The organism is Streptomyces sp. NPDC058401 (assembly GCF_042722885.1).
GTDB lineage: Bacteria > Actinomycetota > Actinomycetes > Streptomycetales > Streptomycetaceae > Streptomyces.
Window position 1 is genome coordinate 20,748 of record NZ_JBHXKA010000017.1, and the last position, 56,174, is coordinate 76,921.

General features: G+C 71.1%; 53 protein-coding genes, 2 pseudogenes and 1 riboswitch (1 of these 56 only partly in view). Of the genes and pseudogenes, 15 read left to right on the top strand and 40 right to left on the bottom strand.

The features are described from left to right. Positions 1-159: 159 nt before the first annotated feature. The 8 genes from ACFWNV_RS09030 to ACFWNV_RS09065 all read right to left on the bottom strand — a co-directional run bounded on the left by ACFWNV_RS09030 (position 160) and on the right by ACFWNV_RS09065 (position 10,061). Positions 160-1,977 (bottom strand): chitinase, encoded by a 1,818-nt coding sequence (locus tag ACFWNV_RS09030; RefSeq protein ID WP_383942944.1) that lies wholly within the window; start codon positions 1,975-1,977, stop codon positions 160-162. A gap of 151 nt (positions 1,978-2,128) precedes the next feature. Further along, positions 2,129-2,593 carry a hypothetical protein gene (locus ACFWNV_RS09035; protein ID WP_383942783.1) on the bottom strand — a complete coding sequence of 155 codons (465 nt, stop codon included), beginning with the start codon at positions 2,591-2,593 and terminating at the stop codon, positions 2,129-2,131. A 213-nt stretch (positions 2,594-2,806) separates the two neighbouring features. Then, positions 2,807-4,225, bottom strand: coding sequence for an NAD(P)/FAD-dependent oxidoreductase (locus ACFWNV_RS09040; protein WP_383942786.1), 1,419 nt, complete (start codon positions 4,223-4,225; stop codon positions 2,807-2,809). A 22-nt stretch (positions 4,226-4,247) separates the two neighbouring features. After that, positions 4,248-5,054: an ABC transporter permease gene (locus tag ACFWNV_RS09045; protein ID WP_383942788.1), complete on the bottom strand. Its 807-nt coding sequence runs from the start codon at positions 5,052-5,054 to the stop codon at positions 4,248-4,250. Continuing rightward, positions 5,054-5,983 (bottom strand): ABC transporter permease, encoded by a 930-nt coding sequence (locus tag ACFWNV_RS09050; protein ID WP_383942791.1) that lies wholly within the window; start codon positions 5,981-5,983, stop codon positions 5,054-5,056. Before ACFWNV_RS09050 ends, ACFWNV_RS09045 begins: the two co-directional genes overlap by 1 nt. Beyond that, positions 5,980-7,131 (bottom strand): ABC transporter ATP-binding protein, encoded by a 1,152-nt coding sequence (locus ACFWNV_RS09055; RefSeq protein WP_383942794.1) that lies wholly within the window; start codon positions 7,129-7,131, stop codon positions 5,980-5,982. Before ACFWNV_RS09055 ends, ACFWNV_RS09050 begins: the two co-directional genes overlap by 4 nt. An 83-nt stretch (positions 7,132-7,214) precedes the next feature. Continuing rightward, complete coding sequence (locus ACFWNV_RS09060; RefSeq protein WP_383942797.1) at positions 7,215-8,465, bottom strand: spermidine/putrescine ABC transporter substrate-binding protein; 1,251 nt, start codon at positions 8,463-8,465, stop codon at positions 7,215-7,217. Between the two features lie 54 nt (positions 8,466-8,519). Then, positions 8,520-10,061: a gamma-aminobutyraldehyde dehydrogenase gene (locus ACFWNV_RS09065; protein WP_383942947.1), complete on the bottom strand. Its 1,542-nt coding sequence runs from the start codon at positions 10,059-10,061 to the stop codon at positions 8,520-8,522. Between the two features lie 194 nt (positions 10,062-10,255). Between ACFWNV_RS09065 and ACFWNV_RS09070 the strand changes: the two genes are divergently transcribed. Both ACFWNV_RS09070 and ACFWNV_RS09075 read left to right on the top strand, forming a co-directional pair. After that, positions 10,256-10,807: an NADAR family protein gene (locus ACFWNV_RS09070; protein WP_383942800.1), complete on the top strand. Its 552-nt coding sequence runs from the start codon at positions 10,256-10,258 to the stop codon at positions 10,805-10,807. A gap of 450 nt (positions 10,808-11,257) precedes the next feature. Then, positions 11,258-12,877, top strand: coding sequence for a TROVE domain-containing protein (locus tag ACFWNV_RS09075; protein ID WP_383942803.1), 1,620 nt, complete (start codon positions 11,258-11,260; stop codon positions 12,875-12,877). Positions 12,878-13,072: 195 nt separating this feature from the next. On the opposite strand, the pseudogene ACFWNV_RS09080 reads toward ACFWNV_RS09075, so the two are convergent. Beyond that, a pseudogene (locus ACFWNV_RS09080) lies at positions 13,073-13,657 on the bottom strand (DUF4190 domain-containing protein); the annotation flags it as partial. A gap of 121 nt (positions 13,658-13,778) precedes the next feature. Between ACFWNV_RS09080 and ACFWNV_RS09085 the strand changes: the two are divergent. The 5 genes from ACFWNV_RS09085 (at position 13,779) to ACFWNV_RS09105 (ending at position 18,785) form a co-directional block, all read left to right on the top strand. Beyond that, on the top strand, positions 13,779-14,804 hold the full coding sequence (locus ACFWNV_RS09085; RefSeq protein ID WP_383942806.1) for an adenosine deaminase: 1,026 nt from the start codon (positions 13,779-13,781) through the stop codon (positions 14,802-14,804). Between the two features lie 20 nt (positions 14,805-14,824). Beyond that, positions 14,825-15,514 (top strand): glycerophosphodiester phosphodiesterase, encoded by a 690-nt coding sequence (locus tag ACFWNV_RS09090; protein WP_383942809.1) that lies wholly within the window; start codon positions 14,825-14,827, stop codon positions 15,512-15,514. Beyond that, positions 15,511-16,716: a sensor histidine kinase gene (locus tag ACFWNV_RS09095; RefSeq protein ID WP_383942812.1), complete on the top strand. Its 1,206-nt coding sequence runs from the start codon at positions 15,511-15,513 to the stop codon at positions 16,714-16,716. Before ACFWNV_RS09090 ends, ACFWNV_RS09095 begins: the two co-directional genes overlap by 4 nt. After that, complete coding sequence (locus ACFWNV_RS09100; protein ID WP_383942815.1) at positions 16,713-17,429, top strand: response regulator; 717 nt, start codon at positions 16,713-16,715, stop codon at positions 17,427-17,429. Before ACFWNV_RS09095 ends, ACFWNV_RS09100 begins: the two co-directional genes overlap by 4 nt. 147 nt (positions 17,430-17,576) lie before the next feature. Next, entirely contained in the window at positions 17,577-18,785 is a 1,209-nt protein-coding gene (locus ACFWNV_RS09105) for a serine hydrolase domain-containing protein (protein WP_383942818.1), read from the top strand. A gap of 7 nt (positions 18,786-18,792) precedes the next feature. Here the strand turns inward: ACFWNV_RS09105 and ACFWNV_RS09110 are convergent, their stop codons facing one another. From ACFWNV_RS09110 to ACFWNV_RS09120, 3 genes are all read right to left on the bottom strand, one after another. Further along, on the bottom strand, positions 18,793-19,332 hold the full coding sequence (locus ACFWNV_RS09110; RefSeq protein WP_383942821.1) for a hypothetical protein: 540 nt from the start codon (positions 19,330-19,332) through the stop codon (positions 18,793-18,795). Between the two features lie 79 nt (positions 19,333-19,411). Further along, positions 19,412-20,590, bottom strand: coding sequence for a spermidine/putrescine ABC transporter substrate-binding protein (locus tag ACFWNV_RS09115; RefSeq protein WP_383942823.1), 1,179 nt, complete (start codon positions 20,588-20,590; stop codon positions 19,412-19,414). 118 nt (positions 20,591-20,708) lie between these two features. Further along, positions 20,709-22,148, bottom strand: coding sequence for a gamma-aminobutyraldehyde dehydrogenase (locus ACFWNV_RS09120; RefSeq protein WP_383942826.1), 1,440 nt, complete (start codon positions 22,146-22,148; stop codon positions 20,709-20,711). A gap of 171 nt (positions 22,149-22,319) precedes the next feature. Between ACFWNV_RS09120 and ACFWNV_RS09125 the strand changes: the two genes are divergently transcribed. From ACFWNV_RS09125 to ACFWNV_RS09150, 6 genes are all read left to right on the top strand, one after another. Then, the gene (locus ACFWNV_RS09125) at positions 22,320-22,823 is read left to right on the top strand and encodes an Lrp/AsnC family transcriptional regulator (RefSeq protein WP_383942829.1); all 504 of its coding nucleotides are present in this window, start codon (positions 22,320-22,322) and stop codon (positions 22,821-22,823) included. Further along, positions 22,808-24,187 (top strand): aspartate aminotransferase family protein, encoded by a 1,380-nt coding sequence (locus tag ACFWNV_RS09130; RefSeq protein ID WP_274549774.1) that lies wholly within the window; start codon positions 22,808-22,810, stop codon positions 24,185-24,187. The genes ACFWNV_RS09125 and ACFWNV_RS09130 overlap by 16 nt, the downstream gene beginning before the upstream one ends. 194 nt (positions 24,188-24,381) lie before the next feature. Beyond that, positions 24,382-25,191 (top strand): ABC transporter ATP-binding protein, encoded by an 810-nt coding sequence (locus tag ACFWNV_RS09135; protein ID WP_383942832.1) that lies wholly within the window; start codon positions 24,382-24,384, stop codon positions 25,189-25,191. Further along, entirely contained in the window at positions 25,173-26,246 is a 1,074-nt protein-coding gene (locus tag ACFWNV_RS09140) for a hypothetical protein (RefSeq protein ID WP_383942834.1), read from the top strand. The genes ACFWNV_RS09135 and ACFWNV_RS09140 overlap by 19 nt, the downstream gene beginning before the upstream one ends. Positions 26,247-26,272: 26 nt before the next feature. Continuing rightward, positions 26,273-27,382 (top strand): LOG family protein, encoded by a 1,110-nt coding sequence (locus ACFWNV_RS09145; RefSeq protein ID WP_383942837.1) that lies wholly within the window; start codon positions 26,273-26,275, stop codon positions 27,380-27,382. A 102-nt stretch (positions 27,383-27,484) separates the two neighbouring features. Continuing rightward, the gene (locus ACFWNV_RS09150; protein ID WP_383942840.1) at positions 27,485-28,390 is read left to right on the top strand and encodes a hypothetical protein; all 906 of its coding nucleotides are present in this window, start codon (positions 27,485-27,487) and stop codon (positions 28,388-28,390) included. Positions 28,391-28,559: 169 nt separating this feature from the next. Here the strand turns inward: ACFWNV_RS09150 and ACFWNV_RS09155 are convergent, their stop codons facing one another. The 9 genes from ACFWNV_RS09155 to rpsB all read right to left on the bottom strand — a co-directional run bounded on the left by ACFWNV_RS09155 (position 28,560) and on the right by rpsB (position 38,349). Then, on the bottom strand, positions 28,560-29,582 hold the full coding sequence (locus tag ACFWNV_RS09155) for an ABC transporter ATP-binding protein (protein WP_383942843.1): 1,023 nt from the start codon (positions 29,580-29,582) through the stop codon (positions 28,560-28,562). Beyond that, a complete protein-coding gene (locus ACFWNV_RS09160; protein WP_383942950.1) occupies positions 29,582-31,198 on the bottom strand; it encodes an ABC transporter permease in 1,617 nt (538 codons plus the stop codon). Before ACFWNV_RS09160 ends, ACFWNV_RS09155 begins: the two co-directional genes overlap by 1 nt. 59 nt (positions 31,199-31,257) lie before the next feature. Further along, the gene (locus ACFWNV_RS09165) at positions 31,258-32,337 is read right to left on the bottom strand and encodes a thiamine ABC transporter substrate binding subunit (RefSeq protein WP_383942846.1); all 1,080 of its coding nucleotides are present in this window, start codon (positions 32,335-32,337) and stop codon (positions 31,258-31,260) included. A gap of 84 nt (positions 32,338-32,421) precedes the next feature. After that, positions 32,422-32,530: riboswitch (TPP riboswitch) on the bottom strand. A 61-nt stretch (positions 32,531-32,591) separates the two neighbouring features. Then, entirely contained in the window at positions 32,592-33,704 is a 1,113-nt protein-coding gene (gene rlmN / locus ACFWNV_RS09170; RefSeq protein WP_383942849.1) for a 23S rRNA (adenine(2503)-C(2))-methyltransferase RlmN, read from the bottom strand. 93 nt (positions 33,705-33,797) lie between these two features. Then, positions 33,798-34,880, bottom strand: a complete 1,083-nt coding sequence (locus tag ACFWNV_RS09175) for a phosphatidate cytidylyltransferase (protein WP_383942852.1) — start codon at positions 34,878-34,880, stop codon at positions 33,798-33,800. Continuing rightward, entirely contained in the window at positions 34,880-35,437 is a 558-nt protein-coding gene (gene frr, locus ACFWNV_RS09180; protein ID WP_112453867.1) for a ribosome recycling factor, read from the bottom strand. The genes ACFWNV_RS09175 and frr overlap by 1 nt, the downstream gene beginning before the upstream one ends. Before the next feature lie 50 nt (positions 35,438-35,487). Then, positions 35,488-36,267, bottom strand: a complete 780-nt coding sequence (pyrH, locus tag ACFWNV_RS09185; protein WP_383942856.1) for a UMP kinase — start codon at positions 36,265-36,267, stop codon at positions 35,488-35,490. Between the two features lie 162 nt (positions 36,268-36,429). Beyond that, complete coding sequence (tsf, locus tag ACFWNV_RS09190; RefSeq protein ID WP_383942859.1) at positions 36,430-37,266, bottom strand: translation elongation factor Ts; 837 nt, start codon at positions 37,264-37,266, stop codon at positions 36,430-36,432. Between the two features lie 135 nt (positions 37,267-37,401). Next, positions 37,402-38,349, bottom strand: coding sequence for a 30S ribosomal protein S2 (rpsB, locus tag ACFWNV_RS09195; RefSeq protein WP_383942862.1), 948 nt, complete (start codon positions 38,347-38,349; stop codon positions 37,402-37,404). A 251-nt stretch (positions 38,350-38,600) separates the two neighbouring features. Between rpsB and ACFWNV_RS09200 the strand changes: the two are divergent. Further along, positions 38,601-39,020, top strand: a pseudogene (locus tag ACFWNV_RS09200) (peptidoglycan DD-metalloendopeptidase family protein); the annotation flags it as partial. 138 nt (positions 39,021-39,158) lie between these two features. Here the strand turns inward: ACFWNV_RS09200 and ACFWNV_RS09205 are convergent. The 18 genes from ACFWNV_RS09205 to proS all read right to left on the bottom strand — a co-directional run bounded on the left by ACFWNV_RS09205 (position 39,159) and on the right by proS (position 53,937). Beyond that, positions 39,159-39,716, bottom strand: coding sequence for a TetR/AcrR family transcriptional regulator (locus tag ACFWNV_RS09205; protein WP_383942954.1), 558 nt, complete (start codon positions 39,714-39,716; stop codon positions 39,159-39,161). A gap of 98 nt (positions 39,717-39,814) precedes the next feature. Beyond that, a complete protein-coding gene (gene whiG / locus ACFWNV_RS09210; protein ID WP_250743879.1) occupies positions 39,815-40,648 on the bottom strand; it encodes an RNA polymerase sigma factor WhiG in 834 nt (277 codons plus the stop codon). A 209-nt stretch (positions 40,649-40,857) separates the two neighbouring features. After that, the gene (gene dprA / locus ACFWNV_RS09215; protein ID WP_383942958.1) at positions 40,858-42,111 is read right to left on the bottom strand and encodes a DNA-processing protein DprA; all 1,254 of its coding nucleotides are present in this window, start codon (positions 42,109-42,111) and stop codon (positions 40,858-40,860) included. 5 nt (positions 42,112-42,116) lie between these two features. After that, positions 42,117-43,739, bottom strand: coding sequence for a YifB family Mg chelatase-like AAA ATPase (locus ACFWNV_RS09220; RefSeq protein WP_383942865.1), 1,623 nt, complete (start codon positions 43,737-43,739; stop codon positions 42,117-42,119). Next, positions 43,739-44,110 (bottom strand): YraN family protein, encoded by a 372-nt coding sequence (locus tag ACFWNV_RS09225; RefSeq protein ID WP_383942868.1) that lies wholly within the window; start codon positions 44,108-44,110, stop codon positions 43,739-43,741. Before ACFWNV_RS09225 ends, ACFWNV_RS09220 begins: the two co-directional genes overlap by 1 nt. Positions 44,111-44,232: 122 nt before the next feature. Next, positions 44,233-44,541 carry a DUF2469 domain-containing protein gene (locus tag ACFWNV_RS09230; protein WP_005311352.1) on the bottom strand — a complete coding sequence of 103 codons (309 nt, stop codon included), beginning with the start codon at positions 44,539-44,541 and terminating at the stop codon, positions 44,233-44,235. Positions 44,542-44,596: 55 nt separating this feature from the next. Next, entirely contained in the window at positions 44,597-45,151 is a 555-nt protein-coding gene (locus ACFWNV_RS09235) for an NUDIX hydrolase (protein ID WP_383942871.1), read from the bottom strand. Beyond that, complete coding sequence (gene lepB, locus ACFWNV_RS09240; RefSeq protein ID WP_383942874.1) at positions 45,141-45,917, bottom strand: signal peptidase I; 777 nt, start codon at positions 45,915-45,917, stop codon at positions 45,141-45,143. The genes ACFWNV_RS09235 and lepB (ACFWNV_RS09240) overlap by 11 nt, the downstream gene beginning before the upstream one ends. Positions 45,918-45,961: 44 nt before the next feature. Beyond that, entirely contained in the window at positions 45,962-46,876 is a 915-nt protein-coding gene (gene lepB, locus ACFWNV_RS09245; RefSeq protein WP_383942877.1) for a signal peptidase I, read from the bottom strand. Positions 46,877-46,989: 113 nt separating this feature from the next. Continuing rightward, the gene (gene lepB / locus ACFWNV_RS09250; protein WP_383942880.1) at positions 46,990-47,943 is read right to left on the bottom strand and encodes a signal peptidase I; all 954 of its coding nucleotides are present in this window, start codon (positions 47,941-47,943) and stop codon (positions 46,990-46,992) included. Continuing rightward, positions 47,936-48,754, bottom strand: coding sequence for a signal peptidase I (gene lepB, locus ACFWNV_RS09255; protein WP_383942883.1), 819 nt, complete (start codon positions 48,752-48,754; stop codon positions 47,936-47,938). The genes lepB (ACFWNV_RS09250) and lepB (ACFWNV_RS09255) overlap by 8 nt, the downstream gene beginning before the upstream one ends. 44 nt (positions 48,755-48,798) lie before the next feature. Next, positions 48,799-49,149, bottom strand: coding sequence for a 50S ribosomal protein L19 (rplS, locus tag ACFWNV_RS09260; protein WP_382980500.1), 351 nt, complete (start codon positions 49,147-49,149; stop codon positions 48,799-48,801). A gap of 134 nt (positions 49,150-49,283) precedes the next feature. Then, positions 49,284-50,105 carry a tRNA (guanosine(37)-N1)-methyltransferase TrmD gene (gene trmD, locus ACFWNV_RS09265; RefSeq protein WP_383942887.1) on the bottom strand — a complete coding sequence of 274 codons (822 nt, stop codon included), beginning with the start codon at positions 50,103-50,105 and terminating at the stop codon, positions 49,284-49,286. Beyond that, a complete protein-coding gene (rimM, locus tag ACFWNV_RS09270) occupies positions 50,105-50,683 on the bottom strand; it encodes a ribosome maturation factor RimM (RefSeq protein WP_383942889.1) in 579 nt (192 codons plus the stop codon). Before rimM ends, trmD begins: the two co-directional genes overlap by 1 nt. Positions 50,684-50,848: 165 nt before the next feature. Further along, positions 50,849-51,088, bottom strand: coding sequence for an RNA-binding protein (locus tag ACFWNV_RS09275; RefSeq protein WP_030011889.1), 240 nt, complete (start codon positions 51,086-51,088; stop codon positions 50,849-50,851). A 2-nt stretch (positions 51,089-51,090) separates the two neighbouring features. Further along, positions 51,091-51,534: a 30S ribosomal protein S16 gene (gene rpsP / locus ACFWNV_RS09280; RefSeq protein ID WP_243337676.1), complete on the bottom strand. Its 444-nt coding sequence runs from the start codon at positions 51,532-51,534 to the stop codon at positions 51,091-51,093. Between the two features lie 191 nt (positions 51,535-51,725). Continuing rightward, positions 51,726-52,322: a hypothetical protein gene (locus tag ACFWNV_RS09285; protein WP_383942892.1), complete on the bottom strand. Its 597-nt coding sequence runs from the start codon at positions 52,320-52,322 to the stop codon at positions 51,726-51,728. Between the two features lie 202 nt (positions 52,323-52,524). Beyond that, the gene (proS, locus tag ACFWNV_RS09290) at positions 52,525-53,937 is read right to left on the bottom strand and encodes a proline--tRNA ligase (protein WP_383942895.1); all 1,413 of its coding nucleotides are present in this window, start codon (positions 53,935-53,937) and stop codon (positions 52,525-52,527) included. A 131-nt stretch (positions 53,938-54,068) separates the two neighbouring features. Here proS and ACFWNV_RS09295 point away from each other — a divergent pair, with 131 nt between their 5' ends. Then, complete coding sequence (locus tag ACFWNV_RS09295; protein ID WP_383942898.1) at positions 54,069-54,746, top strand: methyltransferase type 11; 678 nt, start codon at positions 54,069-54,071, stop codon at positions 54,744-54,746. Positions 54,747-54,795: 49 nt separating this feature from the next. Here the strand turns inward: ACFWNV_RS09295 and ftsH are convergent, their stop codons facing one another. Further along, positions 54,796-56,174: the 3' portion of an ATP-dependent zinc metalloprotease FtsH gene (gene ftsH, locus ACFWNV_RS09300; protein ID WP_383942961.1), read on the bottom strand. Its footprint extends 469 nt past the window's final position; 1,379 of the gene's 1,848 nt are visible here — the last part of the coding sequence; its start codon lies off the right edge, out of view; it ends in the stop codon at positions 54,796-54,798.

Genomic DNA, 56,174 nt, shown 5'->3' on the forward strand with positions numbered 1-56,174 from the left:
CGGCGGTCCGCACCGGTGGGGTGCCCACCGCGGGGGCCGTTGCGGGTGGGGGCGGGGCTGACATGAGGGTGGGGCGGGGGCGTGCGCCCCGGCCCCTCCCCTGTCAGCTACGACCTGTCAGCTACGACCTGTCAGCTACGGCCTGTCAGCTGCGGCCGGTCAACTGCCGAAGTAGGCGTCGAAGTTCTTCGAGAACTCCCAGCTGCCGAAGCGGTCCCAGTTGATCGACCAGGTCATCAGGCCGCGCAGGGCGGGCCAGGTGCCGTGGGTCTGGTAGGAGCCACAGGTCGTACCCGACTTTTTGGTCAGGCAGTCCAGGGCCTTGTCGACCTCCGCCGGGGAGGTGTGGCCGTTGCCCGCGTTGGTGGTGGCCGGGAGGCCGATGGCGACCTGGTCGGCGCGCAGCGGCGGGAAGACGCGGGCGGTGTTGCCGGCCACGGGGAAGCCCGTGAGCAGCATGTCCGTCATGGCGATGTGGAAGTCGGCTCCGCCCATGGAGTGGTACTGGTTGTCGAGGCCCATGATCGAGCCCGAGTTGTAGTCCTGGACGTGGAGCAGGGTGAGGTCGTCGCGCAGGCCGTGGATGACCGGGAGGTAGGCGCCGGCGCGCGGGTCCTGGCCGCCCCAGGGGCCGGATCCGTAGTACTGGTAGCCGAGCTGGACGAAGAAGGTCTCGGGGGCCATCGTCAGGATGAAGTCCGGGCCGTACTTGGCCTTCAGGGTCTTCACGGCCGAGATCAGGTTGACGATCACCGGGGTGGTGGGGGCGCGGAAGTCGGTGTCGCCCGTGGCCAGGGAGAGGGAGTGGCCCTCGAAGTCGATGTCGAGGCCGTTGAGCCCGTACTCGTCGATGATCTTGCTGACGGAGGAGACGAAGGTGTCGCGGGCCGCCGTGGTACCCAGCTGGACCTGGCCGTTCTGGCCGCCGATCGAGATCAGGACCTTCTTGCCCGCGGCCTGCTTGGCCTTGATGGCCGCCTTGAACTCCGCGGCCGATTCGACGGTCGGGCACTCGCTGACCGGGCAGAGCTGGAAGCGGATGTCGCCCGAGGTCACCGAGGTGGGCTCGCCGAAGGCCAGGTTGATGACGTCCCACGAGGCGGGTACGTCGGCCATCCGGACGTAGCCGGAGCCGTTGGCGAAGCTGGCGTGCAGGTAGCCGACCAGGGCGTGGGCGGGCAGGCCGGGGTTGCCCGGATTGCCCGGGCCGCTCGGCGTGGTCACCGGGACGGCGGCGCTCTTCGGGGATTCGCCGACCGCGTTCACGGCGCTGACCTGGAAGGAGTAGGTGGTCGCGGCGGTGAGGCCGGTGACCGTCGCCGAAGTGCCGCTGACGGTGGTCGGGTTCGCGCCGTCCCGGTAGACCTTGTACGAGGTGGCGCCGGTGACGGCCGCCCAGGAGAGGCCGACGCTGGTGGCGGAGGAGGCGGAGGCGGTGAGCCCGGCCGGGGCGGCCGGGACCTGGGGGCCGGGTCCGGAGCCGCCGGGGTCCGGGCCGACGAGGGTCACGTCGTCGGTGAACTGCGCGGGCTGGCCGTACCAGCCCTGCGTGTACACGGTCACCGAGGTGGTGTTCGCGCCGGTACGGAAGCTCGTGCTCAGCTGCTTCCAGGCGCCCGGGGTCTGGGTCCAGGTCTGGGGGTCCGTGGTTCCGGTGCCGGTCGCGCCGAGGTAGACGTACGCGCCCTGCACCCAGGCGCTCAGCGTGTACGCGGAGTCGGGCTTGACGGTGACGGTCTGGGAGCAGCGGGCGTTGTCCTGCCCGGCCGGGGTGCCCTTGAGGGCGGAAGTGCCGCCGTGCACGGGGGTGCTGACGGCGGCTCCGCTGCCGGCCGAGCAGCTCCAGCCGTCGAGGCCGGCTTCGAAGCCGCCGTTGCGGATGAGGTCGGCGTCGGCGGCCGCGGCCGGCTGGCCGGTGGCGAGGAGGCCGGCCGCCGCGAGGGCGGCGGCGGTAAGGAGAGACAGCGCGGAGCGTATGACGGTGGGTCTGGCGGGGCGGGTGGGGCGAGCAGGACGAGTGGGGCGCACAACTGCCTCCGGTACATGGGGGGATGGAGCCGGGCCGCGCGTCGGGAAGCGGTGGGGGAAGGCGCAGCGGCGCCCAAGATGGTCCAGACCAATCTTCTTGTCAAGACTTCCCGCCTCCCCGCCCCACGGCGCGCGCCGCCGCCTCGTGCATCGCGAGCTCCAGGACCGCCGGATCGGTGAGCGTGCCCCGCCCGTCCGGGACCACGAGCCAGCGGACCCCGCCGGTGGCCCGGCCCGGGTACGGGACCACGATCCAGGTGCCGTGCCCGGCTCCCCGTACGCCGGTCCCGACCCAGCGGGAGGCCGTGCCCGGGGGCACGAAGAAGCCCAGCCGGGAGCCGCCGAAATCGGCGAGCACCGGGCCGGGCCGGTCGAGCAGCGCGTTCAGTACGTCGAGGGTGGCGTGTCCCAGCTCCCCCGGCAGGATCAACACGTCCCACCGGTGGCCGGCGGGCAGCAGGGCGACCCCGAGGGGGTTGCGCTCCCATTCCCACCGGCAGGCGTCCGGATCCGGCGCCACCGAGACCAGCCATTCCACTGCCGTCTTGTCCCCCGGGATCGTCATCGCCCGGCCTCCGCTCTCTGTGGGTGAGGTGAAGCGTTCTCACTGGAGAGAGCGGGGCCGGGCGCAGGTATGACGCGGGTTTCGTTACTCCGTGGTAGTGAAGCAGGTCACACTGGACCGGGCGATGTGCGCCCGGGGCGTGCGGAGGTCGCTTACCCGATCAGCGCACCGGTGCAGCGAACCGGTGCAGCGCCGTCGGGCCCCGGCCTCACCTCAGCTGTCGAAGCCGAGACCGAAGCGGTCCAGCGTCTTCAGCCACAGGTTGCGGTGCCCGCCCATCCGGTCCGCCCGGGCCAGGGACCACTTGGTCATCGTGATGCCGGTCCAGGCGAAGGGCTCCGGCGGGAAGGGCATCGGCTTGGAGCGGACCATCTCCAGCTCGGTGCGCTCGGTCTTCTCCCCCGCGAGGAGGTCCAGCATCACGTCGGCGCCGAAGCGGGTGGCCCCCACGCCGAGGCCGGTGTAGCCGGCCGCGTAGGCCACCTTGCCGGCGTGCGCGGTGCCGAAGAAGGCGGAGAAGCGCGAGCAGGTGTCGATCGCACCGCCCCAGGCGTGGCTGAATTTCAGCCCGTCCAGCTGCGGGAAGCAGGTGAAGAAGTGCTCGGCGAGTTTGAGGTACGTCTCGGGCCGGTGGTCGTGCTCGGCGTCGAGCTTGCCCCCGTAGGGGTAGATCGCGTCGTAGCCGCCCCACAGGATCCGCCGGTCGGGGGTGATCCGGAAGTAGTGGAACTGGTTGGCGCTGTCGCCGAGGCCCTGCCGGTTCTTCCATCCGATCGAGTCGAGCTGCTCCTCGGTCAGCGCCTCCGTCATCAGCGCGTAGTCGTAGACCGGGACGGTCAGCGGGCGCACCCGCTTGACCAGCGACGGGAAGATGTTGGTGCCCAGCGCCACCCGGCGGGCGAAGACCCGCCCGTACGGGGTCCGCACGGCCATGCCGGCTCCCGAGCCGGCCAGGTCCAGCCCGCGGGTGTTCTCGTAGATCCGTACGCCCAGCTCCAGGCAGGCCCGCTTCAGGCCCCAGGCGAGCTTCGCCGGGTTGAGCATGGCGACGCCGTCGCGGTCCCAGATCCCGCCGAGGAAGGTCGGGGAGTCGACCTCGGCCCGCAGGGCGTCGGCATCCAGCCATTCGGAGCGGCCTGCGAGGCCGAGCCGCTCGGCCTCCGCGTGGAACTCGCGCAGCTCCGCGACCTGGTGCGGCTCGGTGGCCACGTCGATCTCGCCGCTGCGCTCGAAGTCGCAGTCGATGCCGTAGCGGGCGACCGCCTCCTCGATGGCGTCGAGGTTGCGGGCGCCGAGCTCCTCCAGCGTGGCGAGCTCGTCGGGCCAGCGGGCCATCCCGTTCGCCAGGCCGTGGGTGAGGGACGCGGCGCAGAAGCCGCCGTTGCGGCCCGAGGCGGCCCAGCCCGCCTCGTGGCCCTCGATGAGCACGACGTCCCGGGCGGGGTCGCGCTCCTTGGCGAGCAGTGCGGTCCACAAGCCGCTGTAGCCGCCGCCGATGACGAGCAGGTCGCAGTGCTCGTCCCCGGTGAGGGCGGGCTCGGCGGCGGGCTTGCCGGGGTCGTCCAGCCAGTACGAGACCGGCTTCGCTTCGGAAAGAGATCGTGCAGCGGTGCGCATGGCGTCTGGGGCCATGTCTTCCAACTCCCTACAGGTGTTACTTGGGCTGTGCTTTCTTGCGGCGGTTGGCGACCATCTGGCCGCCCAGCACCACCAGGACCGCGATGACGAACATCGCGGTGCCGATGACGTTGATCTGTACAGGCGTACCGCGCTGGGCCGATCCCCACACGAACATGGGGAAGGTGACGGTGTTGCCCGAGTTGAAGTTGGTGATGATGAAGTCGTCGAAGGAGAGCGCGAAGGAGAGCAGCGCGCCCGCCGCGATACCGGGGGCCGCGATCGGCAGGGTGACGCGCAGGAAGGTCTGCACGGGTCCGGCGTAGAGATCGCGGGCCGCTTCCTCCAAGCGGGGGTCCATGGAGAGCACCCGGGCCTTGACGGCGGCGACGACGAAGCTGAGGCAGAACATGACGTGGGCGATCAGGATCGTCCAGAAGCCGAGCTGGATGCCCATGTTGAGGAAGAGGGCGAGCAGCGAGGCCGCCATCACGATCTCGGGCATGGCCATCGGCAGGAAGATCAGCGAGTTGACCGCGCCGCGCCCCCGGAAGCGGTAGCGGACCATCGCGAAGGCGATGGCGGTGCCCAGGACCGTCGCTCCGATGGTCGCCCACAGGGCGATCTGGAGCGAGAGGGACAGGGACTGGCACATGTCGGCGACCCCGCAGGGGTCCTTCCATGCGTCGAGGGAGAACTCCTGCCAGGCGTAGTTGAACCGTCCGGTGGGGTTGTTGAAGGAGAAGACCGTGACGACGACGTTCGGCAGGATCAGGTACGCGAGCGTGCCGAGCCCCGCGATCACGACGAGATTGCGGCGCAGCCAGGTGGTGGCGCTCTTCATCAGACCAGGTCCTCCGTCCCCGCTCGGCGGATGTAGATGGTGACCATGACGAGCACGATGGCCATGAGGATGAAGGACAGCGCGGCCGCCGTCGGGTAGTCGAGGATGCGCAGGTACTGCGACTGGATGACGTTGCCGATCATGCGGGTGTCCGTGGAGCCGAGCAGTTCGGCGTTGACGTAGTCGCCGCTCGCCGGGATGAAGGTGAGCAGGGTCCCGGAGACCACGCCCGGCATGGACAGCGGGAAGGTCACCTTGCGGAAGACCGTGGCGGGACGGGCGTACAGGTCCCCGGCCGCCTCGTGGAGGCGGGTGTCGATGCGCTCCAGCGAGGTGTAGAGCGGCAGGATCATGAAGGGGAGGAAGTTGTACGTCAGACCGCAGACGACCGCGAGGGGCGTGGCGAGGACGCGGTCGCCCTCGGTCATGCCGAGCCAGCTGGTGACGTCCAGGAAGCCGACCGTGTTGAGGACGCCGACCACCGGGCCGCCGTCGGCCAGGATCGTCTTCCAGGCGAGGGTGCGGATCAGGAAGCTGGTGAAGAACGGGGCGATGACCAGCACCAGGAGCACGTTGCGCCAGCGGCCCGCCTTGAAGGCGATCAGGTAGGCCAGCGGGTAGCCCAGCAGCAGGCACAGCGCGGTCGCGGTGCCGGCGTAGAGCAGGGAGCGCAGGAACTGCGGGTAGTACTCGGTGAAGGCGTCCCAGTACGTCTGGAAGTGCCAGGTGACCTTGAATCCCTCTTCGAGGGAGCCGGTCTGCACCGAGGTCGAGGCCTGGTAGATCATCGGCAGCACGAAGAAGACGAGCAGCCACAGGATGCCCGGGAGCAGCAGCCAGTACGGGACCAGTCGCTTCTTCAGGGACGGCTTGTGCACCGGTGGCTCGGCGGAAACGGCGACCTCGGGCAGGGTCGCGGGGGCGGTCACGCGGACTCCTCGACCGTCTCGATGCCCGCGTCGATGTCCTGTGCCGCGTCCAGCCCGAAGGTGTGCTCCGGGTTCCAGTGGAGTATCACGTCGGCGCCGGGGACGAGGCGGGCGTCGCGCTCGATGTTCTGCACGTACACCTCCAGCTCCGGGCAGACCGGGCTGTCGATGACGAACTGGGTGGAGACTCCGATGAAGGAGGAGGCCGCGATCTTGCCGGCGACCTTGTTGCGGCCGGCCTCGACGGTGTCCTCGGCGTCCGCGTGGACCAGGGAGATCTTCTCCGGGCGCACCCCGACCAGCAGCTTGCCGCCGGCGCGGGGTGTGGTCGAACATCGCGACGCCGGGACGCGCAGCTTCGTACCGGCCGAGGAGACGACGACGTCGGCGGCGCCGGCCTCCAGGACCTCGGCCTCGATGAGGTTGGAGGTGCCGAGGAAGTTCGCCACGAAGGTGGTCTTCGGGTTCTCGTAGAGGTCGGCGGGGGCGCCGAGCTGCTCGACGCGGCCGCCGTTCATCACCGCGACCGTGTCGGCCATGGTCATGGCCTCTTCCTGGTCGTGCGTGACGTGCACGAAGGTGATGCCGACCTCGGTCTGGATCCGCTTCAGCTCCAGCTGCATCTGGCGGCGCAGCTTGAGGTCGAGGGCGCCGAGCGGCTCGTCGAGGAGCAGTACCTGCGGGTGGTTGATGAGCGCGCGGGCCACGGCGACGCGCTGCTGCTGGCCGCCGGAGAGCTGGTGCGGCTTGCGCTGGGCGAACTGGCCGAGCTGGACCAGCTCCAGCATGTCGTCGACCTGCTTCTTGACCGACTTGATGCCGCGGCGGCGCAGCCCGAAGGCGATGTTCTCCGAGACGTCGAGGTGCGGGAAGAGGGCGTAGCTCTGGAAGACGGTGTTGACCGGGCGCTTGTACGGCGGCAGGTGCGTGACCTCGCGGTCGCCGAGGCTGACGGTGCCGGTGGAGGGCTCCTCCAGACCGGCGATCATGCGCAGGGTGGTGGTCTTCCCGCAGCCCGAGGCGCCGAGCAGGGCGAAGAAGGAACCCTGGGGGATGGTGAGGTCCAGCGGGTGCACGGCGGTGAAGGATCCGTAGTGCTTGCTGATCCCGGCGAGGCGGACGTCGCCGCCTTCGGTCTTGTCAGTCATGGGCCTGGGCCTTCGGTGGTGTGTCGTGGAAGGGGCAGGTGCCGGTACGGGTGTGTTCGCCGGTGGGGGCGCGGCGGGACCCGTCAGGCTCCGATGAGCTTGGCGAACTTCTCCTCGTACGCCGTCTCTTCCTCGCTGGTGAGGGAGCGGAAGGCGTGCGACTTGGCGGCCATCGCCTTGTCGGGGACGATCAGGACGTTGTCCGCGAGTTCCGGGTCGATCTTGGCCAGCTCGTCCTTGACGCCCTCGACGGGGCAGACGTAGCTGATGTAGGCGGCCAGCTGGGCTGCCACCTCGGGCTCGTAGTAGTAGTCGATGAGCCGCTCCGCGTTGGCCTTGTGCCGGGCCTTCACGGGGACCAGCAGGTTGTCGCTGGAGGTGATGTAGCCGGGTGCCGGGATCGCGTACTGGATGTCCGGGTTGCCGGCCTGGAGCTGGATGACGTCGCCGGCCCAGGCCAGGCAGGCTGCGAGGTCGCCCTTGTCGAGGTCCGCGGTGTAGTCGTTGCCCGTGAAGCGGCGGATCTGCTTCTTGTCCACGCCCTTCTGGAGCCGGCCGATCGCCTCGTCGTAGTCGGCGTCGGTGAACTTCGCCGGGTCCTTGCCCTGGTCGAGCAGGGTCATGCCGACGCTGTCGCGCATCTCGGTGAGGAAGCCGACGCGGCCCTTGAGGGAGGGGTCGTCGAGCATCTGCGTGACGGAGTCGACCTTCTTCCCGCCGGTCGCCTTGGTGTTGTAGGCGATCACGGTGTTGATGCCGGTCCAGGGGTAGCTGTACGCGCGGCCCGGGTCCCAGTCGGGGCTGCGGAACTGCGGGATCAGGTTGGCGTAGGCGTGCGGGAGGTGGGAGGGGTCCAGCTTCTGGGCCCAGCCGAGCCGGATGATGCGCGAGGCGAGCCAGTCGGTGACGACGATCAGGTCGCGGCCGGTGTCCTGGCCGGCCGCGAGCTGGGGCTTGATCTTGCCGAAGAACTCGACGTTGTCGTTGATGTCCTCGGTGTACTTGACCTTGATACCGGTCCGCTTGGTGAACTCCTCCAGCGTGGGACGGGACTTCTCGTCCTCGCTGGTGTCCATGTACTCGGTCCAGTTGGAGAAGTTGATCTCCTTCTCCTGCTCCGAGTGGTCGTCGGAGGCCGCGGCGGTCCCCTCCGCGCGCTTGGCCGGCGGGATGCCGCAGCCGGCCAGCGCGGACAGGCCGCCGAGGGTGAGCGCTCCGACTCCGGAGGCGCGCAGCACGGAGCGGCGGGTGAGGGCGCCGCGCCCGGTGGTGAGGCTGCGCCGCATCGCGGCGAGTTGCGCCGCCGAGAGGCGGTCGGGCTCGAACTGCTCCATGGGAGGTGCCCTTTCGGGATGGGTGCGAACCGCTGGTCGGGCGGCCCTACGTGGTTATCTGTCCCCGAAGATCGTGCGGTGCCAGTCCTTCGCGGCGACCGCGGTGTTGTCGTACATCACGTGCTTGACCTGCGTGTACTCATCGAAGGAGTACGTGCTCATGTCCTTTCCGTACCCGCTGGCCTTGTAGCCGCCGTGGGGCATCTCGCTGATGATCGGGATGTGGTCGTTGACCCAGACGCAGCCCGCCTGGATCTCCCGGGTGGCACGGTTCGCCCGGTACACGTCACGGCTCCAGGCGGAGGCGGCGAGACCGTACGGGGTGTCGTTGGCCAGCGCGATGCCCTCGTCGTCGGTGTCGAAGGGCAGGACCACGAGGACCGGCCCGAAGATCTCGGACTGGACGACCTCGCTGTCCTGGGCGGCGCCGGAGATGAGGGTGGGCCGGTAGTAGGCGCCGGCCGCGAGGCCGCTCTCCCCCTCCCCGGCCCCGGGGATCTCCCCGCCGGTGACCACGGTGGCGTAGGCGCGGGCGCGCTCGACGAAACCGGCGACGCGGTCGCGGTGCACGTGCGAGACCAGCGGGCCGAGGTCGGTCGACGGATCGAAGGGGTCTCCGACGCGGACGGTCTCCATCAGCTCGGCGACCCGGGCGACGAAGGCGTCGTGGAGGGGGCGCTGGACGTAGGCACGGGTGGCGGCCGTGCAGTCCTGGCCGGTGTTGATCAGGGAGGCGGCGACGGCGCCGTTGGCGGCGGCCTCCAGGTCGGCGTCGTCGAAGACGAGGAAGGGGGCCTTGCCGCCGAGCTCCAGGTGGAGCCGCTTGACGGTGGCGGTGGCGATCTCGGCGACCCGCTTGCCGATGGCGGTGGACCCGGTGAAGGAGGTCATGACCACGTCCGGGTGGCCGACCAGGTGCTCGCCCGCGTCCCGGCCGGCGCCGGTGACGATGTTGACCACGCCGTCGGGCAGGCCCGCCTCCTTGGCCGCCTGGGCGAACATCAGGGAGGTCAGCGGGGTGAGCTCGGCGGGCTTGAGGACGATGGTGTTGCCCGCGGCGATCGCCGGAAGGATCTTCCAGGCGGCCATCTGCAGCGGATAGTTCCACGGCGCGATGGAGCCGACGACCCCGATCGCCTCGCGGCGCACGTACGAGGTGTGGTCCCCGGAGTACTCCCCGGCGGCCTGCCCCTGGAGGTGGCGTGCGGCGCCCGCGAAGAAGGCGGTGTTGTCGATGGTCCCCGGCACGTCGAACTCCGTCGACAGCTTGACCGGCTTGCCGCACTGCAGGGACTCGGCGTGCGCGAACTCCTCGGCCCGCTCGGCCAGCACGCCGGCCAGCCGGTGCAGCGCGTCGGAGCGCTCCCCGGGGGTGGCCCCGGACCAGCCGGGGAAGGCCCGCTTGGCGGCGGCGACGGCGGCGTCCACGTCGGCGGTGGAGGCCAGCTCGTAGGTGAGCACCTCCTCGCCGGTGGCGGGGTCGACCACGGTGTGTGACCGGCCCGAGGTGCCGGGCCGCAGCTGCCCGTCGATGTACTGCGCGCCTGCGGCGAATCGGTCCTTGACCTGGACCTTGACCTGGAAGCGGTTGCCCATCACGCTCTCACGCTCTCCGTAGCTACAGTTCGAGCTAAAGCTCGAATTGAGTGCCGATCCTGGCAGAGGTACACCCCTCGGCCAAGTGATTCCGTTGTTGCCTTTTGATTACGCGACGGAATCGGTCGACCATGTGTCGAGGCGCGCCCGAAATCCCGTACGAAGTGTCAGTGGCTCCTGCGAGACTCGCGTGCATGGAGAAGATCGAGGAACTGATCGGGCAGGTCAGCCGGGGTGAGCGGCCGAAGTTCCTGCCGTTCTGGGGACACCGTCCGCGGCCCGACGGGACGCTCGGACCGAGCTGCTTCAGTCAGTGGTGGCCGTCCGAGTTCACCGTGGGTGACGTGCGGTACGCCACCGCGGAACACTGGATGATGGCCGGAAAGGCTCGTCTGTTCGAAGACCCTGACGCCGAGCGCGCGGCGCTGGAGGCGAGGACTCCGGCCGAGGCGAAGAAGGCCGGGCGGCTGGTGCGCGGCTTCGACGACGTGGTGTGGGAGCGGGAGCGGTTCGCGCTGGTGGTGGAGGGCAGCGTGCACAAGTTCGGCTCCGACCCGGCGCTGACCTCGTACCTGCTCTCGACCGGGACACGGGTCCTGGTGGAGGCCAGTCCGATGGACCGGATCTGGGGCATAGGCCTGGCCGCCGACGACGAGCGCGCGCTGGACCCGGCACGCTGGCGCGGCCTGAACCTGCTGGGCTTCGCGCTCATGGAGGCGCGCGAGCGGCTGCGGGCGGGGCTTTAATCGTTTCCGCGCACCGCGGTGCGCGTCTAACGTGATCCTTGTCCAGGTGCGCAGGTGAGACTTACTTCCACTGTTAATGGGGCGGCCGCGGGTTCGAGTCCCGTCACTGGCTTCGGGCCGGTGTAGCTCAGTTGGCAGAGCACCTTGTGGTTTCACCGACCTCGAACTCTGGACACCTACGTCACGCACCTCCCGGTGCGCATGGCTGCGGCTACTTCTTGCAGAAATCACGCCGCCGCCGCTTCTGATCTCGGGAGGCCCGCGTGCGCGATGCCCGGTGCGCAGGCAGCGGTTACTTCGGATCGACAGGTGACGGGTTCGAGTCCCGTCCGGCTCCGGCCGGTAGCTCAGTCGGATAGAGCAGTCGACATAAACCGCCGCCGACTTCGATCTCGGGCATCGCGCACGTCACGCCTTCCCCGCTTTCCACTGAATTCGGGGGGATTCACCATGGCTCGTTTCAACCTGCGCGCGTCCAGGACCACCGCGACCGCGTCACCCACTTCACCCGTCCGCTCCACCGGCAGCCGCGAGGCCAACCACCACGGCAGCGCGGGCTACCTCCGCGATCCCCGGTCCGAGCTGTTCCTGCTCGCCGTGGCCAACTTCGTGACGCAGCAGACCGCTTACGAGGGCGGCGGCGCCCGCGACGACCGGTTCTCCGCGCTCGTGCGGCGGCTCGCCGTCGAGGATCCCGAGTGGACCGCCGGCCTGCTCGGCTGGCTCCGCCGCGAGGGCAACATGCGGACGGCCTCGCTCGTCGGCGCCGCGGAGTACGTGCGGGCGCGGCTCGACGCCGGAGCGACCGGCGGGCCGTCGAACCGGCAGGTCGTGGACTCCGTACTGCTGCGCGCGGACGAGCCCGGTGAACTGCTCGCCTACTGGACCGCCACGTACGGACGGGCCGTGCCCAAGCCCGTCAAGCGGGGGATCGCGGACGCGCTGCGCCGCCTCTACAACGAGAAGTCCCTCCTGAAGTACGACACCGCCTCCAAGGGATTCCGCTTCGGCGACGTCCTCAACCTGGTGCACGCCTCCCCCGACCCCGCCAAGCCCTGGCAGGGCGAGCTCTTCCGGCACGCCCTGGACCGCCGGCACAACCCGGAGACCGCCGAGGTCCCGGCGGGCAACCGCACCCTGCTCGCGCACCGGGCCCTGATGGATCTGCCCGTGGCCGAGCGCCGGGCCGTGGTCACCGCTGCGGACGGCGCCGAGCGGCTCGCCGCGGCGGGCATGACCTGGGAGGCGCTGGCCGGCTGGCTGCAGGGGCCGCTGGACGCGGCCGCCTGGGAGGCGGTCATCCCGTCCATGGGCGCGATGGCGCTGCTGCGGAACCTGCGCAACTTCGACCAGGCCGGGGTCTCGGACGAGGTCGCGGAGCGGGTCGCGGCGAAGATCTCCGACCCGGAGACCGTCGCCCGGGCCCGGCAGTTCCCCTTCCGCTACCTGGCCGCCTACCAGCACGCGCCCTCGCTGCGGTGGGCGTACCCGCTGGAGCGGGCGCTGGGCCTCTCCCTGGCCCACGTACCCGCGCTGCCCGGGCGGACGCTGGTCCTGGTGGACCGCTCGGGGTCGATGTGGTCGCCGCTGTCGGACCGCTCGCAGCTCAACAGGGCGGACGCGGCGGCCGTCTTCGGGACGGCGCTGGCGCTGCGCGCCGAGGACGCGGACCTGGTGCAGTTCGGCTCCACCAGCAAGGCGGTCGGCTACCGGGGCGGGGAGTCGGTGCTGAAGATCCTGGAGCGGTTCGAGGACCTCGGCGGCACGTACACGGCGGAGGCGGTGCGCACGCACTACGCGGGGCACGACCGGGTCCTGATCGTCACCGACGAGCAGGCCTCGTACTCCTACGGCGGCGATCCCGCGGCCCTGGTGCCGGAGACGGTCCCGGTCTACACGTGGAACCTGGCCGGATACCGGGTGGGCCACGCGCCCTCCGGGTCCGCGCACCGGCACACCTTCGGCGGGCTCACCGACGCGGCCTTCCGCATGGTGTCCCTGATCGAGGACGGCCGGGACGCCACGTGGCCCTGGGCGACCGGGCAGGGCGGGGCGGACACGGCCGCCTGACGGCACGGCGCAGCACACGGCGGAGGGCCGGGCCGGGACGTACGCGTCCCCGCCCGGCCCTCCGCCGCACCTGCCGGCTCTGCTCCGGTGGAGGACCTGCGTGTTCTCGTAGGGAGAGAAGTAGTCCGAGTCGGAGCTGGAGCCGCTCTCCCCGGCCAGGACGACGATGAAGAACGCGATGAACAGGCAGCTGATCACGATGCCTATCGCGCCGGTGATGATGCCGGCCAGCGCCATGCCCTCGTTGTCTGCCTCGCCGCGCTTGGCCTTGCCGCGGCCCAGCACGCCGAAGATGACGGCCGGAACGCCGAACAGGAGGCCGAAGTAGCACGTGACCACGGAGAGGATCCCGAGGACGAGCGCGGTGATGCCGAAGCCGTTGCTCTTGGGCGCGTATCCCGGGTATCCGGGGTATCCCGGATACCCGCCGTAGGCCGGCTGACCGCCGTACGAAGGCTGCGGGACACCCTGAGGGGCGGGATAGCCGCCGTACGGGGCCTGCGGCACGCCCGGCTGGGCCGGGTAGCCGTACCCGGCCTGATCCGGCTGCGCCGGGTAGCCGTAGGCGGGCGTCCCCCCGGGCGCCTGCCCGGGCTGGGGTGCGGCCGCGGGCGTGCCCGCGGGCGTGCCTCCGGCGCCGGGCATCCCGGCGACGGTCTGCTGGTCGTGCACCCCCGGCGCCCCCGGCGCCCCCGTCCCGCCCTGCTGTTTGCCCAGATCGACCGCGGGCTGCTCCAGCGGCGCCCAGGGGTCTCGCGACTCGGGGCTCTGATCGGTCATACGGCGCCCCCCTCTCGTACGGCCATGCTAAGCGCTCCCTCCGACAGGCCACTTCGCCGGTGCGGATCCTGCCTACGATGAAGCCCGTTCCATCCGCACGCGCCCTTCGGAGGCCACCCTCATGCCCGACCTGCACCCCTTCATCGCGGGGCTGCCCAAGGCCGAACTGCACGTCCACCACGTCGGCTCGGCCTCCCCCCGCATCGTCGCCGAACTCGCCTCCCGGCACCCCGACTCCAAGGTCCCCACGGACCCCGAGGCCATCGCCGACTACTTCACCTTCACCGACTTCGCGCACTTCATCGAGGTCTACCTGTCCGTCGTCGACCTGGTCCGCACCCCCGACGACGTGCGCACCCTCACCTTCGAGATCGCCCGCGACATGGCCCGGCAGAACATCCGGTACGCCGAGCTCACCATCACCCCGTACTCCTCCACCCGCCGCGGAATCGACGAGAAGGCCTTCATGGAGGCCATCGAGGACGCCCGCAAGTCCGCCGAGACCGAGCTCGGCGTGATCCTGCGCTGGTGCTTCGACATCCCCGGCGAGGCCGGCGAGGAGGCCGCCGCCGAGACGCTGCGCCTCGCCGTCGACCTGCGCCCCGAGGGCCTGGTCTCCTTCGGCCTCGGCGGCCCCGAGATCGGTGTCCCGCGCCCGCAGTTCAAGCCGTACTTCGACGCGGCCCGCGCCGCCGGCCTGCACAGCGTGCCGCACTCCGGCGAGACCACCGGCCCGCAGAGCATCTGGGACGCCATCCGCGACCTGGGCGCCGAACGCATCGGCCACGGCACCAGCGCCACCCAGGACCCCGAGCTCCTGGCCTACCTGGCCGAGCACCGCATCGCGCTGGAGGTCTGCCCCACTTCCAACATCGCCACCCGCGCCGTCGCCACCCTCGACGAGCACCCCGTCAAGGAGATGGTGGCGGCCGGCGTGCTCGTCACCATCAACAGCGACGACCCGCCGATGTTCGGCTCCGACCTCAACAACGAGTACGCGGTGGCCGCCCGGCTGCTGGACCTCGACGAGCGCGGCCTCGCCCAGCTCGCGAAGAACGCCGTCGAGGCCTCCTTCCTCGACCCGGCCGGCAAGGCGAAGCTCAGCGCCGAGATCGACACGTACACCGCCGCCTGGCTGGCTTCCTGACGGCCCAGCAGAATGGGTGCATGCGCACCCTGACTGCCGTAGGCCACCGCGGGGATCCCTACCGCGTCCGCGAGAACACCCTGCCCTCGATCCGGTCCGCCTTCGAGCGGGGCGCGGACGCGGTGGAGATCGACGTGCGGACGACCCGCGACGGGGTGCCCGTACTGCTCCACGACGAGGACCTCCGGCGGCTGTGGGGCCATGACGTACGGCTCGAAGACGTCACGGCCCCGCAGCTGAAGGAGCTGACGGACGGCGGGATCCCGACCCTGCGCGAGGCCCTGGCCGCCGCCGGTGCGGGCCGGGTCATGGTCGACCTGCCGGGTGCGAGCACCGAGACCGTACGGACCGTCGTCGGCCAGGTCCGCGAGTGCGGGGCCCGCGACCGTACGTACTACTGCGCGGGTCCGGCCACCATGCTGGCCGTGCGCGCCGCCGATCCGGGCGCCGAGATCGCGCTGACGTGGACCACGCTGGCTCCCCCGCGCCGGGTGCTGATCGACGCGGTGGCCCCCACCTGGCTCAACTACCGCTTCGGGCTGGTCGGACCGGAGCTGGTGGACGCCCTGCACCGGGACGGCCTGCTGGTGTCGGTGTGGACCCCGGACACCAGGCGCTCGATGCGCGCGCTGGTCAGGGCCGGGGTGGACTCGGTCACGACGAACCGGGTGGACGTGCTGGAAGCCGTACGGGCCCGGCTCGGCCGGTGATACGGGGCTGGGGGGAGCTCGGAGCGCGGATCCGGCGGGCCGGTCCGTACCGGCAGGACCTGGGGCTGGCGCTGCTGGTGCAACTGGCCGTCACGATGCCCTTCGTGGTGCCCCGGCCGGCCGACGCGCCGCCCGCGGACTGGCCCTCGTACGCGATGACCACGCTCGGCGTGCTCCCGCTGCTGTGGCGGCGCCGGGCCCCGGTGACGGCGCTGGTCGCGATCCTGGCGGCCGGCGGCGTCTACAACCTGGCGGGCGACGGCCCGGGGCAGCCGCTTCCGTACGCGGGGCTGCTCGCCTTCTACACGGTCGCCCTGCTGTGCACGGCCCGGGTGCGGCTGACGGTGGGCGGCCTCACGGTCCTGACGGTCGCCGTATCGGTCTACTGGAACACCGGGACCGCGCGCGAACTGCTCTTCACCCTCTTCGTCTCCGGCGCCGCGTACGCGCTGGGGCGGCTCCAGCACACCCGGCAGGCGTACACGGCCGCCCTCCTGGACCGCGCGGCCCAGCTGGAGCGGGCCAACCGGATCGAGGCGGAGCAGGCGGCCGCCCGCGAACGGGCCCGGATCGCGCGGGAGATGCACGACATCCTCTCCCACGCGGTCAGCATCATGATCGTGCAGGCGGAGGCCGGTCCGGTGGCCGTCCGCAGGGCCCCCGAGCGGGCCGAGGCCGCGTTCGAGGCCATCGCGGAGACGGGCCGGGACGCGATGGCCCAGCTCCGCACGATGCTGGGGGTGCTGCGCACGGACGAGGCGGCCCCGCGCTCCCCGCAGCCCGGAATCGGGGAGCTGGCGGGACTGCTGGAGCGGGTCCGGGCCGGCGGGCCGGAGGTCAGCCTGGAGCGCACGGGCGCGGTGCGCGCCCTGCCGGCGGCGCTGGAGGCGACGGTGCACCGGGTGGTGCAGGAGGCCCTGACCAATGTGGTCAAGCACGCCGGGGCTTCGGCGGTGGCGGTACGCCTGGAGTACGGGGAGCGGGAGCTCACGGTGACGGTCACGGACGACGGGCGCGGTCCGGGTGTGCTCGGGCGCGGGGGCTCCGTACCGGCGGCGCGGGAGGGCGGGCACGGTCTGATCGGAATCCGGGAGCGGGCCGCCGCCCACGGGGGCACGGCCCGCACGGGGCCCGGCCCGGACGGCACCGGATTCGAGGTGCGGGTGGTGCTTGTAACGTCGGGCGCGGAGGTGGGGAAGTGACGATCCGTGTGGTGGTGGCCGACGACCAGGAACTGGTGCGCAGCGGCTTCGCGATGATCCTGGACGCGCAGGAGGACATCGAGGTGGTGGCGGAGGCCGGGGACGGTGCGGCGGCGGTCGCGGCGGTCCGGTCCCTCGCGCCCGACGTGGCGCTGCTGGACGTCCGGATGCCGGTGCTGGACGGGATCGAGGCGTGCCGGGAGATCGCGGGGACGAGTTCCTGCCGGACGGTGATGCTGACGACCTTCGACTCGGACGAGTACGTGTACGAGGCGCTGCACGCGGGGGCCAGTGGCTTCCTGCTCAAGGACGTGCGGCGGGACGATCTGGTGCACGCCGTACGGGTGGTGGCGGCGGGCGAGTCCCTGCTGGCGCCTTCGGTGGCCCGGCGGCTGATCGCGGAGTACACGGCGGCGACGGCCCGGCCGGCGGCCGGGGACGCGGCCGCGCGGGCGCTGTCCGCGCAGCGCCTGGAAGTGCTGACGGCCCGGGAGCGGGAGACGCTGCTGCACCTGGGGCGGGGGCTGTCGAACGCGGAGCTCGCGCTGGAGCTGACGGTGAGCGGGCACACGGTCAAATCGCATGTGGGCAACGTGCTGTCGAAGCTGGGGCTGCGGGACCGGATCCAGGCGGTGATCTGTGCGTACGAGACGGGTCTGATCGCGGCCGGCGCCGGGGTGCCTGGCTCTGGGGTATCTCCCTCTGGGGAGTGAGACGAGGGGGATCTCCTCGCTCTCGGTGGTGAGTTGTCGTACCGGCAAAGACCCCTCTCGATGGTGATCCGCAACTACCCCTGTGACCAGCAGCATTGAGGGCATCGGGGCGGAAGCCGCCCGGAGAGCCGACAGGGGGATCCCACCATGAACGCGATGACCCGCACGCTGATCGCCACCACTCTGGTCCTGGGCGTCGCGGCCGGACCGGCCGTCGCCGCCCAGGCCGTTCCGGCGCAGGCGCCGGTCGCAGCTTCGGCCGCCGGGCAGCGGCCGGCGCCACTGGTCTCGACGCCGCCGAACGCCACGGTGCTGGAGCAGGCGATCGCGGGGCTCGGTGCGGACCACGAGGACGCCACGGCCGCGCTGGTACGGGTGGGCGGCACGAGCGGGAGCTGGCGGGGCGCGTCCGGTGTCGCGGACATCCGCACCGGGCGCGCGGTGATCGAGGAGGGCCGGTTCCGGGCCGGGTCGGTCACCAAGGCCTTCACCGCGGCAGTGGTCCTCCAGCTCGCCGCCGAGGGCAGGCTGGATCTCGACGGGCCGGTCCGCCGGTACCTGCCCGGGACCGTCCCCGAGGCGTACGGCACGGTCACCGTCCGGCAGTTGCTCAACCACACCAGCGGAATACCGGCGGCCGACGGTCCGGGCGACTCCTTCGAGGCGCAGTGGGAGCACCGCTTCGACGTGACCGATCCGCACGACCAGATCGCCAACGCGGTGGCCAAGGGCCGCGAGTTCGCTCCGGGCACGGCGCAGCACTACCTGAACATCAACTACACGGTGCTGGGCGTGCTGATCGAGAAGGTGACGGGCACGACGTACGAGAAGGCGGTCGGGGCTCGGGTGCTGAAGCCGCTGGGGCTGCGGGACACCTCGTTCCCGGGTCGCTTCCAGACCCGCATACCGGGCCGCCACAACCACGGGTACCAGGCGGTGGCACGGGAGGACGGTTCGACGGAGCTGCGGGACGTGACGGAGTGGAACTCCTCGGACCGGTGGGCGGCCGGCGACATCATCTCCACCACGGCCGATCTGGAGCGGTTCACCGTGGCCCTGTTCGGCGGACGGGTCGTACCGGCGGCGCAGTTGGAGGAGATGTTCACGGTCCCCGGGGTGAAGGACTTCGTCACGGGCGAGGCCGCGACGGTGACCGCCGGGCTGTCGCGGATCACGCTGCCCGACGGCACGGTCGCCTGGGGCAAGACGGGCGGCCGGCACGGCTACAACACGGCGATAGGCGGGACCCGCGACCTGTCCCGCACCCTCGTGTACTCGGTCAACTCGACCGACGCCAAGGGTCAGGACATGAACCCGGTGGCCCTCGGCATCGTCATGGCCGCCTTCGCCGAGTAGGGCGGACTCAGCCCCGGGCCGCGGCGAGGTCCGCGGTCGGGGCCGGGGCCGGGGTTGCAGCCGGGGGCAGGGCCTGGCCCGGGTCCGCCGGCATGGCCTCCAGCCGCTTGATCATGCGCCGCAGGATCAGCAGCGGGATCACCCCGAAGACGCCGAAGGACATGTCGATCAGCGACCAGTAGAAGGGGATGCCCCGGATGGGCTCGCAGATCAGGGCCAGCGGGACGATGCCGGCGCAGGCGATCATGCCGGCCTCGATGATCCAGATGTTACGGACCGGGTCGCGGTGGACCCCGTAGAAGAAGACGGCGATCACCAGGTGGGCGAAGGCCAGCCAGTCCGTGCCGTAGAGGAGGAAGGGGTATGCGGAGTCAGCCCGTTCCAGCCCGTCGCCGACGCGGCGCAGCCAGTCGTTGTCCACCAGGGCGTTGGCCCAGTGGAGTTCGCTCACCAGGGGGAAGGCGGTCAGTCCGCTCAGCACGAGGCAGACGAGGAACAGGGCAAGCCAGGCACGGATCCGCCGCTGAAGGGCGCTTCTCTCGCTCATGGAAGGCAGCCTACGCAGATTTCTGAACATGTTCAGCCGTTTTACTGAACATGTTCAGTTCCATCGTGCGGGCTTGTGGTCAGAGACCGACGATGCCGTTCCAGCGCTTGGCGAAGGAGGAGCGCTCTGCGGAGGAGATGTCGCGGGCCACGACGAGCCGCTTGCGCATGTCCTCGTCGGGGAAGATCAGCGGGTTCTCGGCCAGTTCGGCGGTCTCCTGGTCGTCCGAGGCGGCCAGGACCTCGCGGGCGGCCGGGACCGGGCAGACGTAGTTGACGGAGGCGGCGAGCAGCGCGGCCACCTCCGGGTCGTAGTAGAAGTCGATCAGCGCCTCGGCGTTGGCCTTGCGCGGAGCCAGGTTGGGGATGAGCAGGCTCTCCGCCCACAGTTCGCCCCCTTCCTCGGGGACCACGAACTCGATGTCGGGGTTGTCCGCCTGGAGCTGGATCGCGTCCCCGGAGTAGGCCTGGCAGGCCAGCACGTCGCCCTTGCTCAGATCGGAGGTGTAGTCGTTGCCGGTGAAGCGGCGGATGTGCTTCTTCTTCACCATGCTCTCCACCTGGTCGCACATCCGGTGGAAGTCGGTTTCGGTCCAGTTGGTCACGTCGGCCCCGTTGCCCTGCATCAGCAGGGAGAAGGACTCGTCGAGACCGGAGAAGAGCGTGACCTTGCCCGCCAGGTCCGGGTGCCACAGGTCCTTGACGGACTTGATCTCCCGGCCGAGCGCCTTGCGGTTGTAGGCGATGCCGGTGATCCCCGACTGCCAGGGCACGGTGTGCAGGCGGCCCTCGTCGAAGGCGGGCGAGCGCAGCTGCGGGTCCAGGTGCTTCGACACGTTCGCCTGCGCCGAGCGGTCCATCTTCTGGGCCCAGCCCAGGTGGACGAAGCGGGCGGCCATCCAGTCGCTGACCACGACCACGTCGTGGCCGGTCTGCTGGTGGTTCATCAGCGCCGGGCTGATCTTGCCGAAGAACTCGTCGTTGTCGTTGATCTCTTCGGTGTACCGGACCTCGATGCCGGTCTTCTCCGTGAAGGCGTCCAGCGTCGGGCGCCTGCTCTCGTCCTCTTCGTCGGTGTCGATGTAGAGGGGCCAGTTGGAGAAGGAGACGCTCCGGTCCCCGGCGGAGCGGTCCTTGCCCTCCCGCCGGTTCTCAGGGACGTACGCGGCCGGGACACCACAGCCGGTGAGGCCGGCCAGCAGGCCCGCGGCACCGAGGCCGCGCAGCGCCGCGCGGCGGGAAAAGGCGAGTTCAGGCATGGGAGGAGCCTGGTGGAACACCAAAGGGCGGGCAATAGACATGTTGTCTACTACCCGCCCCTTCAAGGCAGTGCCCTGGTCGATGCGGCGGCCGTCGGACCGCCCGCCCGGCCTTCGGTCAGCCGTCGAGCGAGGTCATGACGTGCTTGATGCGCGTGTAGTCCTCGAAGCCGTAGGCGGAGAGGTCCTTGCCGTAGCCGGACTTCTTGTATCCGCCGTGGGGCATCTCGGCGACGAGCGGGATGTGGGTGTTGATCCACACGCAGCCGAAGTCGAGGTTCTTGGACATCCGCATCGCGCGGCCGTGGTCCTTGGTCCACACGGACGAGGCGAGGGCGAACTCGACGTCGTTCGCGTACGCCAGGGCCTGGTCCTCGTCCGTGAAGGACTGGACCGTGATGACGGGGCCGAAGACCTCGTTCTGGATGATCTCGTCGTCCTGCTTGAGGCCGGAGACCACGGTCGGGGCGTAGAAGTAGCCCTTCTCGCCGACCTGGTGGCCGCCCGCCTCGACCTTGGCGTGGGCGGGGAGCCGCTCGATGAAGCCCGCGACCTGCTTCAGCTGGTTCGGGTTGTTCAGCGGGCCGTAGAGCACGTCCTCGTCGTCCGGCAGGCCGGTCTTGGTGTCGGCCGCGTTCTTGGCCAGCGCCGCGACGAACTCGTCGTGGATCGACTCGTGGACCAGTACGCGACAGGCGGCCGTACAGTCCTGGCCGGCGTTGAAGAAGCCCGCGACCGCGATGTCCTCGGCGGCCTTGGCGATGTCGGCGTCCTCGAAGACCACGACGGGAGCCTTGCCGCCGAGCTCCAGGTGGACGCGCTTGACGTCCTTGGAGGCGCTCTCGGCGACCTGCATGCCCGCGCGCACCGAGCCGGTGATGGAGGCCATCGCCGGGGTGCGGTGCTCGACCATGGCCCGGCCGGTGTCGCGGTCGCCGCAGACGACGTTGAAGACGCCCTTGGGCAGGATCGAGCCGATGATCTCCGCCATCAGGATGGTGGAGGCCGGGGTGGTGTCCGAGGGCTTGAGGACCACGGTGTTGCCCGCGGCCAGGGCCGGGGCGAACTTCCAGACGGCCATCATCATCGGGTAGTTCCAGGGCGCGACCTGGGCACAGACGCCGACCGGCTCACGGCGGACGATCGAGGTCATCCCCTCCATGTACTCGCCGGCCGAGCGGCCCTCCAGCAGGCGCGCGGCGCCGGCGAAGAAGCGGATCTGGTCCACCATCGGCGGCAGCTCCTCGCTGGCCGTGAGGCCGAGCGGCTTGCCGGTGTTCTCCGATTCGGTGGCGACCAGCTCGTCCGCGCGGGCCTCGAAGGCGTCGGCGATCTTCAGCAGGGCCTTCTGGCGCGCGGAGGGGGTCGCGTCGCGCCATGCGGGGAAGGCGGCGGCGGCCGCGGCCATGGCGGCGTCGACGTCCGCCTGGCCGGAGAGGGGGGCGGTCGCGTACGCCTCGCCCGTGGCGGGGTTGACCACCTCGGTGGTCCGCCCGTCGGCGGCGTCCTTGAACTCCCCGCCGATGTAGTTGCGCAGACGACGCAGTTCGGTGGTCACTACAGCCACACTCCTGTGATCACATGTCCAATGGTTGAGACAGCTACTCAGCCTAGCCCCTCGGACGCCGTTTTCGACAGGCCCACACGTCACGAACTACGGAATCAGTGAGATCTGACTCCCGAAACAACGAATTACATCGTTCTCGCCTTGCGGAACAGACGACTCCTCGTGCACAGTGAGGTCGTGGTCAGTCGAAGCGCAGATTCCAGGACAAGACAACCGTCCCCTTCGGTCGATGCTGTGTCCCTGGCGATCATCGAGCAACTGCAAGAGGACGGTCGCCGCCCTTACGCGGCGATCGGCAAGGCCGTCGGCCTGTCCGAAGCAGCGGTGCGCCAGCGGGTACAGAAGCTGCTCGACCAGGGCGTCATGCAGATCGTCGCCGTCACCGACCCGCTCACCGTGGGGCTCCGGCGCCAGGCGATGGTCGGCATCAACGTCGAGGGAGACCTCGACCCGGTGGCCGACGCGCTGACCGCGATGGCCGAGTGCGAGTACGTGGTGATGACCGCGGGCTCGTTCGACCTGATGGTGGAGATCGTCTGCGAGGACGACGACCACCTGCTGGAAACGATCAACAAGAAGATCCGCGCGCTCCCCGGCGTGCGATCAACCGAAAGCTTCGTTTACCTGAAGCTGAAGAAGCAGACCTACATGTGGGGAACGCGATAGCCGTGAGCCAGGACCTCTCCAAGACCGCCTACGACCACCTGTGGATGCACTTCACCCGCATGTCGTCGTACGAGAACTCGCCCGTACCCACCATCGTGCGGGGCGAGGGCACCTACATCTTCGACGACAAGGGCAAGCGCTACCTGGACGGCCTCGCCGGCCTGTTCGTGGTCAACGCCGGTCACGGCCGCAAGGAACTGGCCGAGGTCGCCTACAAGCAGGCCCAGGAACTCGCGTTCTTCCCCATCTGGTCGTACGCGCACCCCAAGGCCGTCGAGCTCGCCGAGCGCCTCGCGCACTACGCCCCGGGCGACCTGAACAAGGTCTTCTTCACCACCGGTGGCGGCGAGGCCGTCGAGACCGCCTGGAAGCTTGCCAAGCAGTACTTCAAGCTGCAGGGCAAGCACACCAAGTACAAGGTCATCTCCCGCGCGGTCGCCTATCACGGCACCCCGCAGGGCGCCCTGTCCATCACCGGTCTCCCGGCCCTCAAGGCCCCCTTCGAGCCGCTGGTCCCCGGCGCGCACAAGGTGGTCAACACCAACATCTACCGCGCCCCGATCTACGGCGACGACCCCGAGGCCTACGGCCGCTGGTGCGCCGACCAGATCGAGCAGGAGATCCTGTTCGAGGGTGCCGACACCGTCGCCGCCGTCTTCCTGGAGCCGGTGCAGAACGCCGGCGGCTGCTTCCCGCCGCCGCCCGGGTACTTCCAGCGGGTCCGCGAGATCTGCGACGAGTACGACGTGCTGCTCGTCTCCGACGAGACGATCTGCGCCTTCGGCCGCCTCGGCACGATGTTCGCCTGTGACAAGTTCGACTACATCCCGGACATGATCACCTGCGCGAAGGGCATGACCTCGGGCTACTCCCCGATCGGTGCCTGCATCATCTCGGACCGCCTCGCCGAGCCGTTCTACAAGGGTGACAACACCTTCCTGCACGGCTACACCTTCGGCGGACACCCCGTGTCCTCCGCGGTGGCGCTCGCCAACCTCGACATCTTCGACAAGGAAGGCCTCAACCAGCACGTGCTGGACAACGAGGACGCCTTCCGCTCGACGCTGGAGAAGCTGCACGACCTGCCGATCGTCGGCGACGTCCGCGGCAACGGCTACTTCTACGGCATCGAGCTCGTCAAGGACAAGGTCACCAAGGAGTCCTTCACGGACGAGGAGACCGAGCGCGTGCTCTACGGCTTCCTCTCCAAGGCGCTCTTCGAGAACGGCCTGTACTGCCGCGCCGACGACCGTGGCGACCCGGTCATCCAGCTGGCCCCGCCGCTGATCGCCGACCAGGGCACCTTCGACGAGATCGAGGGCATCCTGCGCCGCGTGCTCACCGAGGCCTGGACCAAGCTCTAACCAGCCCGCGTCCTCCCACCGTCCCGCAGGCGGCAAACTGCCGGACCACACGGCCCGGATCCTCCGTTCGAGTGAGAACGAGGGGGTCCGGGCCGTGTGCTGTCACCATTCAAGACGTTCATCTCTTTACATCTCATTGCGGCGCCAGTGACCAAGCGGGCTCCGCTTCGTTCCCCCGGACGGAGGTGTACGCCATGGTGGCTCCACGGGACAACGCTCCGCCGGACATCGCTCCGCCGGACAAAGCCCTGCCCCAGGACGATCTGCTCTGGGCACGGTCCCTTCACTACTCCCACAGCGGTTCGCCCGGCCTCATCGGGGTCTCGGTCGGCCTGCGCGCCGGAGAGATCCTCGCCGTGACCGGCCCCCGCGGCAGCGGCAAGACCACGCTGCTGCGCTGCCTGTCGGGACAGCTGCGGCCCGAGCAGGGCGAGGTCTGGTTCAACAGCGTCCCCGTGCACACCCTGGGGACACTCGCCCGCGAGCGGCTGCGCCGCGACCGCTTCGGCTGGATCGGCCCCGAGCCGGGGCTGCTGCCCGAGCTGCGGGTCTGGGAGAACGCGGCCCTGCCGCTGCTGATCGCCGGAGTCGGCCACCGCACCGCCAAACGGGCCGCCTGCGAATGGCTGGACCGCCTCGACATCGGTGCCTTCGCCCGCAAGCACCCCGGCTCCCTCAACCGGGCCGAGTCCCAGCGCGTCGCCCTCGCCCGCGCCCTCGCGCACCTGCCCGCCGTGGTCTTCGCCGACGAGCCCACCGCCCCGCTGCACCGCGCCGAGCGCGCCCTGCTGCTGCGCACGCTCACCACGGCCGCCCGCTCCCACGGCATCACGGTGGTGCTCGCTACCCACGACGAGGAGACCGCGGCCGTCGCCGACCGGCGGTTCGCCCTGCTCGACGGCCGCATGGCCGCCGCGGCAGCCGCGGCAGCCGCGGCCGGACTCTCCCCGACCTCCATCCCCCAGCCCCCGGAGGACCAGGCCGCGTGCTCGCTCTCCGCCTAGCCCGCGGCTCCCGGCCGCTGGTACAGCTGCGCCGGCTGCTCGTCGCCGCCGCCTCGGCCGGCAGCGGCTTCCTGCTGCTGTACGTGCTCGCGCAGGCCACGGCCCGGCCCGCCGGATCGTTCCCTCAGCTGCTGTGGGCCCTGGTCCCCCTCGCCGTCACCGTCCAGTTCGCCGTCGCCGTGGCCCGTACCGACCCCGCGACCCGGCCCCTCGAAGGGCTGGACGCCGCCGGGCTGGGCCCCGTACGGCTCACCCTGATCGCGACCATCTCCACCGCCGTGGCCTGCACCCTCGGCAGCGCCGTGGCCCTGGCCGTCTTCCTCCACCTGCGCGGGGAGGTGACCGGACTGCCCTTCGACGGCGCCGGGGCCCTGCTGCTCCACGCCGACGACCCCCTGCCCGTGGCGGCCGCCCTCACCCTGCTGGCCCTGCTCCCGCTGGCCGCCTCGATCGCCACCGCCCTCGCCCTGCGCCCGCACCCCCGGCCCGCTCCGCAGACCGCCCTGCCCTGGGGCATCGCCCTCACCGCCTGCGGACTCGCCGCCCTGGCCTACGCCCGCCCCGGCGGAGCCGGCATGCCCGCGGGCTGGGCACTGACCGCCCTCGGACTCGCCCTCGCCGGTCCGGGCCTGGCCTACGCCTGCGGGACGCTGGTCCAGTCCGTCCGCCCGGGCGCGCTCAGGCTGCTCGCCGGGCGGGCCCTCCAGGAGGAGGCCCCCCGGCTGGGCGCACCCCTCGGTGTCCTGTGCGCCGTCGGGGCGGGCGCCCTCAGCGCCGTGGCCCTGCGCGACCACGGCGGGCTCCAGGTCCCGCTCGGCCCGCTGACCGTGCCCGCCGCCGCCCTGGTGGCCCTGTGCGCGGCGGCCACCCTGCTCGTCTCCGCGGCCGAGGTCCACCAGGCCCGGGCCGCCACCCGCGAGACCCTGACCGGGCTCGGCGCCCCGGGCAAGGTCCTCCGTACGGCCGCGACCGTACGGGCAACCGCGCTGGTGGCGGTGTGCCTGCCGCTCAGCTGGGGTGTGTCACAGCTGACGTCGCTGGCATTGACCCGCTGAGGCGGGCAGCCCTTAGGGTGGGCCGAATGGTCAACCCACACATCGAGACCGATACCGAGATCGAGACGCTCGCGGAGTTCGACCGGGTCGTGGCCCGCGGTTCGCTCAGCGGGTACCGGATCCAGTCGGTCAACCTGCTGGAGCGGACCTTCGCGCTGCTGTCCGCCGACACCTCCTCCGCCGTGTTCCTCGGCTGCGCGATGGAACCGGACGCCTCGGTCAAGGTGCGCGCGGACGGCGCCCTGGTCTTCCCGCCCGTCCCCGACCTGCCGTTCAACCCGTACCGGGGCCTGCTCTACACGCCCGAGGAGCTCTTCACCGGGCTCTCCGCCGGCTACGAGTCCACCCCGGACGCCGAGGCGTACGCCTGGTTCCAGGAGACCAAGGCGGACGGCGACATCTACTCCTCGATGCTGCGCTCCATCCACGACGACGCCATCTCCGACGCCCTCGACGAGCACCTCGCCGGTGCCCGGGTCGTCGGTGTGATGGGCGGCCACGCCATGGCCCGCGGCGGCGACGCCTACCGGGGCGCGGCCGAACTCGGCCGGACGCTGACCCGCTCCGGGCTGACCGTGGCCACCGGCGGCGGCCCGGGCGCCATGGAGGCGGCCAACCTCGGCGCGTACCTCGCCCCTTCCCCCGACGAGGCCCTGCCCGAGGCCCTGCGGATGCTGGCCAAGGCCCCCTCCTTCGTCCCGTCGGTCTCCGACTGGGCGCGCGCGGCCTTCGCCGTACGGGAACGCTGGCCGGCCGTCACGGGCGGCGACTCGGTGGGCATCCCGACCTGGTTCTACGGACACGAGCCGCCGAACCCCTTCGCCGGGCACATCGCGAAGTACTTCGCGAACGCCACCCGCGAGGACGGGCTGCTCGCCCGCTCCAACGCGGGCGTGGTCTTCCTTCCCGGCGCCGCGGGCACGGTCCAGGAGATATTCGACAACGCGACGCCCAACCACTACGAGTCCCGGGGCGAGCCGACCCCGATGATCCTCGTCGACCGCGCCCACTGGACCGAACGGCTGCCGGCCTGGCCGCTGCTCCAGGCGCTGGCCCGCGGCCGGGCGATGGAGTCCCGGATCGCCCTGGTCGACTCGGTGTCCGAGGTCCCGGCGGCCCTCGCCGCGATGGGCTGACCCGAAACGGCCTGCCCCGGGCAGGCAACTTCCCCCGCCTTTTCCACGTCTGGAAGAGGTACGCACTACGTAAAACCTGCCAGACGTGAACGGAGCCCCCGGGTGCTCATAGGACTGCTCACCGCCATCGCGGCGTCCATCTGCTACGGCACGGGATCCGTCCTGCAAGCCGTGGGCTCACGGCGGGCGGCCCGGATGTCACCGGCCGCCGCGGGGGTCACCCAGCACGGCGGCCCGAACCTCAGCTCCACGGCGAAGGCCGCGATGACCTGGGAGTTCATCGTCGGCACCATCCTGGACTTCGTGGGCTTCGGCCTGGGCGCCCTGGCCGCCCGCCTCCTGCCGCTCTTCCTGTCCCAGACGGTCATCAGCGCCAACCTGGTGATCACCGCCGTGCTCAGCGTGAAGATGCTCGGCATCCGGCTGACCCGCAAGGAGTGGACCTCCATCGGGGTCGTCTGCGCGGCCCTGGTCCTGCTGGCGACGGCGGCGGGCCACGAGGGCGGCCACTACGCGCCGGCCGCCACGCACTGGTGGCTCCTGGCGGTGACCGTGCTGATCATCGCGGGCGGCACCGTGGCCGTACGTTTCCTCGGCGCCCGGGCCGCGATCCTGGCCGGCCTGCTGTCGGGGCTGGCATTCGGCGCGCTGGGCGTCGGGGTCCGCATCCTCAACGGCATCGAGCCGTTCTCGTTCCCCTCCCTCCTCTCCGACCCGGCCCTGTACGCCATCGTCCTGGCGGGGGTCGGCGGCATGTACCTGCACACCGTGGCGCTCCAGATCGGCTCGGTGAACGGCGCCACCGCCGCCCTGGTCGTCGGCGAAACCGTGCTCCCCGGAGCCATCGGCGTGCTCTGGCTCGGCGACGCCTCCCGGCCCGGCATGGCCTGGCTGGCCGTCCTCGGCTTCGCCCTGGCGGTAACCGGCGCGGTGGCGGTCGCCTGGTACGGCAACCACGAGGGCGCGGACGAGGATGTCCCCTTGCCGCAACCGGCTCCGATCGGCTGACGACAGCCCAGCCGTCCGGCGTTTGAGGACCGGGGTCTGGGGCGGAGCCCCAGGACGGGTCCGGGCAGCGCCCGGGGAACGGTGGAAGGGCGGGTAGGGGACCTCGCCCCGCAGGGCCGACCCAGCCGCACCCGCCCACCGGGCCCACCGGGCCCCACACAGCGGCGGCCTACTCCCCCGGCAGCACGACCACCTCGCCCGGGGCGAAGGTCACCGCGACCCGGTCCCCGACCGCCGGCGCCCCGGCCAGCTCACACTCCGCCTCCAGCCCCGGCCCCACCTCGGGCCGCAGCAGCAGCGCGACATGCGTCCCCCGGAAGGTCCGCGACACCACCTCGCACCCCAGCCCCCCGGGCGAAAGCACCACCCCGGCCGGCCGGATCAGCACCCGGCGATCCCCCTCCGCGGCCCCCGCCGGAACGGCGACCTTCCCCCACGGAGTGGCGGCGACACCCCCCGACACCACCGCCGGCACCACGTTCTCGAAGCCCAGGAACCGCGCCACGAACTCCGACGCCGGCCGTTCCCACACCTCCAGCGGGGTCCCCGCCTGCGCGATCCGCCCGTCCCGCATGACAACCACCCGGTCGGCCAGCGCGAACGCCTCGCCCTGGTCGTGCGTGACGGCCAGCACGGTCGTGCCCAGCCGCGAGAACAGCCCCTGCAACTCGACCACGAGCCGCTCCCGCAGCCCGCGGTCCAGCTGCCCGAGCGGCTCGTCCAGCATCAGCAGCCGCGGCGACGGCGCCAGCGCCCGCGCCAGCGCGACCCGCTGCTGCTCACCCCCGGACAGCGAGGCCACAGCCCGGCCCTGCGCCCCGGGCAGCCCGACGAGCTCCAGCAGCTCGGTGACCCGGGCCTCGGAGGACTCCTTCGAAGCACCCCGCATCCGCAGCCCGAAGGCGACGTTCCCGCCCACGTCCCGGTGCGGGAACAGCTGGTGGTCCTGGAACATCAGGCCCACCCCCCGCCGGTGTACGGGCACTGCGGCCTGGTCGGCGCCGCCCAGCAGCACCCGCCCGGCGGCGACGGGCTGGAGCCCGGCCACCACCCGGAGCAGGGTGGACTTGCCACTGCCGCTGGGCCCGAGCACGCACACGATCTCGTGCTCGGCGACCGCCAGGTCCACGGAGTCCACGACCGCGCGCTCACCGAAGCGGACCGACACCCCTTCCAGCTGAAGCAGGGTCATCAGAACTCTCCGGAGGTCTTGTCGGGTCGCAGCCGCTCCAGCAGGAGCAGGGACACCGCGCACGTCAGCATGAGGATCGTGCTCAGGGCCATCGCCTGGCCGTAGTTCATCTCCCCGGCCCGCCCCAGCAGCCGCGCCACGGCGACGGGCAGCGTCGGATGGTCGGGCCGCGCGATGAAGACGGTCGCCCCGAACTCCCCGAGGGACACGGCGAAGGCGAAGCCCGCCGCGATCAGCAGGGCCCGCCGCACCATCGGCAGGTCCACCTCCCGCCAGGCCCGCAGCGGTGAGGCGCCGAGCACGGCGGCGGCCTCGCGGAGCCGTCCGTCCACCGCGCGCAGGACCGGCAGCATGGTCCGTACGACGAAGGGAACGCCCACCAGCGCCTGCGCCAGCGGCACCAGGATCCACGAGGTCCGCAGGTCCAGCGGCGGCTTGTCCAGGGTGATGAGGAAGCCGAAGCCGACGGTCACGGCCGACACCCCCAGCGGGAGCATCAGCAGCGCGTCGAAGCCCCGGACGAAGCGGCCGGCGCGCCGGGTCAGGGCGGCCGCCGCGAGCCCGCCGACGACCAGCGCGATGGCGGTGGCGGCGAGCGCGTACTGCAGGGAGTTCCAGATCGCCTCCAGCGGCGGCACGAGGAAGGTTCCGCCGCCCGCACCCACCTCCTGGAGCGCCCGGTAGAAGCCGAAGCCGTACCCGCCGGGGGCGTCGAGCGAGCGCTCGACCAGCACCGCGAGCGGCGCCACGATCAGCAGCGCCACCGTCAGCAGCACCCCGCCGAGCAGGGTGCGCTGCGCCCAGCCGCGCGGCCGGTGCGTGGTCCGCCCCGGGTCCACGAGCCGCAGCGCGGTCTCCCGTTTGCGCACGGTCCAGGCGTGCACGCCGAGGATCCCGCCGATGGCCGCGAACTGCACCATCGTCAGCACGGCGGCCGTCGGCAGGTCCAGGAGCTGCGCGGTCTGCCGGTAGACCTCCACCTCCAGGGTGGAGTACGCGGGCCCGCCCAGGATCTGCACGACGCCGAAGGAGGAGAACGTGAACAGGAACACCATGAGCGAGGCGGCCGCGACGGCCGGGACCAGCGCGGGCAGCGTCACCCGGCGCCAGGCGGCGAACCGCCCGGCGCCGAGCACCCGGGCGGCCTCCTCCTGGCGCGGGTCCAGCTGCGCCCACAGCCCGCCGACCGTGCGGATGACCACGGCGTAGTTGAAGAAGACGTGCGCGAGCAGGATCGCCCAGACGGTCGTGTCGAGGCGGATCCCCCACACCTCGTCCAGCAGACCGTTCCGCCCCACGAGCGCCAGGAACGCGGTGCCGACCACGACGGTCGGCAGCACGAACGGCACCGTGACGAGCGCCCGCAGCAGCTGTTTGCCGGGGAACTCGAAGCGCGCGAAGACGTACGCGCCGGGGAGTGCGATCAGGAGCGTGAGCGCCGTGGACGCGAGCGCCTGCCAGGTGGTGAACCAGAGCACGTCGCCGATGTCGGGCCGGGCCAGCACCTCGCCGATCCGGCCGAACTGCCAGCCGGCGTCCGTCTTGAGCCCGCGCCCGACGATCGCGGCGACGGGGTACGCGAAGAACAGCCCGAAGAAGACGAGCGGCACGGCCATCAGACCGAGCCTGACGGCCGTGGCCCGCCCGCTCTCCTTCGGAACGCCGCTCACTCGTCCTACTTCACGACGAGGGCGGACCAGGCCTTGACCCACTGGTCACGGTTCTTGGCGATGGCCTCCGGGGCGACCGTCTCGGGCTTCTCGATGACCACGCCGTGCTTGGTGAACAGCTCGGGCAGGACCGCGTCCTTGGTCACCGGGTTCACGAACATCTGGAGCGGCATGTCCTCCTGGAACTTCTTGGAGATCAGGAAGTCCAGGAGCGCCTTGCCGCCCTTCTCGTTCTTCGCGCCCTTGAGCAGACCGGCGAACTCGGTCTGCCGGAAGCAGGTGCCCGTCGCGACGCCCGTGGGGGCCTCGGCCGGCTGCGGCTCGCCGTACAGGACCTCGACCGGCGGGCTGGAGGCGTAGGAGACGACCAGCGGGCGGTCGCCCTTGGCCTTCTTGCCGCCGGCCGAGCCGGAGAACCGCTCGTTGTAGGCCTGCTCCCAGCCGTCGACCACCTCGACGCCGTTGGCCTTGAGCTTGCTCCAGTAGCCCTCCCAGCCCGCGTCCCCGTACTTGCCGACGGAGGCGAGGAGGAAGCCGAGGCCGGGCGAGGAGGTCGCGGCGTTCTCGGTGACCAGGAGGTTCTTGTACTCCGGCTTGATCAGGTCGTCCAGCGTCTGCGGCGGGGCGAGCTTCTTGTCGGCGAAGTAGGCCTTGTCGTAGTTGACGCAGATGTCTCCGGAGTCGACCGGGGTGACCCGGTGCTCCTTGTCGAGCACGAACTCGGGCTTCACGTCGGCCAGCCCCTTGGCCTCGTACGGCGTGAAGATGCCGTTGTCGAGGGCGCGGGAGAGGAGGGTGTTGTCGACGCCGAAGAACACGTCGCCGCGCGGGGAGCCCTTGGTGAGGATCTCCTGGTTCAGGGCCGCGCCGGCGTCGCCCGACTTCAGGACCTTGACGGTGTAGCCGCTCTGCTGCTCGAACTCCTTGAGGACCGTGTCGGTCACGTTGAAGGAGTCGTGCGAGACGAGGGTGATCGTCTTGTCGTCCGCGGCCTTGTCCTTGGCGTCGCCGCCGCAGGCGCTGAGCGTGGTGACGCCGAGCGCGGCCGCGAGCGCGACGCCCGCCAGCTTCTTGGTGGTGCTCATTGGTGCATTCCTCCTGGGATGTCCAGGAGAAGACGCGGCCCTGCCCGGCGCTCTGTGGAGCGGACGCCGGGCAGGGCGCAACAGCTTGAGTGGTGACCGAACTTCCTACCCCGAATGACCGGGGCGAGGTTCAGAGGGTCTGCGGTGACGGATACCGCACTCTCAGCGCTGTGGCGCTCCCCTGTCGGAATATGAAATTGGTTGTTCGGCCACAGGGTACCCCGTGGCCGAAAGCAAACCTCAACTGGCGAAAATCAGCGCTCCGAGGCGGCGAGCTGGCCGCACGCCCCGTCGATCTCCTGCCCGCGGGTGTCGCGGACGGTCACGGGCACGCCGTGGCGGGCGATGGCGTCCACGAACGCCTTCTCGTCCTCGGGCCGCGAGGCGGTCCACTTCGAGCCGGGCGTCGGGTTCAGCGGGATCAGGTTGACGTGCACGCGCTTGCCCTTGAGCAGCTTGCCGAGCAGGTCACCGCGCCAGGCCTGGTCGTTGATGTCGCGGATCAGGGCGTACTCGATGGAGATCCGGCGGCCGGACTTCTCCGCGTACTCCCATGCCGCACCGAGCACCTCGCGGACGTTCCAGCGGGTGTTCACCGGGACCAGGGTGTCGCGCAGCTCGTCGTCCGGGGCGTGCAGGGAGACGGCGAGGCGGCACTTGAAGCCCTCGTCGGCGAAGCGGTGCATCGCCGGGACCAGGCCCACGGTGGAGACGGTGATCCCGCGCTGGGACAGGCCCAGGCCGTCGGGCTCCGGGTCGGTGAGGCGGCGGATGGCGCCGACGACACGGTTGTAGTTGGCGAGCGGCTCGCCCATGCCCATGAAGACGATGTTCGACAGCCGGGCGGGCCCGCCGGGGACCTCGCCGTCGCGCAGGGCGCGCATGCCGTCGACGATCTGGTGGACGATCTCGGCGGTCGACAGGTTGCGGTCGAGGCCGGCCTGGCCGGTGGCGCAGAACGGGCAGTTCATGCCGCAGCCGGCCTGCGAGGAGATGCACATGGTGACCCGGTCCGGGTAGCGCATCAGCACGGACTCGACGAGCGTGCCGTCGTGCAGCTTCCACAGGGTCTTGCGGGTGGTGTCGTCATCGCAGGAGATGTGGCGCAGGACGTTCATCAGGTCCGGCAGCAGCTCCTGCTGGAGCTTCTCGCGCGAGGCGGCGGGGATGTCGGTCCACTCGGCCGGGTCGTGCGTGTACCGGGCGAAGTAGTGCTGGGAGAGCTGCTTGGCCCGGAAGGGCTTCTCACCGATCGCGGCGACCGCCTCCCGGCGCTCCTCGGGGGTGAGGTCGGCGAGGTGCCGGGGCGGCTTCTTCGCTCCACGAGGGGCGACGAAAGTGAGCTCTCCCGGTACAGGGCGGGCCATGGCAGGTACTCCTTGTAAGACGAAAGGCGCGCCGCAGAAGCAGCGCGCCCTCCAAGAGTAACCGCCCCGCCTGCACGGGCGCCTTTTCGCAGGTCAGCCGGTGCCGACGAACAGGGCCAGCAGCAGCCACACCACGGGGGCCGTCGGAAGCAGGGAGTCCAGCCGGTCCATGATCCCGCCGTGGCCCGGCAGCAGGGTGCCCATGTCCTTGATCCCGAGATCCCGCTTGATCATGGATTCCCCGAGGTCGCCCAGTGTGGCGCTGACGGCGACGGCGAGGCCGAGCACCAGGCCCTGCCACCAGACGCCCCCGTCGATCAGGAACTCCATGCACAGGGCGCCGGCCCCCATCGCGAAGGCCACCGCTCCGAAGAGCCCCTCGCGGGTCTTTCCGGGGCTGATGCGCGGCGCGAGCTTGGTCTTGCCGAAGCGCCAGCCCACCGCGTAGGCCCCGGTGTCGCTGACCACGGTCAGGACCAGGAAGGTGACGACCCGCTGCGGCCCGTCGTCGGCGGTGAGCAGCATCGCGACGAACGTGGCCAGGAAGGGCACGTAGAACGCCGCGAAGACACCGGCGGTGACGTCCTTGAGGTAGTCCTCGGGCGGCTCGGTCATCCGCCAGACCAGGACCGCGAGGGCGGTGAGCGCCATCGCCACCCAGGCGCCCTCGGCCCCGCGGACGTACCCGGCGATGACCATCGCCGCACCGCCGATCGCGAGCGGGACCAGCGGGGCCTTGATGCCCTTCTTCTCCTGGAGCCGGGAGGTGAGCTCCCACAGGCCGACGACGACCGCCACGACGACGACGCCGACGAAGACCGCCTTGACGATGAACAGCGAGGCGAAGATCACCGCGCCGAGGCCCACTCCGACCCCTATGGCGGCACGCAGGTCCCGCCCGGCCCGCTTCTTCTGAGGCGGTGGGGAGGCGTCCTGCGGTGCCGGCGAAGGCGGGGTCGGCGGCGGGGGGCTGGGCATGGGCTCCTGCGGCGGCGTATCGGCGCGGAAGAGGGGGCCGCCGTCAGCGGCGGCCCCCCGATCGCGTGCTTCCCGGTCGTCGAAGTCACGGCCGGCGGCATCGGGCACGATGGGCATGGGCCGAGTGTGCGGGCCCACCAGCGCATCGTAGGCGGGACCCGCCGGAACCGGCTCCGGCTGCCAGGAAGTGTCGTTCATCAGACTTCGAGGAGCTCGGCTTCCTTGTGCTTCAGCAGCTCGTCCACCTGCGCGACGTACTTCGCGGTGGTGTCGTCGAGCTCCTTCTCGGCGCGGCGCACCTCGTCCTCGCCGGCTTCCTTGTCCTTGACGAGCTTGTCGAGGGCGTCCTTCGCCTTGCGGCGGATGGCACGGATCGAGACCTTGGAGTCCTCGGCCTTGGTGCGCGCGACCTTGATGTACTCCTTGCGGCGGTCCTGCGTCAGCTCGGGGAAGGTCACCCGGATGATGCTGCCGTCGTTGCTGGGGTTGACGCCCAGGTCGGAGTCGCGGATGGCCGTCTCGATGTTGCGCAGGGCGCTCTTGTCGAACGGGGTCACGATCGCCATGCGCGGCTCGGGGACCGAGAAGGAGGCGAGCTGGTTGATGGGCGTGATGGCGCCGTAGTACTCCGCCACGATCTTGTTGAACATCGCCGGGTGCGCACGACCGGTGCGAATCGCGGCGAAGTCTTCCTTGGCGACGACGACGGCCTTTTCCATCTTCTCCTCGGCCTCGAGGAGGATCTCTTCGGTCACCACGTGCTCCTGCATGTCAGAAATGGATGGTTCAGGCGGACGGGGCCTGCTCAGGCCCGGGTGCCCTGGTCGCTCACGAGCGTGCCGATCTTCTCACCCTTGACGGCTCGCGCGATATTGCCCTCGGCGAGCAGCTCGAAGACCAGGATCGGCAGCTTGTTGTCGCGGCACAGCGTGATGGCGGTGGCATCGGCGACCTTGAGGTCGCGCGACAGCACCTCGCTGTACTCCAGCGCGTCGAACTTCACCGCGTCCGGGTTCTTCTTCGGGTCGGAGTCGTAGACCCCGTCGACGCCGTTCTTGCCCATGAGGAGGGCTTCCGCGTCGATTTCCAGGGCGCGCTGGGCGGCCGTGGTGTCGGTGGAGAAGTAGGGCATGCCCATGCCGGCGCCGAAGATGACGACGCGGCCCTTCTCCAGGTGTCGCACGGCGCGCAGCGGGATGTACGGCTCGGCGACCTGGCCCATGGTGATGGCGGTCTGGACGCGGGAGTCGATGCCTTCCTTCTCCAGGAAGTCCTGGAGGGCAAGGCAGTTCATGACCGTGCCGAGCATGCCCATGTAGTCGGACCGGGCCCGGTCCATGCCGCGCTGCTGCAGTTCGGCGCCGCGGAAGAAGTTGCCACCGCCGATCACGATCGCGATCTCCGCGCCGCCGCGAACCACCGCGGCGACCTCGCGGGCGATGGCGTGGACCACGTCGGGGTCGACGCCGAGTCCTCCGCCACCGGAGAAGGCCTCGCCCGACAGCTTCAGCATGAAGCGGCGGCCCTTCTTGTCCTGGTCGCTCTTGTCGTCGGAAGCGGTGTGGGTGTCCACGCCCTGATTCATGGAGATCTCCTCGTGCACATACGAAGAAGGCCATTGCCGGTGGGTCCTCGCGGTTCCCTCTACGGCAATGGCCTCCTCGTCAGATCTGCGGTCGCCCTGCGCGAACGCGGGCGACTGCTTCAGACCCTACCGGGGTCCGGTGTCCGTCGCGTACGGACGGACTCAGATGCCGACCTTGATGCGCGAGAAGCGCACCAGGGTGACACCGGCCTCGTCCAGAACCTTCTGGACGGACTTCTTGCTGTCCAGGGCGTAGTCCTGGCCGAGCAGCGTGTTGTCGCGGAAGAAGCCGTTGACACGACCCTCGACGATCTTCGGCAGCGCGGCTTCGGGCTTGCCCTCGGCGCGGGTGACCTCTTCGGCCACACGACGCTCGGACTCGACCACGTCGGCCGGCACGTCGTCCTTGGAGAGCCACTTCGGCGCGAACGCGGCGATGTGCTGCGCGACGCCGCGGGCGACGTCGGCGTTCTCCTTGTCCAGCTCGACGAGGACGCCGATCTGGAACGGCAGGTCGGGCATGGTGCGGTGCATGTACGCCGAGACGTAGCCGCCGGTGAACTGCGCGAAGCGGTCCAGGACGATCTTCTCGCCGAGGTTGGCGTTGGCCTCGTCCACGAACGCCTGCACGGTCTTGCCGGGCTCGATCTCGGACGCCAGCAGCGCCTCGACGTCGGCCGGGGACGTGGCGGCGATGTGCTTGGCCAGCTGCTCGGTGACGGCCTGGAACTTCTCGCCCTTGGCGACGAAGTCCGTCTCGCACTTCAGCTCGACGATGACACCGGAGGTGTTGTCGTCGGCGATGATCGAGGCGACGGCACCGTTCTCGGCAGAACGGCCTTCGCGCTTGGCGACGCCCTTCTGACCCTTGATGCGGAGGGCCTCGATGGCCTTGTCGACGTCACCGTCGGACTCGACCAGCGCGTTCTTGCAGTCCATCATGCCGACGCCGGTGAGCTCGCGGAGCTTCTTGACGTCAGCGGCGGTGTAGTTCGCCATGAGTCTGGGATTCTCTCTCGAAGTCGTAGATCTACGGGTGAACGGCGGAGGAGACGCGCTCGTGGCGCGGCTCCCCCGCCGTCATCGTCCGTGCTGTGAGTGCCCGGCGCATGAACGCCGGGCGCTCTCAGTGGGTCAGGCCTGCTCGGCGTCGGCGGCCGGAGCCTCGACGACGGGCTCGGCGACGACCTCGGCCTCGGCGTCGGCGGCCGGAGCAGCCTCAGCCTCGACGGCGGGGGCGTCGACAACGGCCTCGGCGGCCGGAGCGTCCGCAGCCTCTACCGACTCGTCGGAGTCGGCCTTCTTGTCACCCTCGAGCAGGTCGCGCTCCCACTCGGCGAGCGGCTCGGCGGCGGCCTTCTCGCCCGGCTTCGAGTCGCCAGTGGCGGCACCGGAACGGGCGATGAGGCCCTCGGCGACGGCGTCGGCGATCACGCGGGTGAGCAGGGTGACGGAGCGGATCGCGTCGTCGTTGCCCGGGATCTTGTAGTCGACCTCGTCGGGGTCGCAGTTGGTGTCGAGGATCGCGACGACCGGGATGTGGAGCTTGCGCGCCTCACCGACGGCGATGTGCTCCTTCTTGGTGTCGACGATCCAGACGGCGCTGGGGACCTTCGACATCTCGCGGATACCACCGAGGGTCTTCTCCAGCTTGATCTTCTCGCGAGAGAGGACCAGGAGCTCCTTCTTGGTGAGACCCGAGGCGGCGACGTCCTCGAAGTCGATCGCCTCAAGCTCCTTCAGACGCTGAAGGCGCTTGTAGACGGTGGAGAAGTTGGTGAGCATGCCACCCAGCCACCGCTGGTTGACGTAGGGCATACCAACGCGCGTCGCCTGCTCGGCGATGGCCTCCTGGGCCTGCTTCTTGGTACCGACGAACATGATGGAACCGCCGTGGGCGACGGTCTCCTTCACGAACTCGTAGGCGCGGTCGATGTACGACAGCGACTGCAGCAGGTCGATGATGTAGATGCCGTTGCGCTCCGTGAAGATGAAGCGCTTCATCTTCGGGTTCCAACGGCGGGTCTGGTGACCGAAGTGGACGCCGCTTTCCAGCAGCTCCCGCATCGTTACGACGGCCATGGCCATCTCCTTGTTTTCTCGGTTTGGTTCCTGACGCCCCTGTCGCGCCCTGCCCCCGTAAAGGGGACCGAGAGACGCTGTCACCTGGCCCTGAGGGGCCGGTGCTGGGGCGTGCGAAGTCGACCCGGTGACCCGGATCGCCACAAGAAGTGTACGGGACCCGGTGGTATGCCGGATGACGCGGTTGTCCACAGCGCCCCGCCCGTCCACAGGCCCGGGCGGGACCGGCCCCGGAGCGGAACCCTCACCCCATGGCGAAACTACCGAAACTACCGAAGCCGACGAAGCTGCTGCTCACCCTGCTCCTGGCCCTGGCCCTGGGCCTCACCCTGGGCCCCGCCCGGGCCACGCCGGGGCCGCCGCACGTTCCGGGGGCCACGGGCGGCCGCCCGCTGCCGTCCCCGCTGACGGTGGTCCGCTGGTGGGACCCGCCCCCGACCCCGTACGCGGCGGGGCACCGCGGGGTGGACCTGGCGGCCCCGGTGGGCGCGGAGGTCCGCGCGGTCGGTCCGGGCCGCGTCCACTTCGCCGGCCCGGTCGCCGGCCGCGGGGTCCTCTCGCTGACCCTGCCGAACGGCCTGCGCACGACCTACGAACCGGTCCGCCCGCTGGTGGCGGAGGGAGCGGAGGTCACGACGGGGCAGGTGGTGGCCCTCCTCACGGACGGCACGCACTGCACCCGCCCCTGCCTCCACTGGGGCCTCCTCCACGGGGAGGCCTACCTCAATCCCCTGACCCTGCTCCCCCGCCCGACCCCGCGCCTGCTGCCTTCCGGCAGTCCGGCGCCCGAGTCCCGGGGCCCGGCCGGGTCAGCCCCCGACGCCGCGCAGGGCCATGGCCACCGCCGCGTCCGTGACCACGACGGGGTCCTCGCCCGTGCCGGCCTCGATCCGCCGGACGGCGGCGTCCACCACGCCCTGGAGCAGCATCGCGGAGAGCCTCGGCTCCGCCTGCCCCAGCGCGGCCAGCGCCTCCACGATCATCGCGATCAGGCTCCCGTGCGCCGCGCGGATCTTCTCCCGCGCCCCGGCGTCCAGCTCGCTCGCCGAGATCGCCACGACCGCCCGGTGCCTCTTGTCCCCCACCAGCCCCAGCTGGCTGCGCACGTACGCCTCGATCTTCGCCTCCGGCGCCTCCGCCTCGGACATCGCCGCCTCGATCTCGGCGGCCCACACGGGGAAGTCCACCGCGCACAGCTCTTCGACGACGGCCGCGCGGGACCGGAAGTACTCGTACACGGAGGACCGGGCGAGGCCGGTCCTCTCGGCGAGGGCGGGGAAGGTCAGCGCTTCCGTCCCCCCTTCGGACAGCAGGGAACGCGCGGCGTCCAACAGGGCGCCGCGCTGCATCGACCGGTGCTCGGCCACGGAGGCCGCTCGAATCCTGGGCACGCGTCCACTCTACGGACGTCCCGCAAGGCCGTCGCACGCTCTCGGCCCCCGCCCCCGCGCCCCGGCACCCCGCTTCAGCGCCCGACGTCCGCCAGTTTCGCCCGGAGCTGCAGGACCGACTTGGTGTGGATCTGGCTGACGCGACTCTCGGTGACCCCGAGGACATTGCCGATCTCGGCGAGCGTGAGGCCCTCGTAGTAGTAGAGCGTCACCACCGTCTTCTCCCGTTCGGGCAGCGTGTTGATGGCCCGCGCCAGCAGCCGGCGCAACTCCCGGTCCTCCGCGACCTCCACCGGGTTGTCCGCGGCGGTGTCCTCCAGGGTGTCCATCAGGGAGAGCCGGTCACCCTCGCCGCCCACGTGCAGCAGCTCTTCCAGGGCGACCACGTTGGCCAGCGACAACTGGCTGAAAACGGCGTGGAGATCCTCGACGCCGATGCCCATCTCCCCGGCGACCTCGTGTTCGGTCGGGGTGCGCCGCAGCTGGGCCTCCAGCGTGGCGTAGGCCCGCTCAACGGCGCGCGCCTTCTGCCGCACTGAGCGGGGGATCCAGTCCAGCGCCCGCAGCTCGTCGATCATCGCGCCGCGGATGCGGGTGATCGCGTACGTCTCGAACTTGATGGACCGTTCGATGTCGAACTTCTCGATGGCGTCGATCAGTCCGAAGACTCCGGAGGAGACGAAATCGGCCTGTTCCACATTGGGCGGCAGGCCGACGCTGACCCGGCCCGCCACGTACTTCACGAGGGGCGAGTAGTGCAGGATCAGCTGCTCCCGCAGCCGCTCGTCACCCGAGTCCTTGTACGAGCGCCACAGCACCTCCAGGGACGAGGGCGCGGTGGACCGCTCGCTGCCGCGCGCAGCGGGGGGCACCGCAGCGCGGTCGGACCCTGAGGTGTGCTGGGGCATGCTTCGCCTTTGCCGGAGCCGGATTCCTTGGGAGCGTAGCGTGACGGAAGTGTCGCGGTGCGCGAAGAGTACGGGATCGCGGAGGCCTGCACGGGCGCCCCGACTCGCGCGGGCGACCCGGGACCGGCGCCTGGCGCACGGTCCCGGCGGGTGCCACCGGGAAGACCGCGTCTCTCATCGGCTTCACTCTTTCACCGGAACGCCCCAGGTCAACGACCGCCTCGCCGGGCGACTCCGCTTTCTGCGCCTCCTCTCGGCCGCTTCGAGGTCAACTGCCAGCCGTCGCCCTGCCGTTCGACGAACCCCAGAGAGTGAAGTTCGTACAGTCTGCCGATGACTTCATCAGTGCCGGTGCCCGCCGCGAGGGCCAGCTCCCCCAGGTCGGCGGGGCGCCCCGCCGGGAGGGCGTCCAGCACCCGGACCGCGTCGGGGCCCAGCAGGTCCCGGGCGATCACGGGGCCCCGCCGCTCGGGGGCCAGCTCACCCATCCCTCCGACCAGCTCGATGACCTCCGCCGCGTCCGTGACCAGCGCGGCCTCACCGCGCAGCAGTTCGTGCACACCGGCCGAGAGCCCGCTGGTGGCCGGGCCCGGGACGCCCATGGTGATCCTCCCCAGGGCCTGGGCCCGCCGGGCGGTGACCAGGGATCCGCTGCGGTGGGCCGCCTCCACGACGACCGTGCCCCGGGTCAGGGCGGCGATGACGCGGTTGCGCAGGACGAACCGGCTCGGCGTGGGATGGCTGCCGGGCGGCAGCTCTCCGATGACCAGCCCCTGGGCGGCGATCCGGCCGAGCAGTCCGGCGTGCCCCCGCGGGTAGGGCACGTCCACCCCGCAGGCCAGCACGGCGGCCGTGGCCCCGCCGGCGGCGAGGGCCCCGCGGTGGGCGGCGCCGTCGATCCCGTAGGCGGCGCCCGAGACCACCACCCAGCCGCGCTCGGCGAGTTCACCGGCCAGGCTCTGGGCCATGTGTGCCCCGTACGGGGTGCACGCGCGGGCCCCGACCACCGCCACGGAGCGCAGGGCCCAGGCCCGCAGGCCGGGGCTGCCCCGCACCCACAGCCCGACGGGCCGGGCGTCGCCGAGGTCGTCCAGCTGACTCGGCCACTCCGCCGACCCGGGGCACAGGAACCGGCCCCCGGTCTCGGCCGCGGCCGCCAGGTCCCGCCGGGGATCGGCCGCCGCGGCCCGGCGGCGGTATCCGGCGAGCCGCTCGCCGCCGACCCCGGTGAGCACCCCGGGCTCGGGCTCCGGCCCGGTCAGCAGCCGTATCAGCCCGACGGCCCCGTGCACCCGCAGCCAGCGCCCGCCGTGCTCCTCCCCGGGCTCCAGGACCCGGGTGAGGGCGGCCCGTGCGAGCACCTCGCCGTCGGGTTCCGCCCGCGGTTCCGGGCCGGCTGCCGGGGGTGCCTGGCCGGGTCCCGGCCCGGGTGACCGGCCGGGCTCCCCGGCCGGGGTCGCCATGGCGGTCATGAGGCGGCTCCCAGGTGCGCCGTGGCTCCGCGGGCGATTCCGGTGCGCAGTTCGAGGGCGACCGCCACGTCCAGGGCGTCGGGACGGTCCCGGCTCCTCAGGTCGGCCACCGTCCAGGCGACCCGCAGCACCCGGTCGAGCCCCCGCGCCGTCAGCAGTCCGCGCTCCAGGTCCCGTTCGGCCTGGGCCAGTGCTCCCGGGGCGGCGGGCCAGCGGGTCCGCAGCTCGTGGCCCGGGACCTCCGCGTTGAGCCGCCAGGGCGTGCCGTCGAGCCGGGCCGCCGCCCGGTCGCGGGCCTCCCGGACCCGGTCGGCGACCACCGCCGTGGCTTCGCCCCGGCCACCGCGCCCCAGCAGATCGGAGCGGGTGACCGGCTCGACCTCGACGCGCAGGTCCACCCGGTCCAGCAGCGGCCCCGACAGCCGGGCCTGGTAGCGGCGGACCACCGAGGCCGGGCAGTCGCATCCGGTCCCGTGCAGGGTGTGCCGCCCGCAGGGACAGGGGTTGGCGGCCAGCACCATCAGGAACCGGGCCGGCAGCCGTACCACCCCGGCGGCCCGGGCGATGACCACGTGTCCCGCTTCGAGGGGCTGCCTCAGGGCGTCCAGCGCCTTGGTGCTGAACTCCGCGGCCTCGTCGAGGAACAGCACCCCCCGGTGGGCCAGCGACACCGCCCCGGGCCTGGCCACACCGGCTCCGCCCCCGACGAGGGACTGCATGGTCGCCGAGTGGTGCGGGGCGCAGTACGGGGCCCGGGCGACGAGCGGTTCGCCCGGGGGCAGGATTCCCGCGACCGAGTGGACGGCCGTGACCTCCAGGGAGTCCTGCCGGGTGAGCGGGGGCAGGATCCAGGGGATCCGCTCGGCCAGCATCGTCTTGCCCGCGCCGGGCGGTCCGCTCAGGAACAGGTGGTGTCCCCCGGCGGCGGCCACCTCCAGGGCCCGGCGTGCCGCGTGCTGTCCGGCGACGTCGGCGAGATCGGGGAAGTCCCGCCCGTCGCCGTCGCGGGACACCCCGGTGCCGAGTCCGGCGCCCGGGACGACCAGCCCGGCGAGCATCGGGTCCGGGCGCCCGGACGGATCCGGCGGATCCTCCTCGGGGACCTCCCCCTCGGTGAGCACCGCGATCAGCTGCCGCAGGCTGCGCACCCCGAGCACCGAGACGTCCGGGACGAGCATGGCCTCGGCCGCGCACTGCTGCGGGACGACGACCTGCCGGTATCCGGCCTCGGCGGCGGCGAGCACCGCGGGGAGGATCCCGCGGACGGGACGCACCCGGCCGTCCAGTCCCAGCTCCCCGATGAGGACGAGATCGGCGATCACCTTGGGGTCGACCACCTCGGCGGCGCCCAGCACCGCGGCCGCAACAGCGAGGTCGAAGCCCGCGCCCGACTTCGGGACCGATGCCGGGCTGAGGCCGACGGTGAGCTTCTTCTGGGGCCAGGCGGCGCCCGAGTTCACCACGGCCGCCCTGACCCGGTCCCGGCTCTCGACCAGGGTCTTGTCGGGCAGCCCCACCAGGGCGAAGGTGGCGACCCCGGGCTCCAGGTCTGCCTGGACCTCCACCACCACGCCGTCGACGCCCACGAGGGCCACCGAACAGGCTCGTGCGAACCCCATCAGGCCGCCCCCCTGACGTGCTCCACCACGGGCCCGCCGCGCCGCGGCAGCAGGACGCCGACGAGGTCGATGCGCACCCCGCCCGGGGGCGGTCCCCCTTGGTCGGCCAGCCAGTGCCCGGCGAGCCTGCGCAAGCGCTCGGCCTTGGCGGGCCGCAGCGCGGCCATGGGATGTTCGAACTCCCCCGCCCGCCGGGTCTTGACCTCGCACACGACGAGGGCGTCCCCGTCCCGGGCGACGATGTCGATCTCCCCGCCGCGACAGCGCCAGTTCCGCGCGATCACGGTCATCCCGGCCTCGGTGAGCCGCCGCGTCGCGAGGTCCTCGCCGTACCGCCCCAATGCCTGCTGTGCCACGCCCTTCGCGTTCATCCGGCACCACCTCCGGCACCGACGTTCCCGCGTCCCGGCCCACCTAGTGGATCTTGGTGGACAACCGGGGGCATGTGGACAACCGCCTCACCCCGGCGGGTGAACCGGCCCTGGCGACGGCGTCAGCTGCCCGGAAGTTCGAGATCGCTCTTGTTGAGCTCCTCGATGTTCACGTCCTTGAAGGTCAGCACCCGCACCTGCTTGACGAAGCGAGCCGGTCTGTACATGTCCCAGACCCACGCGTCGGCCATCGAGACCTCGAAAAAGACCTCCCCCTGTACCGAGTGCACCTGCATCTCGTAGTCGTTGGTGAGGTAGAAACGGCGTTCGGTCTCGATCACATACTTGAACAGCCCGACGACGTCGCGGTACTCGCGATAGAGCTTCAGCTCCATCTCGGTCTCGTACTTCTCGAGGTCCTCGGCACTCATGGCATGTTCCCCTTCAGCCGTGCGTCCCCCTATTGTGCGCCAGGCCCGTGCGCCCCTAAACGATTTCCGGGGCCAGGTTCACGGGCGCACCCGGGGGACCGTCGTCGAGCAGCCTGCGGAGCAGCTCTGCGAGTCTGGTCGGGTACACCGTCTCATGGGCCGCAAGCAGTTCCTCGGAGGTCCACCATCTGGTGCCCGAGACGCTGCGGCGCTCCAGCTCGGTGAGGCCTCCCAGCACCGTCGCCGTCTGGGTGGTGCGGGCCAGGAAGTACCACTCGTCCTGCTCCCAGCGGCGCCCGTCGAAGGGGAACGAGCAGTAGCGGTGCCACAGCACCGGACCCAGTTCCACCTCGGTGATCCCGGTCTCCTCCGCGAGCTCGCGGAGCGCGGCCTGCTCCCGGGTCTCGGCCCCCTCCAGACCGCCGCCCGGGGTGAACCACCAGTCGTCCGCCGGGTCTCCCGGCTCGAAGCCGTGCATCAGCAGGATCCGGTCCTCGGGGTCCAGCAGGATCACCCGGGCCACCTTGCGCGGCCCGCCCGGTCCACCCGGGCCGCCCGGACTGCCCGCACCCGCCCCGGCCCCGGGCCCCGCCGTCGCGTCAGCGGACATCCGCCCGCTCCCTCCTCCGCCCGCGCCCGAGAACCCGTACGACCGGCCCGTACGCGGCCCCGAGCACCACCAGGGCGGCTCCGGCCACCACCGCGGCCACCTGGAGCAGCAGCGGCCCCGCTGTGGAGGTCCCGCCGGGCAGGGCGGCGTAGGTCCCGGGCCGCTCCAGCATCGACATGGAGGGCCACGCCAGGGCGTCCACGCGGCCCTTCACCGCGGAGCGGGCCACCGTCCCCTGTCCGGCCTCCTGCAGGTGCGCCCGGGAGTCCAGCGAGGCTCCGCGCCGGTCGCCGAGCAGGAAGAGATTGCCCTCCGGCACCGTCACCTCGAACGGCGTCCCGGAGGCGGACCCCTCCGGAGCGCCCGCCAGGTCGAGCTTCTCCACCTCGATGTACGGCTCGTCCAGTTCCTTGCCGTTCACGGTGAGCCGGCCGCCGTCACCGCAGCACTTGACCGTGTCCCCGCCGATGCCGACGACCCGCTTGACCATCGGCGAATCGCTCCACTGCTCGTCCTTGAAGATCACGACGTCCCCGCGGTGCACCTCACCGCCGGTGATGCGCTGCGCCAGCACCCGGTCCCCGGGCTGCACCGTCGGCACCATCGAGTCGGTCGGCACCGTGTACGGCTGGTACACGACGGCTCCCCACACGAACCCGCCCAGGAAGAGCACAAAGCCGATGGCCACGGCGATTCCCGACAGCGTGCTGCCGAGAGCACCGCGGCCATCGCCGTCACCTGCTCGTATTGCTCGTGTTCCGCCCATTGCAAGCGCCCCCACACTCGGAGATCGTCGACCTGGGCGGCACCCTACCTGCCGGTAGGCCCTGCGGTCAGCCTCCGCCTGCGCCAGAGTACGACCGGCACCGCGCCGGCGAACCCGAGCGCGGCCGGGCCGAGCCCGACCGGCGCCAGACCGGCGGCGCCCAGACCGAGCGCGGTGGCCTTGGTCTGCGTGCCGATGCCCGGCTGGTCGTAGGTGTCCGGGACCGGCAGGGTGGACCAGCGGGTGACCGGCCAGGCCACCACCACGGCGCGTCCGACGACATCGCTGACGGGGACGAAGCCCTGGGTGGAGTCCTGCTGGTGGTAGCGGGAGTCCTGCGAGTTCTGCCGGTGGTCGCCCATCACCCAGATCTTGTCCTTGGGCACGGTCAGCGGGCCGAAGGGGAAGTCGTCGCACGGGGTGTTGCCCGGGAAGATGTACGGCTCGTCGAGCTCCTTGCCGTTGACGACGACCGGTCCCCCCTTCTTGCACTCGACCGTGTCACCGCCGATGGCGATCGTCCGCTTGATCAGGTCCTTCTCCTCGGCGGACGGCATGAGGCCGATCCAGCTGAGGGCCTTCTGCGCGATGTTGGGCTCAGGGGTGGCCTCACCGCTCAGCCAGTTCGAGGGGTCGTGGAAGACCACGACCTCGCCGCGCTCGGGCTCCGATCCGAACCACGGCGTCAGCTTGTCCACGAGCACCCGGTCGCCCCGCTGCAGGGTGTTCTGCATCGAGTCGGAGGGGATCGAGAACGCCTGCACCAGGAAGGTCTTGATCAGCAGAGCGAGCAGCAGGGCGATGCCGACCAGGAGCGGCAGCTCCTTCCAGAACGACCGGTGCGGGCGCGCTCCGGCGCCGTCCTGCGCGTCGCCGTCGTTCTCGACGGCATCGGGCCCTGAGGAGTCGTTCGGCTCCTCGCCGCCCTCGTCGCGTCCGGACCGTGCACCAACCGCCACGTCCCCCACATCCACTCCTCGTTCGGAAATCGACGCCCGGACCTGATGAGGCACGGGCCCTCCCCTCCCCTAACGAGCGGGAGTTCCCGAAGGCGCGGGAGACCAAGGACACACTATGCGAACGAGGAGCCGCCCCGGCGCCCGCGGGGCGCGCGGCGACCGGCGCGCGCCTGGTCGGGAACCATGCGGAAGGTGGCGGGCTGTTCCAGCCGGCGCCAGTGCCCGAAGGGCCAGGCGATCACCACGGCCTGGCCGACCACGTCCTTCTCGTCGATCGTGCCGTGGAAGGCCTCGTCGAGGTGGTAGCGGGAGTCGGCGGAATTCGCCCGGTGGTCGCCCATGACGAAGATCCGTCCGGCGGGCACCTGCACCTCGAAGCGGATCTCCGAGGGCGCGTTGCCCGGGTTCACGTACGGCTCGTCGAGCGGTGAGCCGTTGACGCTGACCCGGCCCCGGGCGTCGCAGCACTTCACGGTGTCCCCGCCGACGCCGATGACCCGCTTGATCAGGTCCTGTTCGTTCGCGGAGGGCAGCAGGCCGATGAAGGTGAGGGCCTGCTTGATCTGTTTGACGCCCACCGGGTCCTCGGCGGTCTGGAGGCCGTCGCTGCCCAGCCAGCCTCCCGGGTCCCTGAACACGACCACGTCTCCGCGCTCGACCTCGGAGCCGAACCACGGGGTGAGCTTGTCCACCAGGACCCGGTCGCCGATCCGGATCGTCTGCTCCATGGAGCCCGACGGGATGAAGAAGGCCTGGACGAGGAAGGTCTTGAGGATCAGGGCGATGCACAGGGCGACCACCACGAGCAGGGGCAGCTCCCCCACCCGGCGGGTACGCCGTCTGCGCCGGACCCGTCGGGCGAGACGACGTCGTTCGGCCCGGCCGCCCGGTTCCGCGGGCTCCGCCGGGGCCTCCGGCTCCGGCTCGGCGTCCTCGTCCTCGGTCCCGGACCCGTACCCGTTGTCGTCCTCGTCCTCGTACCGGTCGTCGCCCTCGACCCGCTCCTCGTCCTCGTACCGGTCGTCACCCTCGTACCGGTCGCCCTTCGGGCGCCCGCGGCTACCCACGGCCCCCGCCCGCGGAACCCGCTTCTCCCCAGCGCGACAGCGGCCAGCCGATCCAGTCGGCCCGCCCGATCACCTTCTCCACCGGCACCATCCCCCCGCCCGGCTCCCCCAGGTGGTCCCGGGAGTCCCGGGACTGGGAACGATGATCACCCATGACCCACAGGCTCCCAAGGGGCACGACGACACGGAACGGAACTTTCGATCCCGAGTCACCGGGAAAGAGGTACGGCTCGTCCAGCAGGACCCCGTTGACCTTGATCCGGCCCTTGTCGTCGCACACCACGTCGTCGCCGCCCACGCCCACGACCCGCTTCACGAAGTCGGTGTCCGAGGGCTCGGCCAGCCCGAGCGCCGAGGCCGCCCCGTGCAGGGCTTCGCCGAGGGGATTCCCGTCCGGGGCCTCGCGTACGAAGGAGCCCGTGCCGTCGAAGACCACGAGGTCCCCGCGCTCCGGCCCGGCCTCGAAACGGTAGACCAGCTTGTTGACCAGCACCCGGTCCCCGACCTCGAGCGTGGGCTCCATCGAGCGGCTCGGGATCAGGAAGGGCTGGAGCACGAAATTGCTGAAGAGCAGCAGGAAGACGGTGCAGACCACCCCCAGCAGCCCGGCGCGCCGCCAGGTCAGCCAGCCGCCCTTGCCGGAATCTGGGTCCGGGTCCGGGTCCGAGCCCGGACCCGTGCCCGCGCCTGCGTCCGTGTCCGCTTCCGCGCCCGGGGCAGGACCGGCCCCGGAAACCACGAAACGCGACCGCCCCTCCCCCTCGTCGGGGGAAGAGTGGCCGCGCTGCGTGTGAGGTGCTTCGGTGTCCATCGGGGGCGAGCCTATCCGGCCTCACCCCGAACGCCGGGAGCAGATCAGCGGTCGCGCTTCTCCTTGATCTTCGCGGCCTTGCCGCGGAGCTCACGGAGGAAGTACAGCTTGGCGCGACGGACGTCACCGCGGGTGACGAGCTCGATCTTCTCGAAGATCGGGGAGTGGACCGGGAAGGTACGCTCCACGCCGACGCTGAAGGAAACCTTGCGGACCGTGAAGGTCTCGGAGACGCCGGCGCCCTGGCGGCGGATGACGACACCCTTGAACTGCTGGATACGGGAGCGGCTGCCCTCGATCACGCGGACGTGCACGTTGACGGTGTCACCCGGGCGGAAGGCCGGGAGGTCCGAGCGCAGGGTGGCGGCGTTGACGCCATCGAGCAGGTGAGACATGAGATTCGTCTGCTTTCTTCGCATGACGCCACAGGCCGCCGATGCGGGGTTTCCGGAGAGAATTCGGGAGCTGCGGGGCTCGGCGGACGACGGTCCCCCTGTGGCAGGGGCGTACGCGAGCACACAGCAGCCGCCTATTCTTCCACGGGCTGGGGCCTGCGCCAAAATCGGCCGTCGGGGGACGGCTTCCAGCCGAGGATGCTCAGCAGCTCGCGGTCCTTCTTGTCGAAGGCCGAGGCCTCGCAGCGCTCGATCAGGTCCGGGCGGTTGGCCGCCGTGCGACGGAAGGCCTCGTCGCGGCGCCACCGGGCGATCTTGCCGTGGTGGCCGCTGACCAGCACGTCCGGGATCCCGTGGCCGCGCCACTCCGGGGGCTTGGTGTAGACGGGCCCCTCCAGCAGGTTGGCCATGTCCCCGGGCGCGAAGGAGTCGTCGCGGTGGGATTCGGCGTTGCCGAGCACCCCGGGCAGCAGCCGGGCCACGGCCTCGGTGACGACCAGGACGGCCGCCTCGCCGCCTGCCAGGACGTAGTCGCCGATGGACACCTCGTAGACCGGGAGGCGCGTGGCGTACTCGTCCATGACCCGGCGGTCGATGCCCTCGTACCGGGCCGGGGTGAAGATCAGCCACGGGCGTTCGGAGAGCTCGACGGCCAGTTCCTGGGTGAACGGCCGGCCGCTGGGGGTGGGGACGACGATGACGGGCCCGTGCGCGCCCGCCTCGTAGCCGTCGGCCAGGGCCGCGTCCAGGGCCTCGCCCCACGGCTCGGTCTTCATGACCATGCCGGGACCGCCGCCGTACGGGGTGTCGTCCACCGTGTTGTGCCGGTCGTACGTCCAGTCCCGCAGGTCGTGGACGTGTACGTCGAGCTGGCCGCGCGCCCGCGCCTTGCCGACGAGGGAGACGTTGAGCGGTTCGAGGTACTCGGGGAAGATCGTGACGACGTCGAGACGCATCAGGCGTCTTCCCCGTCCGACTCCGACTCCGCCGCTTCCTCGTCCCGGGTGGAGACGACGACGGCCTCGCTCGCGTCGATGAGCCCGGGCGGCGGGGTGATGACGCAGCGCTGCTCTTCGAGGTCGATCTCGGCGACGATCTCCTCGACGAAGGGGATCATCACCTCGGTGCCGTCCGGCCGCTCGACGATGAACAGGTCCTGCGAGGGCAGGTGGGAGATCTCGGTGATCCGGCCGATCACGGTGCCGTCCTCCAGGACGACGTCGAGGTCCATCAGCTGGTGGTCGTAGTACTCGTCATCCTCGGCCGGCAGCTCCGCCGGGTCCACCTCGGCGATGAGCAGGACGTTGCGCAGCGCCTCGGCGCCGGTGCGGTCCTTGACCCCGGCGAAGCGCAGCATGAGCCTGCTGCTGTGCACCCGGCCGGTCTCGACCGTCAGCGGGCCCGCCGACGCGGGGTCGGTCCGGAGCACGGCGCCGGGCCCGAGCCGCAGCTCCGGCTCGTCGGTCCGCACCTCGACGGTGACCTCACCCTTGATCCCGTGGGCGCGGCCGATCCGCGCAACTACCAGCTCCACTGCATATCTCGCCTTCTTGCGGCTAAACCGCCGCCGCTCTCGCGGAGGTGGTACCTCTCCGTCGTGGTTGCTCAATCAATGGTCGCTCTTGCCCGTGGGCAAAAACGACTCGGGCCGGGGTGGGCAACCAGCGCCCTCCCCGGCCCGTGCCGGTGTATCAACTTCTCAGCGGACCTGGTCCACGTCGACGAGGTCGACGCGGATCCCCCGGCCGCCGATGGCGCCCACGACGGTACGCAGAGCACGTGCGGTGCGGCCGTTGCGGCCGATCACCTTGCCGAGGTCGTCGGGGTGGACCCTGACCTCCAGCACCTGCCCGCGGCGCAGGTTGCGCGAGGCGACCTGCACTTCGTCGGGGTTGTCCACGATGCCCTTCACGAGGTGCTCAAGAGCCTCCTCGAGCATGCTCAGGCCTCGGTCGACTCGGCGGTCTCGGCCTCAGCCTCGTCCGCCTTCTTGTCGGCCTTCTTCGCCTTCTGGGTAATGGCTTCGCCCTTGCCCTCGCCGATGCCCTCGAGGGCCTTGGCGAACTCGTCGAAGGAGCGACGCTTGTTCTCCTTCGTCGCCGGCTGCAGCAGCGGCGCGGGGGCCGGAAGGCCCTTGTGCGCCTGCCAGTCACCGGTGAGCTTCAGGATGGCGAGCACAGCCTCGGTGGGCTGGGCGCCGACAGACAGCCAGTACTGCGCACGCTCGGCGTTGACCTCGATGCGCGACGGGTTGTACGTCGGGTGGTAGATACCGATCTCTTCGATCGCGCGACCGTCCCGACGGGTACGGGCATCGGCGACGACGATGCGGTAGTGCGGCTGGCGAATCTTGCCGAGGCGCTTGAGCTTGATCTTGACTGCCACTGGAGTGGTGTCTCCTGAACTTGACGTGGTTGGGCACATGAGATGCCACGTGGGGTTGCGGTACTCGGGTGCCCGATGGACGCGTCAGCCGGAGGAGAGAGGGGTCCTATGCGACTGTCGAGTACAGCTGTCCATTGTGCCACACGCCCGCGGCACGCTCGGCCGGGAGGTTTCGGAACGCATCCGCCGGGTCAGGAGGCCACCGCGATGGCCACGTCCGGGATGCGGAAGGGCTTCATGCAGCCTCCGCACACGATCGGGGCCTGAGCCAGCACGGACGGGACCACGCGCACGTTGCGCCCGCAGTCGCAGACGGCCTTGACGCGGACGCCGCCGCCGGAGGACCCGTGCCGGGCGGCCGGACCGCGGAAGCTGCGCTTGGTGTCGGCGGCCGTGGCGGCCGTGTGGGCCTTCAGCGCACGCTGAAGGCGTTCCATGGTGGGGCGGTAGCGCTTCTTCGCCTCTGGATTGAGCGAGACCAGGGAGAAGCCGCTGCTCGCGTGCGGCTCGTCGGTGTGGTCCAGCCCCATCTCCTCGGCGATCGCGAGGAACCTGCGGTTGTGGTAGCGGCCGGCCCGCGAAGTGTCACGCACTCCGCGGGCTGCGGCGATGCCGTGGACTGCCTCGTGCAGCAGTCGCTCGAAGGAGAGCTCGGCGCCGCAGGCGGACGAGGACTCTCCGATCAGGGACTCGGGCGCGGCAAGGTCAGGCAGCTCGGAGTGGTACCGCTGAATATCGGCCCACGCCTGCGCCAGCTCTGCGGCGAGAACAGGTGGTGTCGTGCTCACGTCGTGACAACGAGCCGGGGTGCCCCGGTGTTCCGATTCCGGGCCATTCCAAATTTTTTGCACGTACCAGTCAGTTCTGTCTCATGCGTCCCGACGAGGACGGGTGCGCATATCTCAGGAGGAGTCGGTACGTAGTGACGACTACACCCCGGCGCGCGGCGGGTGCCGCACGCCGGGGCGTGAGAGCCGTCGGCCGGGCCGACTAGTACGAGCGCGCGACGATCGCGAGGTTACCCGGGGTGTCGTCAGCCTGCGGCACCGACCCGTCCTCGGCGATCAGGCAGCGTACGGAGACGGCCTGCTCGGCGAGCTTCGCCTCGCCCTCGGGGCCCAGGTCGGCCCACGGGATCCGCGCCCAGCCACCGGCGATGGCGGCCTCGGCGGCCTCCTCGATGGTCGAGACGTCGGAGGTGCGGGAGATGCGGCGCTCGCGGGACTCGCGCAGCAGCTGCTCCTGGTCCTCCTCCAGCACCTTGGGCAGCAGGGCGGCGAGGTCGGAGATCTGCACGGCCTCCTTGCCGCCCGGGATCCGGCGGGCCAGCATCGCGGTGCCGGCCTCCAGGTCGCGGGGGCCGATCTCGATGCGGACCGGTACGCCCTTGAGCTCCCAGTCCACGGCGCGGCGGCCGAAGGGGGTGTCGACGCGGTCGTCGACGAACACGCGCAGGCCCGCGGCCTTGAGCTGGGCGCCCAGCTCGCGGACCTTCGCCACGGCCTCGTCGCCCTTGATCGCCATGACGACGACCTGGACGTGCGCGAGGCGCGGCGGGACCCGCAGGCCGTTGTCGTCGCCGTGCGACATGATCAGGCCGCCGACCATGCGGGTGGAAACGCCCCACGAGGTCTGCCAGACGAGCTCCTGCTTGCCTTCCTTCGACAGGTACTGCGTGTTGAAGGCCTTGGCGAAGTTGGTGCCGAGCTCGTGGCTGGTGCCGAGCTGCAGGGCCTTGCCGTCGCCCATCATGCCCTCGAGGGTGAGAGTGTTGATGGCGCCGGCGAAGCGCTCCTTGGCGGTCTTGCGGCCGAGCACGACGTCGATGCCGAGCACGTTGGTCATGAAGTCGCCGTACACGTCCGTGTGGATGCGGGCGGCGTAGTCGCGGGCGTCCTCGTAGGAGAGGTGGGCGGTGTGGCCCTCCTGCCAGAGGAACTCGCTCGTACGGAGGAACACCCGCGGGCGCATCTCCCAGCGGACCACGTTCGCCCACTGGTTGATCAGCAGGGGCAGGTCGCGGTAGCTCTGGACCCACTTGGAGAAGTACTCGTTGACGATCGTCTCGGAGGTGGGGCGGACGACGACCGGCTCGTCCAGCTCCTTGCCGCCGCCGTGCGTGACGACCGCGAGCTCGGGGGCGAAGCCCTCGACGTGCTCCGCTTCCCGCGTCAGGTAGGACTGCGGGATGAACAGCGGGAAGTACGCGTTCTGGGCGCCCGCGTCCTTGATGCGCGCGTCCATCTCCTGCTGCATCCGCTCCCACAGGCCGTAGCCGTACGGCCGGATGACCATCGTGCCGCGGACCGGACCGTTGTCGGCCAGCTCGGCCTTGTTGATCAGATCCTGGTACCAGCGGGGAAAATCCTCCGCCTGGGGGGTGAGAACGGGTGCCTTTGCCATGGCGCGAATGGTACGGCGCCCGGAGTGCCGAACGTGAATCGGGTGGCGCGCTCCTCTGGACGCGGGGGCGAATCGGGAGTTCTCTGGCAACGGGGGCATGGGGGCGAAACGGAATCAGGAGCGCTCTTTCGATGACACCGACGCCGACGGCGACGCTTGTCGCGCGGGACTGGGCGGAGATCCAGGAACGGATGCTGGTACCGCTGTACGAGGCGGTCTACGACCGGCTGGAGGTCGGGCCGGGAGACCGGCTGCTCGGCCTCGACTGCGGGGCGGGACTGGCCCTGCTGCTGGCTTCGGGCCGGGGAGCCCTGGCCACGGGTGTGGAGACGGATCCGGCACGCCGCACGCTGGCCCGGGAACGCCTCCTGGAGGTCCTCGCCGACCCTCCCGCGCCCGCGGTGCCCTATGACGTGCTGCTGGCCTTCTCGCCCTCCCCGGGCGCCCTGGCCGCGGCCCTGCCGGCGCTGCGCCGCCCCGGCGGGGCGGTGGTGCTGGCCGACTGGGGTCCGGCGGAGCGGTGCACGGTGCCCTCCGTCCTGGGCGGCGGGCCGGCTCCGCGGGATCTGGACGCGATGGCGGCCGCGGCCGGGCTGGTGCCGGACGGGTCGGGGCGGGTGTTCTGCCCCTTCGGGTACGCCGACGTGGACAGCGCGGTGCGCGGGCTGCTGTCGACCGGGCTGTACGAGTGCTCCGACCCGGTGCAGGTGGAGAAGGAACTGGCGGAGGCCCTTCACCCGTACGAACGGGGTGACGGGGCCGTCTGGCTGCCGAACATCTTCCGCTACGTCATCGCCCGTACGGCCTAACCCGCGCAACCATCGCCGTGCGGGGCCGCGGACCGGCCCCGCACGGCGCTCACTTGTGCGGCGCCGACTTGTGGAGGCGGGGAATCCCCGCGGCCGCGTAGGCCGCCGCCTCGTCCAGGGTTTCGTTCGCCATTAGGGCCTCCGCGAGGGCGTCCAGCTTGTCGCGGTTCTCGCGCAGCAGGCGGCAGGCCTTCTCGTAGCACTCGTCGACGATCCTGCGCATCTCGTGGTCCACCGCGTCCAGGGTGGCGGGGGCGGCGGAGAGGCCGTAGGGGCTCTGTCCGTCCGAGGGGATGGCGGTGAGGCGGCCGATGCGTTCGCTCATGCCCCAGCGGCCGACCATGCCCCGGACGATGCTGGTGACCTGTTCGAGGTCGTTCTCCGCGCCGGTGGTGATGACCTCGTAGACCACCTGCTCGGCGGCCATGCCGCCCAGCGCCCCGATGATGCGGCCGCGCAGGTACTCCTCCGTGTAGGCGTACCGGTCCGCCTCGGGGGTCGAGAGGGTGACGCCGAGGGCCCGCCCGCGCGGCACGATGGTGATCTTGCGGACGGGGTCGGCGCCGGGCTGGAGCATGCCCAGCAGGGCGTGTCCGCTCTCGTGGTACGCGGTGCGGCGGCGCTCCTCGTCCGGCATGACCAGCGGGCGTTCCGCGCCGAGCTGGACCTTCTCCAGCGCGTCGGAGAGGTCCGACTGGGTGACCTCCTTCTGCTGGCGCTTCACGGCGAGCAGGGCGGCCTCGTTGGCAAGGTTGGCCAGTTCGGCCCCGGTCATGCCCGGGGTCGTACGGGCCATTTGCGCCAGGTCCACGTCGGCGGCGAGCGGGATGTCCCGGGTGTGGATGCGCAGGATGGCCTCGCGGCCGCTCTTGTCGGGCGGGGAGACCATGACGGTGCGGTCGAAGCGGCCGGGCCGGGTCAGTGCCGGGTCCAGGACGTCGGCCCGGTTGGTCGCGGCCAGCACGACCACGCCCTCGGAGCCGGAGAAGCCGTCCATCTCGGTGAGGATCTGGTTCAGGGTCTGCTCGCGCTCGTCGTGGCCGCCCATGGCCGCGCCGCCGCCGCGGGCCCGCCCGATGGTGTCGATCTCGTCGATGAAGATGATGGCGGGGGCCACTTTGCGGGCCTCGGAGAAGAGTTCGCGCACCCGGGAGGCGCCGACGCCGACGATCATCTCGATGAACTCGGAGGCGGACGCGGAGAAGAAGGGCACCCCGGCCTCGCCGGCCACCGCGCGGGCGAGCAGGGTCTTTCCGGTGCCGGGCGGGCCGGCGAGCAGGACGCCGCCGGGCATCCGGGCGCCCATCTTGCGGTACTCGTCCGGGTTCTTGAGGAAGTCCACGACGTCGTTGAGCTCGCCCTCGACCTCGTCGATGCCGGCCACGTCCTCGAAGGTCGTGCGCTTGGCGCCTTCCAGCTCGACCGGCT

Excerpts from the sequence above, each read along its gene's own strand:
- ACFWNV_RS09035 (WP_383942783.1), bottom strand. The coding sequence starts at position 2,593 with ATGACGATCCCGGGGGACAAGACGGCAGTGGAATGGCTGGTCTCGGTG.
- ACFWNV_RS09040 (WP_383942786.1), bottom strand. The coding sequence starts at position 4,225 with ATGGCCCCAGACGCCATGCGCACCGCTGCACGATCTCTTTCCGAAGCG.
- ACFWNV_RS09045 (WP_383942788.1), bottom strand. The coding sequence starts at position 5,054 with ATGAAGAGCGCCACCACCTGGCTGCGCCGCAATCTCGTCGTGATCGCG.
- ACFWNV_RS09055 (WP_383942794.1), bottom strand. The coding sequence starts at position 7,131 with ATGACTGACAAGACCGAAGGCGGCGACGTCCGCCTCGCCGGGATCAGC.
- ACFWNV_RS09060 (WP_383942797.1), bottom strand. The coding sequence starts at position 8,465 with ATGGAGCAGTTCGAGCCCGACCGCCTCTCGGCGGCGCAACTCGCCGCG.
- ACFWNV_RS09065 (WP_383942947.1), bottom strand. The coding sequence starts at position 10,061 with ATGGGCAACCGCTTCCAGGTCAAGGTCCAGGTCAAGGACCGATTCGCC.
- ACFWNV_RS09070 (WP_383942800.1), top strand. The coding sequence starts at position 10,256 with ATGGAGAAGATCGAGGAACTGATCGGGCAGGTCAGCCGGGGTGAGCGG.
- ACFWNV_RS09075 (WP_383942803.1), top strand. The coding sequence starts at position 11,258 with ATGGCTCGTTTCAACCTGCGCGCGTCCAGGACCACCGCGACCGCGTCA.
- ACFWNV_RS09085 (WP_383942806.1), top strand. The coding sequence starts at position 13,779 with ATGCCCGACCTGCACCCCTTCATCGCGGGGCTGCCCAAGGCCGAACTG.
- ACFWNV_RS09090 (WP_383942809.1), top strand. The coding sequence starts at position 14,825 with ATGCGCACCCTGACTGCCGTAGGCCACCGCGGGGATCCCTACCGCGTC.
- ACFWNV_RS09105 (WP_383942818.1), top strand. The coding sequence starts at position 17,577 with ATGAACGCGATGACCCGCACGCTGATCGCCACCACTCTGGTCCTGGGC.
- ACFWNV_RS09110 (WP_383942821.1), bottom strand. The coding sequence starts at position 19,332 with ATGAGCGAGAGAAGCGCCCTTCAGCGGCGGATCCGTGCCTGGCTTGCC.
- ACFWNV_RS09115 (WP_383942823.1), bottom strand. The coding sequence starts at position 20,590 with ATGCCTGAACTCGCCTTTTCCCGCCGCGCGGCGCTGCGCGGCCTCGGT.
- ACFWNV_RS09135 (WP_383942832.1), top strand. The coding sequence starts at position 24,382 with ATGGTGGCTCCACGGGACAACGCTCCGCCGGACATCGCTCCGCCGGAC.
- ACFWNV_RS09145 (WP_383942837.1), top strand. The coding sequence starts at position 26,273 with ATGGTCAACCCACACATCGAGACCGATACCGAGATCGAGACGCTCGCG.
- ACFWNV_RS09155 (WP_383942843.1), bottom strand. The coding sequence starts at position 29,582 with ATGACCCTGCTTCAGCTGGAAGGGGTGTCGGTCCGCTTCGGTGAGCGC.
- ACFWNV_RS09160 (WP_383942950.1), bottom strand. The coding sequence starts at position 31,198 with ATGGCCGTGCCGCTCGTCTTCTTCGGGCTGTTCTTCGCGTACCCCGTC.
- ACFWNV_RS09165 (WP_383942846.1), bottom strand. The coding sequence starts at position 32,337 with ATGAGCACCACCAAGAAGCTGGCGGGCGTCGCGCTCGCGGCCGCGCTC.
- rlmN (WP_383942849.1), bottom strand. The coding sequence starts at position 33,704 with ATGGCCCGCCCTGTACCGGGAGAGCTCACTTTCGTCGCCCCTCGTGGA.
- ACFWNV_RS09175 (WP_383942852.1), bottom strand. The coding sequence starts at position 34,880 with ATGAACGACACTTCCTGGCAGCCGGAGCCGGTTCCGGCGGGTCCCGCC.
- pyrH (WP_383942856.1), bottom strand. The coding sequence starts at position 36,267 with ATGAATCAGGGCGTGGACACCCACACCGCTTCCGACGACAAGAGCGAC.
- tsf (WP_383942859.1), bottom strand. The coding sequence starts at position 37,266 with ATGGCGAACTACACCGCCGCTGACGTCAAGAAGCTCCGCGAGCTCACC.
- rpsB (WP_383942862.1), bottom strand. The coding sequence starts at position 38,349 with ATGGCCGTCGTAACGATGCGGGAGCTGCTGGAAAGCGGCGTCCACTTC.
- whiG (WP_250743879.1), bottom strand. The coding sequence starts at position 40,648 with ATGCCCCAGCACACCTCAGGGTCCGACCGCGCTGCGGTGCCCCCCGCT.
- dprA (WP_383942958.1), bottom strand. The coding sequence starts at position 42,111 with ATGGCGACCCCGGCCGGGGAGCCCGGCCGGTCACCCGGGCCGGGACCC.
- ACFWNV_RS09220 (WP_383942865.1), bottom strand. The coding sequence starts at position 43,739 with ATGGGGTTCGCACGAGCCTGTTCGGTGGCCCTCGTGGGCGTCGACGGC.
- ACFWNV_RS09225 (WP_383942868.1), bottom strand. The coding sequence starts at position 44,110 with ATGAACGCGAAGGGCGTGGCACAGCAGGCATTGGGGCGGTACGGCGAG.
- ACFWNV_RS09230 (WP_005311352.1), bottom strand. The coding sequence starts at position 44,541 with ATGAGTGCCGAGGACCTCGAGAAGTACGAGACCGAGATGGAGCTGAAG.
- ACFWNV_RS09235 (WP_383942871.1), bottom strand. The coding sequence starts at position 45,151 with ATGTCCGCTGACGCGACGGCGGGGCCCGGGGCCGGGGCGGGTGCGGGC.
- lepB (WP_383942874.1), bottom strand. The coding sequence starts at position 45,917 with ATGGGCGGAACACGAGCAATACGAGCAGGTGACGGCGATGGCCGCGGT.
- lepB (WP_383942883.1), bottom strand. The coding sequence starts at position 48,754 with ATGGACACCGAAGCACCTCACACGCAGCGCGGCCACTCTTCCCCCGAC.
- rplS (WP_382980500.1), bottom strand. The coding sequence starts at position 49,149 with ATGTCTCACCTGCTCGATGGCGTCAACGCCGCCACCCTGCGCTCGGAC.
- trmD (WP_383942887.1), bottom strand. The coding sequence starts at position 50,105 with ATGCGTCTCGACGTCGTCACGATCTTCCCCGAGTACCTCGAACCGCTC.
- ACFWNV_RS09275 (WP_030011889.1), bottom strand. The coding sequence starts at position 51,088 with ATGCTCGAGGAGGCTCTTGAGCACCTCGTGAAGGGCATCGTGGACAAC.
- proS (WP_383942895.1), bottom strand. The coding sequence starts at position 53,937 with ATGGCAAAGGCACCCGTTCTCACCCCCCAGGCGGAGGATTTTCCCCGC.
- ACFWNV_RS09295 (WP_383942898.1), top strand. The coding sequence starts at position 54,069 with ATGACACCGACGCCGACGGCGACGCTTGTCGCGCGGGACTGGGCGGAG.